We start from the raw sequence: 57,472 nt of genomic DNA on the forward strand, positions 1-57,472 counted from the left end.
ACGGTGTCGGCCGCCGCCGCGGTGGCGCTTTCGGCGGTTGAATTCGTTTCGGACATCAGCAGGCTTCCCGCTCACGGATGGACGGCCGCTGCGGCGGCCGTCGTGGACGTGCGGTGGCCATGACGGCCACCGCACGGTGCATCAACGGGCGCTGTCGACCACGGTGGCCGACACGGTCGGCACCGCGTCGGCGTCCTCGGCGATCTGCCGCGCTGCCGGTTCGGCCACGGCCACGCCCAGGTAGCGCTGCATCAGCTCCTGCACGATCGGGCTCTTGCCGGCAAAACCTTCGATCGACTTGCCGAGCGAAACGGCCTTGACCAGGTTTTCGAACATGCCGCCGTCGCCGCCAACCAGATCGATGTCGGCGTTGCGCAGGGCGCTGGCGATGACGTTGGCGTTCTCGCGCGAGACTTCCTTGCCTGCCTCGATCGACGCCAGTGCCTGCTTCAGGCTGTTGTCCAGCATCATGCGGAACTCTTCGTGGCCACGTGCCTGGTCGCTGAGCGAGGCGATGGCTTCGAACTTGCGCACCAGGCCTTCGGCCTCGGCCAGCAGCTTCTTCTGCACCACGCCGGCTTCGGCGTTGCCCAGCGATTCGGTGGCGGTGGCACGGGCCAGGCCCATCTTCTCTTCGCCCTGCGCCTGTGCCTGCAGCGTCTCGGCCAGCACGCGCGCCTCGTTGCTGCCCTGCTTCAGGGTGGCATCGGCCTTGGCTTCGATCACGCGGGCCTCGGCAATGCCGACCTTCTCGATGGCCAGCGCCGAGGCTTCACGTACCTGCGCTTCGGCCAGGCCCGGCGCGGCCTGTTCGGCGCGGAACGCATCGGCCAGCAGGCGCTTGGCTTCGGCCTGCTTGCCTGCCGCTTCGTGCTCGGCCTGGGCCAGGGTGGTCAGTTCCACCGCACGGTGCTTGGAGGCGGTTTCGCGCGCCTGCGCTTCCTTCACTTCGCGCACCAGCGCTTCCTGCGCCTTGGCTTCGGCTTCCAGGATCAGCACCTGCTTCTGGCGGTCGGCTTCGGAGACTTCGCGCACTTCCTTGATGCGTTCTTCTTCCTGGGCCACGGTCTTGTCGATGGAGATGCGTTCGCGGGTGATGTTGGCCACGTCCATCTTGCCCTGCTCGACCACCTTGTCACGCTCCACGCCCTGCAGCTGCACTTCGCGGTCGGTGGTGACCTGCTCCAGCTGGCGGGCGCGCTCCACGCGCTCGGCTTCGATGGCCACTGCGCGCTGGCGGTTCTGCTCGGCCACTTCCACTTCGCGCAGGCGGTTCTGGTCGCGGATCTCGATCAGCTGCTGTGCTTCGATACGCGCGTTCTCGGACAGCTGGCGCTGCTCTTCCTGCACCTTGGCCGTCTCGGCTTCCTCGCGGGCGCGGATGGTTTCGATCTCGCGCTTCTGCCGCGCCTCGGCCTCGGCCTGCTGGCGTTCCAGGGCCAGCAGTGCTTCGCGCGCTTCCACGTTCTTCTTGGTGATGGCCAGCTTCTCGTTCTGCTCCAGCTCGTTGGTCACCACGTTCTGCGCGGCAGTCAGCTCGGTGATCTTGCGGATGCCCTGCGCGTCGAGGATGTTGAACTGGTCCAGCAGCGCCTTCGGAGTCTGCTCCAGGTAGTCGATGGCCACGTCTTCCAGCACATAGCCGTTCAGATCGTTGCCGATCACCGCGATGATCTCGTCGCGGAATTCCTGGCGCTTTTCGAACAGTTCGGTGAAGTCGAACTTCTTGCCGACCGTCTTCAGCGCTTCGGAGAACTTGGCGTTGAACAGTTCGTCCACCGCGTGCTTGTCCGAGGCACGGTCGGCGCCGATGGCCTTGGCCACCCGCAGCACGTCAGCCTGGGTCTCGTTTACCCGCAGGTAGAAGGCCACGGCGATATCGGCGCGCATGTTGTCGCGGCAGATCAGGCCTTCCTTGCCCCGGCGGTCGATCTGCAGGGTGATCAGGCTGATGCGCATCAGCTCGGCGCGGTACAGCACTGGAATGATGAGCGCGCCGGTGAAGTGCACCTTGGGCGTGGAGCTCATGTCGTTGACGATCAGGGCCACGCCCTGGTCAACCTTGCGGTAGAACGCCTTGAACAGACCCGCCAGGCCAAGCAGGCCCACCACGACGGTGATCAGGATGATCAGGAACGGGGCCGCGCCACTGAAACTCATGGGTGATTCTCCTTGTTGCCCGGAAGCAGGTTGTCCTGGAAATCGAGGGCGACCGCATCGGCGCGGACCACCCGGTAGTAATGCTGTTCGGCCACGTGCTCGACCAGCACGATGCGCTCGCCACGCTGCAGTTCGATGTCGCTGCGCACCTGCAGGATCAGCCCGGCACCGCCGTCATCGACGGTGGCGTGGCCGTTGCGTGCGTCCACCTTGGGCGAGGCGACCACGCCGATGCGGCCCAGCAGCGAGGCCTGCGGCACCGGGCGCAGGCGCAGCAGGAAGCGGCGGATCGGGCGCAGCAGCAGGGCGGTGAGTGGCACCGCCGGCAGCGGTGCCAGCAGGGCGACGCCGGTGCCGATGGACCAGCGCAGCAGGTCCGGCAGCGGCAGCAGCAGATAGAGATGGAAGAAATAAGTCAGCACCCAGCCGAACAGGGCAAGCATAGTGACCACCACCATGACCGGTACCCCGCCCAGGCCGAAGCGCTGCAGCAGGGCCGACAGGCCGTGCAGATCGGTGCCACCGTCGAGCGCGCCATCGGCGCCGAGATCGCCAAATCCGTCATCGACCAGGCCAAAGGCGGCAAGGCCCCAATACACCAGCGCCACCGACAGCACCACGCTGTACGGCAGGGTCGGGTAACCGAACACTACGGTCAGGAACTCCTGCATCGTTTGCCTTCCAGGGCTGTGGGCGCAATACGCCCGTTCGGACACCGCCGGTGGCGGCCCCGTCGATCCCCGCCGCGGCCCTCATGGCCGCAGCGTTCCCTTTTATCCTATGTGAAGAGGACGTGCAGGGACAAATGTGAAGACGCGGGGCAGCGGCCGTTGCGGCCGCCCCCGCCCCGTGGCGGTCAATCCAGCACGGTGCAGTCGGCGCTGCGGACTTCTTCCACGAAGGTACGCATCTTGTAGCCGTCCTTGATGCCCGGCTCGACTTCGATGCCGCTGGATACGTCCACCCCCCACGGCAGGGTGGCCAGCACGGCTTCCTTCACGTTGTCCGGGGTCAGGCCGCCGGCCAGCAGGAACGGACGGTGCAGGCCGGTGGGGATGCGCGCCCAGTCGAAGGCCACGCCGGTGCCGCCGCCGCCACCGGGCGCATGGCTGTCGAACAGGAAGCCGGCCGCACTGGGGTAACGCAGTTGCAGTGTGCGAGCGTTGACCTCCTCACGACCGCCCATGGCAATGGCCTTCAGATAGGGCATGTTGAAGCTGCGGCAGAAGCTTTCGTCTTCCTCGCCGTGGAACTGCAGCAGGGTCGGTCGCACGGTGCGCAGCACCTCGCGCACCTCTTCCTTGCTGTTGTTGCGGAACAGGGCCACCACATCGACCATCGGTGCGATCGCCTGGCGCATCGCCCGGGCTTCGGCCGGGGCCACGCGGCGGCTGCTTTCACGGGCGAAGATGAACCCCACCGCATCGACGCCCAGTTCACCGGCCAGGCGCACGTCGCCGGCGCGGGTCATGCCACAGAACTTGATGCGGGTGCGGTAGTACGAGCGGCTCATAGAGTGACCTCGGCGGGCAGGTGCCAGTTGTCGGGGTACAGTGGCCCCAGGAACACCAGTCCCTGCGGGGGAGCGGTGGGCCCGGCCACGGTGCGGTCGCGTCCAGCCAGCAGTTCGGCGATCCATTCCACTGGTTTTTCGCCGCTGCCGACCAGGATCAGCGAACCGACGATATTGCGAACCATGTGATGAAGGAATGCATTGCCCTGTACCGCTACCTCGATCACCTCGCCGTGGCGGCTGACCTGCAGCGACTGCAGCTCGCGCCGCGCATGCAGGGCCTGGCACTGCACCGAACGGAAGGCGCTGAAGTCGTTCTCGCCCAGCAGGGCCTGGCCGGCCTGGTGCATCAGGCCGGCATCCAGCGCGCGCCGCTCCCAGCTCAGGGTCTGCCGGTCCAGCGCGGGGCGCACCTCGCGGTTCAGCAGGCGGTAGCGGTAACGCCGTGCCCGCGCTGAAAAGCGGGCGTGGAAATCGTCGGCCACCGGTACGCACCAGCGCACCGCGATGGACCGCGGCAGACGGGTGGTGGTGCCCAGCATCCACGCGCGCGGGTCGCGCACGACATCGGTATCGAAATGGACGACCTGGCACTGGCCGTGTACGCCGGCGTCGGTACGCCCGGCACAGACCACCTGCAGCGGCGCATCGGCAACCGATGACAGGGCCTGTTCCAGGCTGGCCTGCACGCTGGGACCGCCTTCGCCCAGGTTCTGCCAGCCCCTGAAATCGCTGCCGTCATATTCGACGCCAAGCGCGTAACGCATGTGCTACCTCGATCTTGCCTTGGGGGGTGCGGTCAGGCCGGATCGCGTTCGGACCAGACCGCCAGTTCGTTGCCACCCGGTTCGATGAACTGGAAGCGGCTGCCACCCGGGAACGAGAACACCTCGCGCACGATGCGGCCACCGGCCTGCTGGACCGCGCTCTGCACCGGCAGCAACTGGTCGGCGTAGAGCACCAGCAGCGGCGCGCCGGTGCTGGCCTGCTGCGGCGTTGCGCGGAAGAAGCCGCCCTGCAGGCGGCCATCATCGAACGCGGTGTAATCACTGCCGTAATCGACGAACGACCAGCCGAATACCGCTTCGAAGAACGCACGGCTGGCGGCGGGATCGCTGGAGGCGAATTCAACGTAGTCGATGCGGCGTTCGCGGGTCATGGCACTGTCCGTCATGGGGAATCAATCCAAGCGTGCCAGCAGTTCGCGTGCCTGCGCCTGGCAGTGCACATCGCCCTGCTCGGCCACTTCCTGCAACAGGGTGCGCGCGGTCTGCGCGTCGCCCAGGTCAAGATAGGCGATGGCCAGTTCCAGCCGCTCCTGGCCGGGGCGCGGTGCCCAGTCGTGTGCATCGGGCTGTGCGGCAACCGGCACTTCCTCGGCGGCGTCAGCGGCATCGGCCCCTGCGACGGCAGGGTCTTCGTGCGGCTCGGCCGGCAGGTCGAACACGCCGCGGAACTGCGGCTGCTGTTCGGCGTGCAGGGCGTAGTCGGGTACGTCCACGGCTGCGGTCTCCGCCGGGGCCGCATCGAGCCGCGCGGCCTCGGCTTGTGCTTCCGGTTCCGGTTCCAGCGCATCCCATTGCGGCGGCGTGGCCACGGCGGCCGGCAGTTCGCTTTCGGTGTCCTCAAGCGTGGCGGTCGCGTCGGACTGCTCGGAGGCGGTGTCCTCCGCGTCCTGGTGGGTGTCGGCCGCGATCGCCCATTCCGGCATCGCCGGCTCCTGGCGGGCATCGCCAGACGCCGGCGACGCCCACGCCGACTGTTCGGCCAGGGTGTCCAGCGCCGCACCGGCCGGTACCGCTGCGGCCAGGGCGGCCGCATCGCTCTCATCGCGCAGCGGCGGCAGGGGCGAAGGCTTGCGCCGGCGCATCAGCCAGGCCGCACCTGCAATGAGCAGCAGCAACGGCAGCCCCAGCCAGTACCACGGGGTGCCTGCACTGGTTGCGCCCGCCGGCTGTTCCAGGCGTTGCTGCGCAGCGGCCAGGTCGTTGTCCTTCAGGGCGATCAGCGATTGCTGCTGGTCCTTCAGCTTTTCCAGTTCGGCCACGCGCTGCTTCAGCTCGCCGATCTCGGCATCGCGGGTGGCGATGTCTTCCTTGGCCTGTCGCAGTTGTTCATTGCCCAGCATGTCACCCTCGCTGCCGGCAGCGGTGCCGGTGGTTGTGCCCGCGTGGGCGGCGTCGGCCGCCAGCGCTGGAGCAATCTCAAGACGCGCCCCGGTGGCGGGCGCCGGTGCAGCCGATGCGGTAGTGGCGACCGCCGCCGGCGCGCCGGCCGGCTGCGGCACGGTGCGTGCCTGCCGCCACTGTGCCGCGTGTTCGCGCAGCATGGCCGCCGCTTCGGCCGCATCGACGGCTGCCAGCGCGGCCTGGTCCGGCACCCGCAGCACCGCGCCCTGCTTGAGCAGGTTGGCGTTGCCGCGGATGAAGGCTTCGGGGTTGGCGCGCAGCAGGGCGATCATCGCCCGGTCACGGCTGACCTGGTTGCCACGCGCGACCGCGTCGGCAATCTGCGAAAGGGTCTGGCCGTGCTGCACGGTCACACTGCCATTGGCGGCCGGCGCCGCGGCGCGCGGTGCCGCCGCGGCCGTTGCACGGGTGGGTGCCTTGGCGGGCGTCGACGGCGCAGACGGTGCAGCGGCAGGCGGTGTGGGTGCCGGGGCGTCGCGGACGATGGTGTCCGGCAACATGCCGGCCGGCGCCACGATTTCCGGTTCGGCCACGGCCAGGGCACTGGCCGGCGCATCCACCAGGGCCGAGTATTCGCGCACCAGGCGCCCTTGGCCCCAGTCGGCTTCGATCAGGAAACTCAGCGATGGGGTCTCGACCGGGGTCTGCGAGGTCACCCGCACCACTGCCCTGCCCTGCGCATTGGTGGTCAGTTCGAACTGCAGTTCACTGACCAACCCGGTCGGCCGTTGCAGGCCCACGCGTTCGAAGGTGACCGGCGAGGCCAGCGCCACCCGCAGGTTTTCCAGTTCGGAGGGATCGGCCGATACGACGGGGATCTCGGCCAGCAAGGGCTGGCCGGGGCGCGACAGCACGCGGATGTCGCCCAGTCCCAGGGCCATGGCCGAACTGCTGGCCAGGGCCAGCAGCGCTGCGGAAAGATAGGTGAGCGGGCGGCGCGCGCCCTTGGCCCGTGTGTTCATGGGCGACACTATAAAACGTGCGGACCAAGGTCCGCACCCACCGATTTGTGCGGACCGCACCCACCGGTTGGGGCGGACCGCACCGACCGTGTGGGGCGGACCGCACCGACCGTGTGGGGCGACACCCGCTCATCGGGTGGCGGCGATGCCCCGTAGAGTCGAGCTTGCTCGACTGCCTTCGAAGCAGTCGAGCAAGCTCGACTCTACGAACGGCAGAAGCAGTCGAGCAAGCTCGACTCTACGAAGGGCAGAAGCAGCCGGGCGTGGCCCGGCTCTACAGGACAGCGGGTATCAGCGCTGTTCGGCGGCGACCAGCTCGGCCAGCTGCACGGCGTTCAGGGCGGCGCCCTTGCGCACGTTGTCCGATACGATCCACAGGTTCAGGCCGCGCGGGTGCGACAGGTCTTCGCGGATGCGGCCGACGTACACCGCGTCGGTGCCCGAGGCATGGGTGACCGGGGTCGGGTAGCCGCCGGCTTCATGGCGGTCGACCACTTCCACGCCCGGCGACTGTTCCAGCAGCGCGCGCGCTTCGGCCACGGTCACCTTGTCGCGGGTTTCGATCGCCACCGATTCGGAGTGGCCGTAGAACACCGGCACGCGCACGGCGGTCGGGTTCACCAGGATGCTCTCGTCGCCGAGGATCTTGCGGGTTTCCCAGACCAGCTTCATCTCTTCCTTGGTGAAGCCATTGTCCTGGAAGTCGTCGATGTGCGGGATCAGGTTGAAGGCGATCTGCACCGGGAAGCGCTGCGGATCGATCTCCTGGAAGCTCAGCAGCTGCCCGGTCTGCTTGCCCAGCTCTTCCATCGCCGAACGGCCGCCGCCGGACACCGACTGGTAGGTGGACACGTTGATGCGCTCGATGCCGTACTTGCGGTGCAGCGGCGCCAGTGCCACCAGCATCTGCATGGTCGAGCAGTTCGGGTTGGCGATGATGCCGCGCGGACGGTTGCCGACCTGGTCGGGGTTGACCTCGGACACCACCAGCGGCACGTCATCGTCGTAACGGAAGGCCGAGGAGTTGTCGATCACCACCGCACCGGCCGCGGCGAACTTCGGCGCGTATTCCTTGGACACGCTGCCACCGGCCGAGAACAGGGCGATTTCCACGCCGCTGGGATCGAAGGCCGCCAGGTCCTGGATCTTCACCTTCTGGCCTTCGAACTCGACTTCGCCGCCGGCCGAGCGCTCGGAGGCGAGCAGGCTCAGGGTACCGACCGGGAAGTTGCGCTCGGCCAGGATGGCCAGCATGGTTTCGCCGACGGCGCCGGTGGCACCGACGATGGCGACGTGGAAGCTGCGTTGTGCATTGCTCATGGGGGAACTCTCACGAAAACGGGAAGGGGGAAAACTCACGCACGACAGCTGGGTTCGGGGAACCTCCTCAGGCGGGGCGCGCAGAGGTTCCCTATCGTTTCCCGGTTTTTTTGCCCAGCGCGGCACGCGCGGCGAGGGCCGCGTCGGCATTGATCGCGCTCGGCATGCGCGCCGCTTCGCCGGCCAGGCCGAGGCCGGCCAGCAGGTTGTCCACGGCCAGCTGCACCATGGCCGTACGCGTGCCCAGCGAGGCGCTGCCGATATGCGGGGTCAGCACCACGTTGCGCAGCGCCAGCAGTTCCGGGCGCACCTTCGGTTCGCCTTCGTAGACATCCAGGCCGGCGGCGGCCAGGCGGCCGTTGGCCAGGGCATCGACCAGGGCCAGTTCATCAACGATGCCGCCGCGGGCGATGTTCACCAGCGTGGCCGAGGGCTTCATCTTCGCCAGCGCCGCCGCATCGATGATGTGGTGCGAAGCCGGGGTGTAGGGCAGCACGGTGACCAGGTGATCGGACTGCGCCAGCAGCGTGTCCAGGTCGACATAGGTCGCGCCGAGCGCGGCTTCGGTCTCGGCCGGCAGGCGCGAACGGTTGTGGTACAGCACCTTCATGCCGAACCCGAGCGCGCCGCGGCGGGCCACGCCCTGGCCGATGCGGCCCATGCCGAGGATGCCCAGCGTGCTGCCATGGATGTCGGCGCCGAGCATGGTCTGGAACGACCACTGCCCCCACTGCCCTTCGCGCAGCCAGCGTTCGGATTCGGTGATGCGGCGCGCGGTGGCCATCAGCAGGGCGAAACCGAGGTCGGCCGTGGTCTCGGTGAGCACGTCCGGGGTGTTGCTGGCGAGGATGCCGGCCGCGCTCAGCGCGTCGACATCCAGATTGTTGTAGCCCACGCCGACGTTGGCGATCACCTGCAGCTGCGCGGCATCGGCCACCTGGGCCGCGCCGATGCGCTCGTTGAGGGTGATGATGGCGCCGTCGACCGAGGCCAGTCGTTCGGTGATCTGCTGCGGCGACCAGGCGGTGACGGTTTCGGTGGCGAGCAGCCGCACGCGATCGCGCAGCGGCGCGATGGCCGCGTCGATCAGCGGCTGGCTCACCCATACCGTCGGCCGCGTATCAGCCATCGATCTGCCCGGGAATGCGCGGGGTGATGGTACCGACGTCGCCACACTGGGCACGGTGGCGCAGTGCCTGGTCCATCAGCACCAGGGCCATCATGGCCTCGGCGATGGGGGTGGCGCGGATGCCGACGCAGGGGTCGTGACGGCCGGTGGTGACCACTTCCACCACATTGCCTTCGGTATCCAGCGACGGACCCGGCAGGCGCAGGCTGGAGGTGGGCTTCAGCACGATGGAGGCGACCACCGGCTGGCCGGTGGAAATGCCGCCGAGGATGCCGCCGGCATGGTTGCTGGCAAAGCCCTGCGGGGTCAGCAGATCACGGTGTTCGGTGCCCTTCTGCGCGGCGCTGGCGAAACCGTCGCCGATTTCCACGCCCTTGACCGCGTTGATGCTCATCAGCGCGGCGGCCAGGTCGCCATCGAGCTTGCCGTAGATGGGTTCACCCCAGCCCGGCGGCACGTTGTCGGCCACTACGTCCACGCGCGCACCGACCGAATCACCGGACTTGCGCAGCGCATCCATGTACGCCTCCAGCTGCGGCACCTGTTCGGCGTGCGGCCAGAAGAACGGGTTGTCTTCAACCGCCGACCAGTCGAAACCGGCCGGACGGATCTCGCCCAGCTGCGACAGGTAGCCACGCACGGTCACCCCGAAGCGCTCGGCCAGCCACTTCTTGGCGACCACGCCGGCGGCCACGCGCATGGTGGTTTCGCGCGCGGAGGAGCGGCCACCACCGCGCGGATCGCGGATACCGTACTTGTGCCAGTAGCTGTAATCGGCATGGCCCGGCCGGAACTGCTGGCCGATGTTGGCGTAATCCTTGCTGCGCTGGTCGGTGTTGCGGATCAGCAGCGCAATGGGGGTACCGGTGGTCAGGCCCTGGTACACGCCGGACAGGATCTCGACCTCGTCGGCCTCGCGCCGCGCCGAGGTGTGCCGGCTCTTGCCGGTGGCACGGCGCTGCAGGTCGTGGGCGAATTCGGCCGCATCCAGCGCCAGCCCCGGCGGACAGCCATCGATCACGCAGCCGATGGCCGGCCCGTGCGATTCGCCGAACGTGGTGACGGTGAACAGCTTGCCGAACGAATTGGAGCTCACGGGCGCTGCGCCGCCAGTTCGGTGATGCGGGCGCTGTGGGCGATCAGCTCGCGGCATTCGACCGCGAAGATGCCCATCTGGCCGACCTTGAATTCGATCCAGGCGAAATCGACTTCCGGCAGCAGCTTGATCAGGTGCTGTTCGGATTCGCCCACTTCGCAGATCAGCAGGCCGTCTTCGCTCAGGTGCAGCGGGGCGTCGCGCAGGATCTTCAGCACCAGGTCCAGGCCATCGTCGCCGGCACGCAGGCCCATTTCCGGCTCGTAGGAGTATTCCTGCGGCAGGGCATCGGTCTCGTCGTTGGTGACGTACGGCGGGTTGGTGACGATCAGGTCGTAGTGACGGCCGGTCAGGCCGTTGAACAGGTCCGACTTCAGCAGGGTGACGTTGTGCGCCTGCAGGCGTTCCTTGTTCTCTTCGGCCAGCGACAGCGCGTCATCGCTCAGGTCGACGCCGTCCACTTCCCAGTTCGGGTAGTAGTGGCCCATGGCGATGGCGATGCAGCCCGAACCGGTGCACAGGTCCAGCGCGCGGCTGACATCGCGGCCGGCCAGCCACGGTTCGAAGCCGCACTCGATCAGCTCGGCGATGGGCGAGCGCGGCACCAGCGCGCGCTTGTCGCTCTTGAAGCTGAGCCCGGCAAACCAGGCCTCGCCAGTCAGGTAGGCGGCGGGGATGCGTTCGTCGATGCGGCGCTGGAACAGCTCCAGCACGCGCAGCTTTTCTTCCTGCAGCAGGCGCGCCTGGCCGTAGGCCGGGCCGAGATCGTGCGGCAGGTGCAGGCTGTGCAGCACCAGCTGGGTGGCCTCGTCCAGGGCGTTGTCGTAGCTGTGCCCGAAGGTCAGGCCCGCGGCGTTGAAACGGCTGGTGCCGTAGCGGATCAGGTCGATGATCGTGTGGAGTTCGGCGGCCGTTTCAGCGGTCATGGCGGTACTGCGGGCAAAGTGGCCCACGATTATAGGGCTTGCGGCCTGCGCCGGCATCCGTTGCGACGGAAACGATCCGGCCACAGCCGGTATGATGGGGCCCACTTCGCGCGGGAGCCCCCATGTTCAATCGCAACGTCGGCATCATCCTGCTGATCGCCCTGGCCGCGGGCCTGGGCCTGCTGGCCGCGCAGCAGGTGTTCGCGCCGAAGCCGGCGGCCAACCAGCCGGCCACCGAGGCGATCACCCTGTACCCGCAGGCCCGCCCCCTGCCCGACTTCAACCTGGCCCAGTCCGATGGCACCCGCCTGATTCCGGGCGAGTTGAAGGGCCACTGGACGCTGGTGTTCCTGGGCTTCACGTTCTGCCCGGACGTGTGCCCGACCACCCTGGCCGAGCTGGCCGGCGCGCAGAACCAGTGGGAGAACCTGCCGGACACGCTGCGCCCGCGCGTGCTGTTCGTCTCGGTCGACCCGGACCGCGACAACGCCACCCGCCTGGGTGAGTACGTGCACGGGTTCCACAAGGACACCCTGGCCGCCAGCGCCGACATTCCCTCGCTGGAGCGCTTTGCCACCTCGCTGGGCTTCGTGTTCCAGAAGGTGCCGGGCAAGCATTTCGACGAAAACCCCGAGGATTACACCGTCGAGCATTCGGCCAGCCTGGCCGTGCTTGACCCGCAGGGCCGCCTTGCCGGCCTGGTGCGCCCCCCGTTCAACGCGCCGGCCATTGCCCGCGACCTGCAGAAGCTGACCGAGAAATCCGCCCCATGAGCCTGACCACCGCCCTGACGTATGCCCTGCCCCACCGCCTGCTGTCTTCGATGGCACGCTCGCTGGCGTACTCGGACGATCCGCGCGTGTCGCGCTGGTTGATCGACACGGTCACCCGCAAGTTCGACGTCAACCTGGACGAAGCGGCCAACCCCGACCCGCGCAGCTACGCCACGTTCAACCAGTTCTTCACCCGTGCGCTGAAGCCGGGCGCGCGCGTGGCCGATGCCGATCCGCGCCGCCTGGTGATGCCCGCCGACGGCCGCATCAGCCAGCTGGGGAAGATCGAGGCCGGCCGCATTTTCCAGGCCAAGGGCCAGTCGTTCACTGCCGCCGAACTGCTGGGCAGCACGGAAGATGCCAAGCCGTACAACGACGGCTTGTTCGCCACGGTGTACCTGTCGCCGCGCGATTACCACCGCGTGCACATGCCCTGGACCGGCACCCTGCGCGAAACCGTGCACGTGCCGGGCCGACTGTTCAGCGTGGGCCCGGCGGCGGTGAACGGCGTGCCGCGCCTGTTTGCCCGCAACGAACGCCTGGTCTGCCATTTCGACACCAGCTTCGGCCCGATGGTGAGCGTGATGGTCGGCGCGCTGCTGGTGTCGGGCGTGGAAACGGTCTGGAGTGGTGAAGAGATTCCCGCCTACGGCGATCGCATCACCCGCAAGGATTACCGCGGCCAGGGCATCGTGCTGGAGCGCTTCGCCGAGATGGCGCGCTTCAACTACGGCTCGACGGTGATCGTGCTGCTGCCGCCGGGCGTGGCCGAGTTCGCCCCGCAGCTGGGCGCGGAAAGCCCGGTGCAGCTGGGACAGGCGCTGGCGACGCTGCGCTGAGGGTGGTGGGCGTCTGGGATTCCCGGCATGCCGGGAATGCCGTCGTAGAGTCGAGCTTGCTCGACTGGCGCCATGCCAAGGCAGTCGAGCAAGCTCGACTCTACAAAACCCGAGGCAAGGCAGTCGAGCTTGCTCGACGCTACTGGAGGGTCGGGGCCGGGCCGACGTCCACGCCGTCGTAGTCTTCAACGCCCAGCTGGCTGGCCAGTGCGGCCAGCTCCTGGTTGCGCAGGTCCAGCGAGGCTTCGTCGTGCACCTCGACGCGCTCGACGTGCAGCACGTGGAAGGGCGCATCGCCCTCTTCCGGCTCCTGCTCGAACTGGTCCACCACCGTATAGCCCTGCTCCTGCAGGCTGGCTGCCAGCGCCTGCAGGCGCTCGGGGGTGGAATGCACGAAGTAGTAGCCCCACAGCAGGGGCACGCTGAGATCCCAGTCGGTGTTCTCGCGCAGGTTCTCGAACAGGTCGCGGGTGGCTTGCAGGTCCATGCGGTGGGGTCTCCGGGCAGTTACTTGTCGCAGCCCTGCAGCTTCAGGGTCTGGCCCTGGCGCAGGCTGTAGGAAGGGGCTTTCAGGCCATTGGCGCGCGCCAGCACCGGCACGTCGCACTGGAACTTGGCTGCAATGCGACCCAGGGTCTCGCCCTTGCCGACCTTGTAGCTGCGTGCCGGCTTGGCGCGCGGCGCGGTGGCCGGACGCGGTGCGGCCACCGGCGCGCTCGGGGTCGTGGCCACCGGGCTGGCCGCGTTCGGATCGGCCACCGGCACGAGCCCACCCACCGCGACGCTGCCGGTGTAGGTGGTCGCGCTGGGGCGCACGATGGCCGCGTTCAGATCGGCAGTGATGAGCGTACGCGCCAGGTCCGCGCGCGGGCCGCTGACGCAGTTGCGCTGGTACAGGCTGGCGATGCGCGTGGTGGCATTGATGAGGGTGCCGGCCGGAATCCAGCCGTCGGCCTCGTAGCGCGGGTTGAGGTTGCGCAGCGCGCGCATGTAGCCATCGCGGGTGCCGTGGCTGCCCAGGCAGATGGTCAGTTCATAGATGGTGGTCGAACGGGCCAGCCGCACCGTGGCCGGCTGCGCGTTGATCTTCGGGAATTCCACGCCGTACTGCTGCGGGTGCAGGTAGATCCACGCCGCGGCGATCACCATCGGCACGTAGTCCTTGGTTTCCCCCGGGAACTGGTTGTAGACGCGGTCCACCCAGAAGCTCTGCCCCGGGTTTTCGCGGGCCACGCGTGCGGCGCGGCCTTCACCGCCGTTGTAACCGGCCAGCGACAGCTCAACGCTGTTGTTCAGTTCACGCATGCGCTCGTTGATGTAGGTGGCGCTGGCTTCGGCCGCGCTGCGTGCGTCGAAGCGGGTGTCGAAGCCGGTGCCATCCGGGCCCAGGCCGAAGCGGCGGCCGGTGGCCGGCATGAACTGCATCAGCCCGGCCGCACCGGCACGCGAAGAGGCGTGCACGCGGCCATTGGATTCCTTGGCCATGATGCCGAACAGCAGGGCCTCGGGCAGGCCACGCTTTTCCCATTCCGGCCACATCACCGCGCGCAGGTTCTGGTAGTTCTCGTAGGTGGTCATCAGCGCCGGCCGCATGTCGGTCAGCCAGCGGCGGATGCCGGCCTGCACGGCCGGGTTGTATTCGACCATGTTGTCGAAGGCATGGCGCTTGTCGTTCAGCAGGGCGGCCGCGCGCGCCGCCTCGGGCACATCGGCGGCCAGCGGGCCGACGTGGTCCGGGTCGGCCTCCAGGCGGTCGCCGGCATCGGCGGTGGCGTCTTCGTCGCTGGCGGCGTCGGCATCGCGCTTCAGCAGGCGCTTGTAGGTGGCCAGCATGCTGCCCATCTGGCAGCCCTTCTGCTTCACGCATTCGCTGATGACATCTTCCATGTCCTCCAGCGCGGCATCGGCCTCGTTGCTGCCCTTGGGATCGGCATTGGCCACCAGCAGCAGGGCGTCGCCATAGCGCTTCTCGGCCGCGGCCATGCGCTGCTGCAGCGCGTCCACTTTCACCTTGTCCCGCGCCGACACCCGCTGCGCATGGGCGTCGGGCGCCAGGGAAACCAGGCCAACCAGGGCCAGCAGCGGCCAGGTGCGGGAAATCAGGACAGGAACGGGCATTGGTGGCACTGTGTGCGAAACAGGCAGGCAGAGTAGCGGTGCCGCCAAGGTCCGGGCAACCCGGCCGGCGACCGGCTGCCGCCGCCGGTTAACATTGACCGCATTCACCACAAGGGCTGGACCATGGATCCGATTCTGCTCGGCAAAGGCATGACCGACGATGTGGCCGTTACCCTGCTGCCGAAACTGGGCAACCGCCACGGCCTGGTGGCCGGCGCCACCGGCACCGGCAAGACCGTGACCCTGATGACCCTGGCCGAGGGCTTCTCGCGGCGCGGGGTGCCGGTGTTCCTGGCCGATGTGAAGGGCGATGTCTCCGGCCTGGCGGTGCCCGGCACGGGCAGCGACAGCCTGCTGCAGCGCGCCGCGCAGATCGGCGTGGCCGACTACGCCCCGGAAGGCAGTCCCACCGTGTTCTGGGACCTGTACGGCAAGCTGGGACACCCGGTACGCACCACCGTCAGCGAAATGGGCCCGACCCTGCTGGCGCGCATCCTGGAATTGAACGACACCCAGTCCGGCGTGCTGGACATCGTGTTCAAGCTGGCCGACGACCGCGGCCTGCTGCTGCTGGACATGGACGACCTGCGCGCCCTGCTGGCCCTGGTGGCCGAGGAGCGCAAGGACATTTCCACCGAGTACGGCCTGGTCAGCGCGCAATCGATCGCGGCCATCCAGCGCGCGCTGCTGCGCCTGGCGCAGGACGGCGGCGAAGGCTTCTTCGGTGAGCCGGCGCTGGAGCTGGCTGACATCATGCGGGTCAATCACGACGGGCGCGGGGTGATCGGCATCCTCGCCGCCGACCAGCTGGTGCTCAAGCCCAAGCTGTATTCCACCTTCCTGCTGTGGCTGCTGTCCGAGCTGTTCGAACAGCTGCCCGAAGTGGGCGACCTGGAAAAGCCCAAGCTGGTCTTCATCTTCGACGAGGCGCACCTGCTGTTCGACGACGCGCCGGCCTCGCTGGTGCAGCGCATCGAACAGGTGGTGCGGCTGATCCGCTCCAAGGGCGTGGGCGTGTACTTCTGCTCGCAGTTCCCCGACGACGTGCCGGCCAACATCCTGGGCCAGCTGGGCAACCGCGTGCAGCACGCGCTGCGCGCGTTCACCCCGCGCGACCAGAAGGCGGTGAAGACCGCCGCCGAAACCTTCGTGCCGAACCCGAAGCTGGACGTGGCCAAGGCGCTGGGCCAGCTCGGCACCGGCGAGGCGCTGGTGTCCACGCTGCAGGACAAGGGCGTACCGATGCCGGTGCAGCAGACCATGATCGCCCCTCCGCGCTGCCGGATGGGGCCGGTAACCGAAGCCGAACGCGCGCAGGTGCGCGCCGGCAGCCCGGTGGGCACCCGCTACGACACGGCGATGAACCGCGAATCGGCCGCCGAACTGCTGGCCCAGCGCGCGCAGAAGGCGGTGGCGAAGGCCGAGGCCCCGGCCGCACGCAGCCGCGAACAGGACGAGGCGCAGGAAGGCGGCTTCGGCCAGGCGATCAAGGATGCGATCTTCGGCACCAAACGCCGCCAGGGCATGATTGAAACCATGGCCAAGCAGACCACCCGCACCGTGGGCACCAAGCTGGGCAACCAGATCGTGCGCGGGCTGCTGGGCGGCATCTTCGGCGGCAAGCGCTGAGCGTTCGCTGCCGGGGTCGGAGCCCTTTCCGTGGGAAAGGGATCTGACCCCGGGGTCGGATCCCTCCCGCCAGGGAGGGCTCCGACCCCATTCCTTACTCCTGACAAGAATCTGTATTGCATGTCCCGTTGGCGTCCCCCCGCAGAAAAAAGCACGGCCCTGATCACCGCCGCCGGCCATGCCCGGCTGAAAGCCGAACTGGATGAGCTGTGGCGCGTGCGCCGCCCCGAGGTGGTGAAGGCGCTGGCCGCCGCGGCCGCCGAGGGCGATCGTTCCGAGAACGCCGAATACACCTACCGCAAGAAGCAGCTGGGCGAGATCGACCGCCGGGTGCGCTACCTGACCAAGCGCCTGGACGCACTGCGCGTGGTGGACATCACCCCGACCGACCCGCAGGCGGTGTTCTTCGGCGCCTGGGTGGAGCTGGAGAACGTGGACAGCGGGCAGACCAGCCGCTATCGCATCGTCGGCCCGGACGAGACCGATGCCGGACTGGGCTGGATCAGCATTGATTCGCCGCTGGCGCGGGCGTTGCTGAAGAAGCGCATCGACGATGAGTTTTCGGTGGAGCTGCCCGGCGGGCAGTTCACGTTCGCGGTGATCGGGGTTGAATACCCGGCCCGGTAGAGTCGACTGTCAGTCGACTACCGCGCGCAGCGCGGGGCTTTCGCAGATTGCAGGAAGAGCAGTCGACTGACAGTCGACTCTACCCGGCGATGTGCAGCGGCGGCGGGTACTGGCGACCTTCGCGCAACGGGCGGAAGTAGTCGGCATCGGCGTAGAAGGCGGCGTCCTGCACGCCGTGCCAGCCGGGAATTCCGGCCAGCGGCAGCGGCCGCAGCTGCAATGGATCTGTCAGCGCCTGGCCCTGTTCGACGGCCTGCACCACCGCTTCGATGCAGGCGGTGTCTTCATCGCCGCGCACCACCAGACACTTGCCCACCAGTCGCCGCCCGGGCAGCAGCGCCTGCTCCATCAGCGCATGGCCAAACACGGTCGCCACCGCGATAGCGCCCTCTTTCCAGGGTGCGGGCGCGAACAGTGCCGACCAGTCATGCGCGTCCCACGCAGCAAGCAGCTCTGGGTCGCGCACCCGCACCACCACGCCGGTTTCATCGAACTGGGTCAGCGCGGCCTGCGCGCGGTTGCGCTGGCCGGGTGCCATCGCGGCGATGTGCCGGCACTGCTGGCGATTAAGTACACGCTTCAACGGCCGCTGGCTGGCCCAGACCAGGGCGTTGAACAGGTCATGCCAGTTCTCCGCACGCGTGGCGAGGCGGCCCTGGGCAATGCGGGTCTCATAGTGCAGGCCATCGGCCAGCAGCGCGGCGTCCTGTTCCACCAGCCGCAGGCCCGGCACTGCCAGGCGCGCATCCAGCGCAGGCACGCTGGACCAACCAGATGCGGCCAGCAGATCAGCGAAAGCTGCCAGGCCGGCATACAGCGGGTGCTGGAAGACCACTGCCGCCACCGCCGCACGCGGCGGCGGCACGAAGCGTCGATGGCCGGCGTCGGCCATCGCTGTTGTCACAGAACCTTGAGGTCGAACGCCGGGCGCGTGCTCGGCGGCAGCGCGTCGCCGTACAGATCGTGGTCGTCGCTTTCGGTGATCTCCACGTCGACGAACTCGCCCACGCGCAGCGCCACCTGGTCGGCGTTCTGGATATGCACCAGGCCGTCAATTTCCGGCGCATCGGCGCGGGAACGGGCCACGGCGATATCGCCTTCGATGGCATCGACCAGGCACTGCTGCACGGTGCCGATCTTGGCTTCCAGGCGCGAAGCGGAAATCTGCGCCTGCTTTTCCATGAAGCGCGCCAGGCGCTCCTGCTTCACTTCTTCCGGCACCGGGTCCGGCAGAGCGTTGGCCGTGGCACCTTCCACCGGCGAATAGGCGAAGGCACCCACGCGGTCCAGCTGCGCCTCGTCCAGGAACGAGAGCAGCTCTTCGAACTCGGCCTCGGTCTCGCCGGGGAAGCCGACGATGAAGGTCGAACGCACGGTGATGTCCGGGGCGATGCGGCGCCAGTTCTGCACGCGCTCCAGGGTCTTTTCGACCGCACCGGGGCGCTTCATCAGGCGCAGGATGCGCGGGCTGGCGTGCTGGAACGGGATGTCCAGGTACGGCAGGATGCGGTTCTCGGCCATCAGCGGCACCACCTCGTCCACGTGCGGGTACGGGTAGACGTAGTGCATGCGCACCCACGCATCCAGCTCGGACAGGCCTTCGCACAGCGCCTTCAGGCGGGTCTGGTAGGCCTTGTTGCGCCACATTTTTTCGGCGTACTTCACGTCCACGCCGTAGGCCGAGGTGTCCTGCGAAACCACCAGCAGTTCCTTCACCCCGCCGCGCACCAGCCGCTCGGCTTCGCGCAGCACGTCATCGACCGGGCGCGAGACCAGCTTGCCGCGCATCGAGGGGATAATGCAGAAGCTGCAGTGGTGGTTGCAGCCTTCGGAAATCTTCAGGTAGGCGTAGTGGCGCGGGGTCAGCTTGATGCCGTAGTCGGGCACCAGGTCCACGAACGGGTCGTGCTTGGGCGGCAGCGCTTCATGCACCGCTTCCATCACGCTCTGGTAGTCCTGCGGGCCAGAGACCGCCAGGACGTTCGGGTAGGCCTCGCGGATCTGCTCCGGGCGCTTGCCCAAGCAGCCGGTGACGATCACCTTGCCGTTCTGGTTCATGGCCTCGCCGATCGCATCCAGCGATTCGGTCACCGCCGAATCGATGAAGCCGCAGGTGTTGACCACCACCACGTCGGCCGAATCGTAGGACGGAACAATGTCGTAGCCTTCCGAGCGGAGCTGGGTGAGGATGCGCTCGGAATCGACAAGGGCCTTCGGGCAGCCAAGGCTGACGAAGCCGACTTTGGGGTTCAGCTGGGACATGGAAATCGCGGGACTCTGGGGGCCTGGGCCCCTGCCGGCATGGCAGGGGGACCTGGGGGCCGGGGCCTGAAAGGGCGCCAGTATACCGGGGTTGGCGCCTGCGCCTGAACGGCCAGCCGCCTGATCGGGCACAGCCGCTGACGCGCCGCTAACCCGGCCAGCACCGACAATGCAGGCCTGTCCCCTGCAACGAGGTTCCCGACGATGTCCGAATGGATCACTCTGGATACGCACCACGGCCCGGTTCGCGCCTGGCAGGCACTGCCCGAGGGCAAGCCCCGCGCCGGCCTGGTGATGGTGCAGGAGATCTTCGGCGCCAACCCGCATATTCGCAGCGTGGCCGAACGCTTCGCCGCTGAGGGCTATGCAGTGCTGGCGCCGTCGTTCTTCGATCTGGTCGATGGCGCCGAGGCCGACACCGATGCCCTGCCCTACACCGCCGAAGGCGTGAAGGACGGGCTGGAACGGGTGAATACGCTGGGCATGGAAAAGGCCCTGGAAGTGGTACGCGCCGCCGCCACCCGGCTGGCCCCGTACGGCAAGGTCGGCACGGTCGGCTACTGCTGGGGCGGCAGCGTGGCCCTGCTGGCGGCCATGCGCCTGGGCCTGCCCTCGGTGAGCTACTACGGCGGCCGCAACGTGAACTACCTGGACGAAACACCCAAGGCCCCGGTGATCTTCCACTTCGGCGCGCAGGACAAGAGCATTCCGCCGGAGGCGGTGCAGGCCCACCGCGAAAAACTGCCGCAGATGCCCACTTACGTCTATCCGGCCGACCACGCCTTCAACCGCGACGTCGGACATGCGTATGATCCAGACAGCGCCGCCCTGGCGCTGCAACGCACCCTGGACTTCTTCACGGAGCATCTTGGATGAGCGAGTTCGAACTGGATACACGCCTGGCCACCGACAGCGTGCTGGTCGCCGAAGGCCCGTTGTCGCAAGTGCGGTTGATGAACGATGAGCGCTTCCCCTGGCTGGTGCTGGTACCGCGCCTGGCCGGGGTGACCGAGTGGATCGAGCTGGACGGCGAGCAGCAGGACAAGCTGCGCACCGAACTCAACCGCGCCTGCAAGGCCCTGAAGGGCTCGGACGGGGTGGAGAAGATCAACATCGGCGCGCTGGGCAACATCGTGCGCCAGCTGCATTTCCATGTGATCGGCCGCCACGACGGTGATCCGGCCTGGCCCGGCCCGGTCTGGGGCAGCGGCCCGGCCCACCGCTATGACCCGGCGGCACTGGACCAGCATGTCGCCTACTGGAAGGAACGGCTAGGATATCCGGCCCACTCCTGAGACAGTGCCGACCCGATGCGATTCAACCTCGTCGCCGCCATCCTGCTGATCCTGATCGGCCTGTTCATGCTTGCCAGCAACCTGGGCTGGACGCATCTGAACCTGTCCAAGCTGCTGCTGACCTGGTGGCCGGTGGCGCTGGTGGGCGTGGGCATCGCCATGCTGTTCGGGCGCGGCAAATAAGAAGGGCGGCGCAAGCGCCGCCCTTGCCCGTGTAGAGCCGAGCCATGCTCGGCTCCATGACGGCTCAGGTACGCGGCAGGGTCACGCCGGTCTGGCCCTGGTACTTGCCACCACGGTCCTTGTAGGATGTCTCGCAGACGTCATCGGCAGCGGCCTGGAAGAACAGCATCTGCGCCACGCCTTCATTGGCATAGATGCGCGCCGGCAACGGCGTGGTGTTGCTGAATTCAAGGGTCACGTGCCCTTCCCATTCCGGCTCCAGCGGGGTCACGTTGACGATGATGCCGCAGCGCGCGTAGGTGCTCTTGCCCAGGCACACCACCAGGGTGTCGCGCGGAATGCGGAAGTATTCGACGGTGCGCGCCAGCGCGAAGCTGTTGGGCGGAATGATGCACTCATCGCCGACGATGTCCACGAAGCTGCCCGGGTCGAAGTGCTTGGGATCGACGATGGTGGAGTTGATGTTGGTGAACACTTTGAACTCGCGCGAGCAGCGCACGTCGTAGCCGTAGCTGGACGTACCGTAGCTGACGATGCGCTCGCCGTTGGCCTGCTTCACCTGCCCGGCCTCGAAGGGCTCGATCATGCCGTGCTGCTCGGACATGCGGCGGATCCAACGGTCACTCTTGATGCTCATGCTTTGTCCTGGGTGCGAGGGGCGCGGGGATTCTAGCAGGGGGCCGGGCGCGCCCGGTGGGGCGCTGCCGCGGCGGTCACAGCAGCGAAGACAGGATCGGAATGGCACCGCGCGGACGCTTGCCCACTTCCTCGATCAGCCGCTGCGCGGCCTGGCGGTAGGCCTGGGCGGTGGCCGAATCGGGCTGTGCGGCGGTGATCGGCGTACCGGCATCGCCCTGTTCGCGGATATCGATCTGCAACGGCAGCGAGCCGAGCAGCGGCACGCCGTACTGCGCGGCCATGCGCTCGCCGCCGCCTTCACCGAACAGGTGCTCCACATGCCCGCAGTTGCTGCAGGTGTGCACGGCCATGTTCTCGACCACGCCCAGCACCGGCACCTCGACCTTCTCGAACATCTTCAGTGCCTTCTTCGCATCCAGCGTGGCGATGTCCTGGGGGGTGGTGACGATCACCGCACCGGCCAGCGGAATCTTCTGCACCAGGGTCAGCTGGATGTCGCCGGTGCCCGGCGGCAGGTCGATCAACAGGTAATCCAGGTCATCCCACAGCGTGTCCTCGAACAGCTGGGTGAGCGCTGCAGTGGCACGCGGCGCGCGCATGATCAGCGGCGTCTCGTCTTCCACCAGGTAGCCGATCGACATGGTGTCCACGCCGAACGCGCGCATCGGTTCGATGCTCTTGTTGTCCGGGCTTTCCGGGCGACCGGACAGGCCGAGCATGGCCGGCACGCTGGGGCCATAGATATCGGCATCGAGCACACCTACCCGCGCGCCCAGCTGCTGCAGGGCCACCGCCAGGTTCACCGAGGTCGTGGACTTGCCCACCCCGCCCTTGCCCGAGCCCACCGCGATCACGTTGCGCACGCGCGCATGCGGGGTCAGGCCCTTCTGGACCTGGCTGGCGTGGGGACGGCGGGTCGAACTGTTCACTGCGGGCTCCGAAGAGATCTGATTCAAGAGCCCGCCATCATACAAGCTGGGCGAAAACCGGCCGGACGTCGGCATCTGCCGGTGGGCGCGCGCTTGTGCCACAGACCGGCGCAGACACTCAAGTCTTGACGGCATCGCGCCGCGCGCGAGCGGTAGCGCTCGCCTTCCAGCGCCAGATGTCCCATTCGGCCACCCGAGGTTCGCCACAGCGATCGATTCCGCCCCATGACTGAGATACAGGCCGCGATCAAATCCCAGTTGTAAACGGCAATGGCGCACCGCAGCAATTTCGTTTCAAGTTGTTGAAATTACTAATTTATATCGACATTGAAACAGGCGTTTTCGCAGCGCAACAAACTGACACATTTCAAAACAATCCGGTTAGCCATTGATTAATAAACCGTTTTCAGCCCACCTGCTCTCCACGGTCGTGACAACGATGTGTTGATCACGTTAAAGCCGTGTTACGGTCGAAATGAATGGAAAGCAACTGAACGCAACATAAAGCCGTCACGGATGACACCGCCTTGATCTGTTTCGATGGGGATCCTTCATGCACAGCCACCGCAATGCGTTTTCGCGTCACCCACTGACTCTCGCCCTGATCGGCACCCTGCTGGCCAGCGGCGCCGCCGCGGCGCAGGACGGCGCCACCACCCAGCTGGACCGCGTGACGGTTACCGGCTCGCTGATTCCGCAGACCGAGATCGAGAACCACACCCCGGTCCTGACGGTCACTGCCGAAGACATCCAGACCCGCGGCTTCACCAGCGTGGCCGATGTGCTGCAGCAGTCCTCGCTGTCCACCGGCGGCCTGCAGGGCGGCCAGACCTCGGCCTCGTTCACCCAGGGTGCTGAAGCGGCTGGCATGTTCGGCCTCAGCCCGGGCTACACCAAGTACCTGATCAACGGCCGCCCGATGCTTTCGTATCCGGCGCTGTACAACGGCAGCGATACGTTCAACAACATCAGCGGCATCCCGATCGACATCGTCGAGCGCATCGAGATCCTGCCCGGCGGCCAGTCCTCGCTGTACGGTTCGGACGCCATTGCCGGTGTGGTCAACATCATCCTGAAGGAACGCATGGACGGCGGCACGGTGAGCGTGCGCGGTGGTGCCTACAGCGAAGGCGGCGGCAACAGCTTCCGCTTCAGCGCGGCGCGCGGCTTCAATTCCAAGGATGACCGCTTCAACGCGCTGGTGAACGTGCAGTACGAAAAGACCAGCCCGATCTGGGGTTACCAGCGTGACCTGACCAAGGTCAACAACCCCGATGGTTACAGCCCGCAGTACGTGTCCAACGATTTCCTGGTGCTGCTGCCGGCCAACGGCAACCGCTACGCGATGATGGACCCGGACCTGTGCGCCGACGTGGCGGGCCAGTTCGGTGGCACCACCGTGCTGGGCACCCGCCCCACCGGCCAGGCCTGCGGCTCGGTCTACGGCACCGGCTACAAGACCATCAAGAACGGCAAGGAAAGCGGGCAGATCTACAGCTCGGCCACCTTCGATGTGACTGACAACTTCCAGCTGTTCGGCGATGCGCTGTACAGCCTGGAAGAAGTGAAGTACGCCACCGGTTCCAGCTACACCTGGTGGGGCACGTCCTCCGGCTGGGGTCGCTTCTACGACCAGGACAGCGGCCAGTACATGAACCTGCAGCGCGTGTTCGCGCCGGAGGACATCGGCGGCGCCGGCTACCGCGACATCATGAACACCGACCGCAACAAGGCCTACCAGGTCACCCTGGGCGGTCGTGGTACGGCGGGCAACTGGGATTACAGCGCCAGCTTCACCCGTGGCGAGTACAAGCTGACCGAGCGCAACTTCGTACGCTGGGCCGACCCGATCAACGACTACTTCGAAAACCGTGTGCTGGGTCCGGTGCTGGGCACCACCAGCACGGGCTACAACATCTACAGCCCGGACTGGGATGCGTTCTACTCGCCGCTGCCGTCGGGTGATTTCCAGAGCTTCACCGGCTACACCTACAGCCAGAGCCGCACCTGGCAGAACCTGCTGCGCGCACAGGTCACCAACGGCTCGCTGTTCAGCCTGCCCGGCGGTGATGCCGGCTTCGCGGTGGTGGTGGAAGGCGGCAGCGAAGGTTGGGATTACACCCCCGATGCCCGCCTGGTCGATGGCAGCGTGTGGGGCACCACGGCGGTGTCCGGCGCCGGCCACCGCAGCAGCTACGCGGTGACCAGCGAACTGCGCCTGCCGCTGCTCGACTCGCTCACCGTGACCGGCTCGGGCCGCTATGACGCCTTCAAGATCGGTGGCAACACCATCGACAAGGCCACCTACAGCGTGGGCCTTGAGTTCCGTCCGATCGAGAGCCTGCTGTTCCGCGGCAAGTACGGCACCGCCTTCCGCGCGCCGACCCTGTCCGACGCCTTCCAGGGCGTGAGCGGCTACTACGCCAACGGTTCGACCGACTACTACCGCTGCGGTCAGCTGGGCTTCAACCCGGTCGACACCACCGGCTGCCCGTACGACAGCGTGTCGGTGTTCGGCACCCAGTCCGGCAACCCGGACCTGGAACCGATCACCGCCGACGTCTGGAACGCGGGCGTGGTCTGGGCACCGATCAACAACCTGTCGGTGTCGCTGGACTACTACAACTGGAAGATCGAGAACGAGGTCAACACCCTCAGCTCCGACCAGTTGCTGCTGGCGGAGTACTACTGCCGCAACGGCCAGACCAACAACACCTCGGCCAGCTGCCAGAACGTGAGCGACTGGATCACCCGCGATGCCTCGGGCGTGCTGGATGAGATCTACACGCCGAAGATGAACGTCGCCCGGCAGAACCTGCAGGCGCTGACGGCCAGCTTCAAGTACGTGCAGGACGTGGGTCGCTTCGGCTCGCTGCAGTTCTCGGGCAACTACACCAACATGCTCAAGCGCGAACTGCAGCCGCAGCCGGGCGACGAGTACCTGGACCTGCTGCGCGACCCGTACGCGATGTGGGTCTACGATTCCTACGCCAAGGTGCGCGCCGATGGCTCGATCGCCTGGGCCAAGGACAAGTGGACCACCACCCTGTATGCCAACTACATCGGCAAGACGCCGAACTACATGGCCTACGCGGGCAACGGCTACGACTACGTGCACAGCTCGGGCTACAAGGCTGGCAAGTGGGGTTCCTACACCACCTACAACCTGAGCGTGAACTACCGCGCGATGGACAACCTGACCCTGTCGCTGATGGTCAACAACGTGTTCAACAAGCTGCCTGACAACCAGCGTTACAGCTACGCCGGCACCAGCGGCCAGCCGTACAACAACTACCTGTACAGCGCCTACGGGCGTGCGATCTACGTGCAGGCCAAGTACGACTTCGGCGCGAAGTAAGCCACACCCACAACGCGTTGACTGGAGACCCCGCTTCGGCGGGGTCTTTTTTTTGCCTGGCGGTCATGCCACCGCGGGCCAGCACCCGGCCGGCTGCGCATTGTTAAGCCGAAAGCCCCATTCATCATCCACTCAGGCCGCCAGAAGTTGCAAAGGAAACTGAGACTAAGGCGCTGTATTTGTTGCAGTTTTGTGTGTCGAACTGACTGATTTAGCAAACTCTTGTGACACAACCGTACATTTCTCGTTAAGACCGTGTTAGGTTCCGGTGACGTCAGGATGACGCATGAACATTTGCAGAACGTCGGCAGGGAAGTCCGGCGTTTCACACTTCTTAGGGGGATTCACTTGATGACGCACCATCGCTTGCCCGGTCGCCACCCGCTGACCAATGCACTGCTGGCCGGCCTGATGTTCGCCGCCGCCGCACCCGTCCTGGCACAGGAAGCCACCCCGGGTTCCAACCCGGTCGATCTGGATCGCATCAGCGTGACCGGCTCGCGTATTGCGCGCACCGGCTTCGTCACCCCGTCACCGGTGACGGCCATCACTGCCGAAGAAATCCGCGCCACCGGCGCGAACAACATCGGCGACCTGATGACCCGCATGCCGGCGCTGACCCCGAGCTACACGCTGGGCAACTCCACCCGCTTCATCGGTACCGCTGGCGTGGGCCTGCTGGACCTGCGCGGCATGGGCACCTCGCGCACGCTGGTGCTGGTGAACGGCCGCCGCCACGTGGGTGCGACCTCCGGTTCGACCTCGGTGGACGTGAACACCATTCCGGTGGAATGGATCGAGCGCGTGGAAGTCATCACCGGTGGCGCCTCGGCCGTGTACGGCGCCGACGCCGTGGCCGGCGTGGTCAACTTCATCATGAAGAAGTCCTTCGACGGCGCGGAAATCCGTGGCCAGACCGGCATGGCCGATGAAGGCGGCTTCAACCGCTCGTTCGTCAGCGTGTCGGCCGGCACCGATTTCGCCGGTGGCCGCGGCAACGCTGCCATCGCGCTGGAATACAGCAAGCAGGACCGCTTCGTGCGCACCGACCGTGCCATCGGCCGCGAGTACCTGGTCTCGGTTCCGAACCCGAACTACGACTCGTCCAAGCCGCCGAGCGAAAGCAACCCGCAGACCGTGCTGAGCGGCCCGGGCGGCAACCACTCGATCTCCTACGGCGGTACGTTCACCCTGGGCACCTTCAGTGCCACCAATCCGGCCACCTGGGGCAACCGCTACCAGTTCAACCCGGATGGCACGTTCCGCAAGCAGCGCTACGACGGCATCGTCGTCAGCAACAGCAGCTGCACCAACTGCGACTTCGCCGACCTGAACGCCGTGGCTGACCTGCAGCCGGAGTTCGATCGCAAGAGCGTGAACACGATCGTCAACTTCGATCTGACCGACAACCACCGCCTGTACTTCGAAGGCAAGTACACCGAGACCGAGTCGGACTTCCTGGCCCAGCCGTCGTTCGACACCAACATCCGCATCCAGCGCGACAACGCCTACGTGTCGCCGGAACTGCGTGCGCTGATGCTGGCCAACGGTGCCTCCTCGATCGTGCTGAACCGCTTCAACGTCGACGCCGGCCAGCGCGGCGAGCACGTGGAGCGCAACACCCAGCGCTTCGTGTTCGGCATGGAAGGCAACCTGAGCGAAAACTGGACCTACGATGTGTACGGCAACTGGGGCCAGAGCGAGGTCAAGCGCTGGAACCTGAACAACCGCATCAACGAGCGTTGGCAGGCGGGTCTGGACGCGGTGATCGACCCGGCCACCGGCCAGGTCACCTGCCGCACCACCCTGAACCCGAACGCCATCAATCCGCACACCGGCCGCGTCTACTCCGCGTTCGGCCGTGACGGATGCGTTCCGTTCAGCGTGCTGGGCAATGGCCAGGTCACCCAGGCCGCACGCGACTGGATGAACGTCAATTCGTACAACTTCTCGCGCATCCAGCAGAGCGTGTTCAGCGCATCGGTTGCCAACGGCTCGCTGTTCAGCCTGCCGGCCGGTGATGTGGGCGTGGCCGGTGGCGTGGAATACCGCCGCGAGAAGAGCCGCGAAATCACCGATCCGCTGGCCGCACAGGGCCTGACCTTCCTCAACGCCATTCCCAACCGCGCCGGCAAGTACGACGTGCGTGAAGCGTTCGTGGAAACCACCGTGCCGCTGCTGGCCGACATCCCGGGTATCTACAACCTGACCATGGATGCCGCCGGTCGCTGGTCCGACTACAGCAGCATCGGCAAGACCACCACCTGGAAGGTCGGCCTGGACTGGACCATCATCCCGTCGCTGCGTGCCCGCGGCACCCTGTCGCAGGCCGTGCGCGCACCGAGCATCGGTGAGCTGTACAACCCGCAGAGCGAGAACTTCGCCAGCGTCGCCGATCCCTGCAACTACCTGGTGACCAACACCAACCGTCCGTCCACCGCCAAGGACCCGGTGCTGCGCCAGGCCAACTGCTCGGCGCTGGGCATTCCGGTGGGTTGGGTCGACACCTACACCGCCACCCGCCCCGGCGTGAGCGGCGGCAACCCGAACCTGAAGCCCGAGCGCGCTCGCAGCTTCACCTACGGCCTGGTGTGGCAGCCGGAGTTCCTGGAAGGGTTCGGCATGTCGATCGACTACTGGAACATCAACCTGAAGGACGCCATCGGTGCGGTCACCGCACAGACCAACGCGACCCGCTGCGTCGATTCGCCGGGGGGCGTGGGCAACGCGTTCTGTGACCAGATCGTGCGTGCGCCGGCCGGTGGCTTCACCGACGCCCAGGGCCGTGTGTTCCCGGAATACTCGATCACCCGCTGGACCGCGCTGAACGAGAACCTGGCCCGCTCGCGCCGCATCGGTGTCGACCTGGAAATGGACTACCGCTTCAAGCTGGCCGGCGGCGATACCGTGGTGCGCTTCGTTGGTACCCGTCTGCTGCAGTCCCGCGAATGGGCCTTCCAGGACTTCCCGGATGAATACACCGAGTACGTCACCTACGTGACCGATCCGCGCTGGCGCGCCCAGTTGCAGACCAAGTACTCGCTGGGCCAGTGGCGTGCGTCGTGGGACATGACCTACGTGGACGGCAACCTGCGCGTGACCCCGGACAGCTATAACAGCAACCCCGGTTCGCAGAGCCCGATCCGCAACGGTTCCTACGTGTACAACAACTTCCAGTTCGGCTATCGCTTCCCGGGCGACAAGATCGACGTGTACCTGGGCATCGACAACGCCTTCGACAAGGATCCGCCGGTGAACTACTTCGGTTCGGACGTGGGTTCGGCGCTGTATGACAACGTGGGCCGCTACTTCTACATGGGCGCCTCGTACAAGTTCTGATAGCGCTTCAAGGCAGTACCCGGAAAGGGCGGCGCAAGCCGCCCTTTCCTTTTCCGTATCTGGCGGTCCGGCCAACGGCTGGGGGGTTTGCAATCGGCCATGACCTTCGACACCCTTGCAGGCAGGGCCGCAGGCGTATTGTTCGGCCCACGGTCGTCCATGCGGCCTTTCCCTGACTCACTCGGCCTGGAGGCCATTCAAGTGACCCGTACTCCCAAGATCGTGCTGCTGACCCTGGCCGTTTCGGCCGCGCTGGTCGGCTGCGGCAAGACTGATACCCCGGCAAAGGACGCCACCGCCTCCACGCCGGCTGCCACCGAAGCCGCCACTGCCTACAAGCTGGACGAGAGCAAGCTGCCGGCCTACAACGCCTTCCAGCCCGGTGACCTGGACGCCAGCAAGGACGCCTGCACCGCCTTCGGCGACTACGTGAACAGCAAGTGGCTGGCCGCCAACGAAATTCCGGGCGACCGCACCAGCTGGGGCGCCTTCACCATCCTGGACGAGCGTTCGGTGGCCGTGCAGCACCAGCTGGTCGAGCAGGTGGCGCAGGTGAAGAACCCGGACCACATTGAAAAGGTGGTCGGTGACCTGTGGGCCACCGGCATGGACGAGGCCAAGATCAACGCCCAGGGCATCGAGCCGCTGAAGGCCGACCTGGCCGCCATCGATGGCCTGCAGGACAAGGCCGCCATCGCCGATTACCTGCGCAGCAGCGCGGCCAAGGGCGAGAACGTGCTGTTCGGCTTCGGCGCCGAAGCCGACTTCAAGAACTCGGCCATGAACATGGCCTACGCCAGCCAGGGCGGCCTGGGCCTGCCCGATACCACCTACTACACCGACGCCAAGAACGCCGACAAGCTGAAGGCCTACCAGGCCCACGTGGCCAAGGTGCTGGAACTGTCCGGCGTGGCTGCGGCTGATGCCGCCAAGCAGGCCGAGGACGTGGTCAAGTTCGAAACCCGCCTGGCCAAGGCCTCCAAGTCGAGCGAAGAACTGTCGCGCGACGTGTCCCTGTTCTACCACCCGGTCACCCTGGCCGAGGCCGACGCGCTGACCCCGAACTTCAGCTGGACCGAGTTCTTCAAGTCGCAGAACGTCGCCGCGCCAGAGAAGTTCTCGCTGGCCATCCCGACCTTCCACCAGGAAGTGAGCAAGGCCCTGGCCGATACCGATCCGTCGATCTGGCGCGCCTACCTGCGCTTCCACACCGTTGATGGCGCCTCGCCGTACCTGTCCGAAGCCTTCGTGCAGGAAAGCTACAACTTCTACGGCAAGACCCTGAACGGCCAGAAGGAACAGAAGCCGCGCTGGAAGCGCGTGCTGGGCACCATTGAAAGCGACGCCGGCGAAGCCTTCGGCCAGCTGTACGTGAAGGTGGCCTTCTCGCCGGAAGCCAAGGCGAAGATGGAAGACCTGGTGAAGAACCTGGCCGCCTCGCTGAAGGACCGCATCCAGGGCCTGTCCTGGATGAGCGATGAAACCAAGGCCAAGGCCATCGCCAAGTGGGAAACCTTCACCCCGAAGATCGGCTACCCGGACAAGTGGCGCGACTGGTCGGGCCTGCAGACCAACCGTGACAGCTACCTGGGCAACGTGCGCGCGGCCACCGCGTTCAACTACCAGTACAACCTGTCCAAGATCGGCAAGCCGGTGGACAAGACCGAGTGGGGCATGACCCCGCAGACCGTCAACGCCTACTACAACCCGCTGCAGAACGAGATCGTGTTCCCGGCCGCCATCCTGCAGCCGCCGTTCTTCGACCCGAAGGCCGACGACGCCCTGAACTACGGCGGCATCGGCGCGGTCATCGGCCACGAAATGACCCACGGTTACGACGACCAGGGCAGCCGCTTCGGGCCGACCGGCAACTTCGAGAACTGGTGGACCGAAGGCGATTCGAAGAACTTCGCGGGCCTGACCGGCAAGCTGGTCAAGCAGTTCGACCAGTACAAGGTGGACGGCCAGGCGGTGAACGGCAAGCTGACCCTGGGCGAGAACATCGCCGACCTGGGCGGCCTGGCCACGGCCTACGACGCCCTGCAGAAGGCCAGCGCCGGCAAGGAAGACCCGAAGGTCGATGGCTTCAGCCGCGACCAGCGCTTCTTCTTCAACTGGGCCACCGTGTGGCGCACCAAGTACACCCCGGAAAACGCCAAGGTCCGCCTGGCCACCGACCCGCACGCCCCGGCGCAGTTCCGCGCCATGGGTGCGCCGTCGAACCTGCCGACCTTCGCTGCGGCGTTCCAGTGCAAGGCCGGTTCGCCGATGGCCCGCACCGGCGACCAGCAGGTGGTGATCTGGTAAGCCACGGCTGAGGCTGCGGTAGACCTGCAAAGGCCCGGGACGTCCCGGGCCTTTGTTTTTCCGGGGTCGGATCCCATGCAGGCAACGCCATCCACGCATGGCGTGGATCTACTGCCGCGGGCAAACGCAGCACCGCGTGACGCGTGCATGCCGCGCCCATGCACGGCTTGCTATAGTTCGCCCGCCCTCAATCCATCACGGATTCGTTCTACATGCCCAACTTCCGTCCGCTTGCCGTCGCCCTGGGCATCAGCCTGGCGACCCTGGTCCCGACCCACGATGCATTCGCCGCCAAGAAGAAGGCCGCGCGCGCGCCTGCCGTGAGCGCCCAGTGCAGCGATTTCTACGACGCCACCAACGCCGGCTGGCTGAAGGCCAACCCGGCCCCGCAGACCGGTGCTGCGACCGCGCTGGGCCAGCTGGTCGACCGCAGCCGCCAGCAGCAGCGTGAACTGCTGGACGCCTCGATGAAGGCGCCGCAGGGCAACGTGCAGAAGCTGCTGGGCGACTTCTGGGCCAGCGGCCTGGACGAAGCCGCCGTGGAAGCGGACGGTTCGAACCCGATCGCCCCGCTGCTGACCCGCATCAATGCCATCAAGAAGGCCAAGGATGTACCGGCCTCGATCGCCGCGCTGCACCAGGTCGGTATTCCGGTGGCCTTCAACTTCGGCCCGGACGTGGACCTGAAGGCGCTGGACCGCCACATCGGCTACTTCATGCAGGGCGGCATGGGCCTGCCCGATCCGGCGTTCTACACCCGCACCGACGCGGACACGGTCGCCCTGATGGGCCGCTACCGCAACTACGTGAAGCAGATCCTGGCCCTGACCGGCACCCCGGCCGCCAAGCTGGATGCCGAAGCGCAGTCGGTCATCGCGCTGGAATCCGAACTGGCGCGCAATGCGCAGTCGCTGGCCGGCATCAACAACCCGTTCAACAACTACGCGCCGATCTCCACCAAGGATCTGAACAGCCGCTACCGCAACCTGCAGCTGGATGCCTTCCTGAAGGCGCAGGGCGTGAACGACGACCTGGTCTCGCTGGCCGACCCGCAGCTGTTCAAGCAGCTCGACGGCATGGTCACCAAGCTCAAGCCGGACCAGTGGAAGGCGTACCTGCGCTGGCGCGTGGGTGATTCGATGGCGCCGTACCTGTCCAAGGCCTACCGCGATGCGGAATTCGAATTCCGCGGCCGCGTGCTGCGCGGTGAAACCCTGCCGCCGCAGCGCTGGGAAAGCGTGCTGGACGCCATCAACGTGGCCGCCGGCCCGATGGTCGGCCGCGAATATGCCGCGCGTTACCTGTCGGCCGAAGACCGCCGCCAGGCGGCGTGGATCGTCGACAAGGTGCGTGAAGTGCAGATCGACGCGGTGAAGAACAGCACCTGGATGAGCGCCGAGGCCAAGACCGAAGCGCAGGCCAAGCTGGCCGCGCTGAAGATCGAGATCGGCACCCCGCTGCGCGACCTGGACTACAGCGTGCAGCCGATGGGCCGTGGTTCGTTCGGCGGCAACATGCTGATCGCCTCCACCTGGCGCCACCGCGAAGAGATGAAGCGCATCGGCAAGGGCAACGCCGACCGCCGCTGGGACGTGCTGCCGCAGCAACCGTCGCTGGCCTACGATCTGGCCCAGAACCGCCTGATCGTCACCGCCGCCATCCTGCAGGGCCCGGTGTTCAACGCCAAGGCCGACGCCGCCGACAAGTTCGGCAGCTTCGGCGGCCTGGTCGGCCACGAACTGAACCGCGCCATCGATGCCAAGGGCGCCCTGGTGGATGCCAAGGGCGAGCTGCGCAGCTGGTGGACGCCCGCTGACAAGACCGCCTGGACCCTGCTGGGCAACCGCGTGGCCGCGCAGTACGGCGCCTACGAATTCCCCGGTGTGAAGGGTGCCAAGGTGAACGGCACGCTGACCCAGGAAGAGAACCTGGCCGACATCGCTGGCCTGGAACTGGCCTGGGCCGCCTACACGGCACAGGAACCCAAGGCAAAGCCGGCCCAGCAGCAGGGCTTCTTCCGCGCCTGGGCCGCACTGTGGCCGCAGCAGCTGTCGCCGAACGAAGCCGCGCGCCGCCTGACCGCCGACATCCGTGCACCGGGCCGCTGGCGCACCAACGGGCCGCTGTCGAACCTGCCGGCCTTCGGCGCGACCTTCAGCTGCAAGGCCGGCCAGCCGATGCAGCGCACCGACGCCGAGCAGATCAAGGTCTGGCGTTGAATGCAGCGGTGATGCAGTAACGGAAAAGGCGCCTTCCGGCGCCTTTTCCGCATGTACCTGGGTCGATCCACGCCACGCGTGGATACCCGTCAACCCGGCTGCAACGTGCCGCGGTAGTGCACGATGCGCCCCACCCCCGGCGCGCCAATCTCCACGTCGAACACGAAACGTCCATCCGCCTCGTACTCGAAGCTCTGGTCACCAGGCAGCAGTGCGCGCGGCAGCGGGATGCCCAGCACCGACCAGCTGCGCGGCACCAGTTGCAGCCGCCCGCCGTCCACCACCAGCGCCAAGGCGACCGCCACGGCACCGAAGCGCTCGACCAGCAGCGCCTCGTCACGCCCCTTGCCTTCGGTCTGCAGCGAAGAGAAGCGCTGCCCGTTGAAGGTGCGCGTCCAGCGCTCGCCGCCCGCTTCGGGGCTGAACTGCACTGTCACCGGCACGTTGGCAGCGGCGGCGGGGAAACCGAAGATCCTGCCCAGCACGCGCGACAACACGCCGCGCCCGCGCTCCACCTGCGCCTGCCCCACCCAGCGCTGCGCCGCACCCGGTGCATGCAGCGCCTGCACGGTGGCCGGCAATCGCGCATACGCATCGCCCAGCACGCGCTGGTACAGGCTGGCACCGGGCATGTCGCGGCGGAAACCGGTGTGGATGGTGCGGCCGACAAACAGCTGTTCGTAGTCGGACAGTTCCAACGCATGGGTGGCCGCGCGCGCGCCCGGTGCGGGCCGCTCACCGGCCAGTTGCTTGCGGATCACCGCTTCGATCGCCATTGACGGAATGTAGGGACCATCATCGGCTTCGGCCAGCAGGTGCCAGCTCTGTTCCATCGGCGCGCCGTTGCTTGTGCCCTGCGCACGCACGATCATGCCGCCGCGGTGTTCGCCGAACTTCATCAGGTTCAGCACGGTGTAGAACAGGCGCGAACACGGCTCCAGCGACGGCAGCTTGAAGCGCCAGCGCGCCTTGGCCAGCAGGTTCAATACCCGATGCAGCACTTCCGGCACCGGGCCGGCGCCCATCCAGATATCGGTCATGGTCGGGTGTTCGGGCGGCAGCACCTGCAGGTCCGGCACATCCACCAGCGAAAAATGCAGGTTGCGCAGCGGCAGGCGCCCCGGCACCGCGACGGTGAAACGGCGGCTCTCGGCCAGACCAACGCCGTGGCCATCGCGGCCGTGCCGGCGCAGTTTCACCGGCGAACCGGCATAGCCCACCACCGCGCGCATCACGTTCAGGCCGATGCCTGCGAACGGCGACGGCGCGATACCGCCTTCCACCCGCACAATGTCCATGCGCGTGGCCATCTGCCGCAGCACCGCAGCGGTCAGCACCGGGAAACTGCTGACCCCGGAAAGCACGTACACGCCAGCCGCGCGGGCCTGTGCATCGTAGGCGGACACGCCGAACACGAAGTCGGCGGCATCGGCGAAATCCAGGTAATCGATGCCGGCGGCGATGCACGCTTCCACCGCGCTGTAGCGGTGCTCGCCGTAATCCTGGAAGGGGCCGGAGGCATCGACCACCAGGTCGGGGCGCTCGGCCTGCAGTACCGGAGCCAGTTGCCGCCGGTCCACCTGCAGCGGGCGTACCCGCGGCTGGCCCTGATGGGTCGCGCAGAACGCCTGCGCCGCTGCCAGCGTGCGGCCGGCGATCAACAGCTCCAACTGCGCAAGATCGGCCAGCAACCGCACCAAGCGCCCACCGAACACACCGTACCCACCCAGAACCAGGATCTTCACGCGCCTTCCCTGTCGTGTCGTTGCGCCATGGTAGCGCGCCGCCTGGCGCTCCTGCAGCGCAGCACGATCCGGTGTTAACGGGTGCCGTGCTATCGCTGCGCCATCGACCGTTCCGGAGCCCGGCCATGGCCCACAAGAACACCATCTGCGTGTGGTACGACAAGGACGCCCTGGCGGCGGCCACCTTCTATGCCCAGACCTTTGCCGACAGTGCGGTGACCGCCGTGCATGCCGCGCCCAGTGACTACCCCGACGGCCGCGAGGGCGATGTGCTGATGGTGGAATTCACCGTGTACGGCATTCCCTGCGTGGGCCTCAATGGTGGCCCGGCGTTCAAGCACAGCGAAGCGTTCTCGTTCCAGATCCAGACCGAGGACCAGGCCGAAACCGACCGGCTGTGGGACGCCATCGTCGGCAACGGCGGCCAGGAAAGCGAATGTGGCTGGTGCAAGGACCGCTGGGGCGTGTCCTGGCAGATCAGCCCGCGCGTATTGATGGACGCGGTGACCAGCAGCGACAAGGCACTGGCGCGACGCGCGTTCAACGCCATGATGCCGATGAAGAAGATCGACATCGCCACCATCGAAGCCGCCATCGCGCAGGCATGAACCACTGGGACGCGATCATCGTCGGTGGCGGCCACAACGGTCTGGTGTGCGCGGCCTATCTGGCCCGCGCCGGGCACAAGGTGCTGGTGCTGGAACGACGCGCGGTGCTGGGCGGGGCCGCCGTCACCGAAGAATTCCACCCGGGCTTCCGTAACTCGGTGGCCTCGTACACGGTATCGCTGCTGCAGCCGAAGGTGATCGACGACCTGCAGCTGCACCAGCACGGGCTGCGCATCGTTGCGCGGCCGGTGAACAACTTCCTGCCGCTGGCCGATGGCCGCTACCTGCTGGCAGCACCGGGCCGCACCCAGGCCGAGGTGGCGAAGTTTTCCGCGCGCGATGCACAGGCCCTGCCCGCCTATGAAGCCCGCCTGGAAATCTTCGCCGACGTGCTGCGCGCCTGGGCACTGCGCGCGCCGCCCGACCTGGGCGTGGACGCCGGCTGGCGTGCGCTTCCGGCGCTGTGGCAGATGGGCCGGCTCGGCCGCGAGCTGGCGGCGCTGGACCCGGCGCTGCGGCAGGAACTGCTGGACCTGTTCACGCTGTCGGCCGCCGAGTATCTGGACCGCTGGTTCGAGAGCGAACCGATCAAGGCGCTGTTCGGGTTCGACGGCATCGTCGGCAATTACGCCAGCCCGTATACGCCGGGTAGCGCCTACGTGCTGCTGCACCACGTGTTCGGCCAGTGCAACGGGGTGAAGGGCGCCTGGGGCCACGCGATCGGTGGCATGGGCGCGATCAGCCAGGCCATTGCCGCGGCCGCACGCGAGGCCGGCGCCGAACTGCGGGTCGATGCCGCCGTGCGCCACCTGCAGGTCGAACACGGGCGCGTGGTCGGCGTGGTGCTGGCCGACGGCAGCAGCGAGCGCGCCCACGCGGTGGTGGCCAACGTCAATCCGAAACTGCTGTACGAACAGTTGCTGGAACCGCAGCAGGTACCGGCCCCCACCCGCGAGCGCATGGCGCAGTGGCGCTGTGGTTCGGGCACCTTCCGCATGAACGTGGCGCTGTCTGCCCTGCCCGACTTCCGTGCCCTGCCCGGCCCCGGCCCACACCTGAGCGCGGGCATCATCCTGGCCCCCAGCCTGGACTATATGGATCGCGCGTGGCTGGATGCACGCCGCGACGGCTGGTCGCGCGAACCGATCGTGGAGATGCTGATTCCCAGCACCCTGGATGATTCGCTGGCGCCGCCGGGGCAGCACGTGGCCAGCCTGTTCTGCCAGCACGTGGCGCCGGTGCTGCCAGGCGGCATGCACTGGGATGATCACCGTGACACCGTGGCCGATCTGATGATCGCCACCGTTGATCGCCATGCACCCGGGTTCGCGGCCAGCGTGCTGGGCCGGCAGGTGCTGTCGCCGCTGGATCTGGAGCGCACCTTCGGGCTGATCGGCGGCGACATCTTCCATGGCGCGCTCAGCGCCAACCAGCTGTTCTCAGCGCGGCCGATGGTGGGCCAGGCCGGGTATCGCGGCGCCCTGCCCGGTCTGTATCTGTGTGGGTCGGGCACCCATCCCGGTGGCGGCGTGACCGGGGCACCGGGGCACAATGCCGCCCAGGTGGTGCTGCAGGATCTGTGAGGTGGCCCGCATGGGTAGGTGCCAACCTTGGTTGGCACGCCTTTGCGTGTGCCAACCAAGGTTGGCACCTACCGGACGTTTCGTGCCGACCAACGGTCGGCACCTACCCGCGTGAAGCAAGGCGCGGCGCGCCTTACTTCACGCTGCGCAGGTGGTTCGGGCGCTTTGGCGGGCCGGGTGGGCGGCGCTTGTTGAACGGTGGTTGGCCGCGCCAGTAGCGGATCAGCAGCCAGCCGAACAGCATGCCGCCCAAGTGCGCGAAGTGGGCAACGCCCGGCTGCCAGCCGGTCATGCCCAGCACCAGTTCGCCCACGCCGAACAGGATCACGAAGGTGCGTGCCTTCATCGGAATGGGCGGGAACAGCAGCATCACCCGCTGGTTCGGGAACAGCATGCCGTAGGCCAGCAGCAGGCCGAACACACCGCCGGACGCGCCCAGCACTGGTGCCGGGTTCTCCAGCAGCGAGCCGACCAGCAACTGGCACAGGCCGGCGCCCACCACGCACACCAGGTAATAGATCAGGAACCGCTTCTCGCCCCAGGTCTGTTCCAGCGGCGCGCCGAACATGAAGACGGCCAGCATGTTGAAGAACAGGTGGCCGAAGCTGCCGTGCAGGAAACCATAGGTCAGCAGCTGCCAGGGCTGGAAGTTGCCGCCCGGCGAAAAGGCGTCGAAGCCCTGCTGCAGCGGCTGCAGCATGAACGGGGCAAAGGTCTGCATGCCGAGCAGGAACGGCTGCTGCAGCAGGAACAGGATCGCGTTGGCGATCAGCAGGGCCTTGGTAACGGTGGGCAGTCGCGGGAACATGTGATGACCGGCATGGAACGAACACCATCATAGCCGGTGCAGGGTGTGGGTTTGGCGACGGCGCTGGCGTGCCGGTTCAGCCGGCGGCGATGCTCAGGCCGGGCCCCACAGCGCCGCGTCCAGGGCGGCGGCCGGGTCGATCGCCGGCATGCGCACGCGGCCATTGGTGACCACCACGCCTTCGGCACGCAGCCGCTGCGCCTGCTCGCGCCAGCCCGCCGATCCTTCGGCCATGGCGATACGGCCGTCCGAACGCAGCACCCGGTGCCAGGGCAGGCTGGGATCGTCGTTCTGCCCCAGCACGCGGGCGGTCAGGCGGGCGCGACCGGGCAGACCGGCACGCATGGCGACCTGGCCGTAGCCCATCACCTGGCCCGGCGGAATGGCATGGATCACCTGCAGGATGCGCGCGCGCGCCTGTTCCGGGGTCAGCGCCGCAGGCGCGTCACCAGCAGCACGCCCAGCAGGACCAGCACGGTGCCGGCGATCTGCGCCGGCCCCATCGGTTCGTCGAGCAACCATAGGCTCATCACGATGGTGGAAACAGGGCCCAGCATACCCACCTGCGCGGCCAGCGACGAACCCACGCGCTGCACCGCCAGCATGATCGCCAGCACCGGCAGCACCGTGCACACCGTGGCATTGACCAGCGACAACCACTGCACCGGCGCCGGTGCCTGCCACAGCAGCGGCAGCGGGTGGGTCACCGCAAAGTGCAGCAGCACCAGCACGCTGGCCACGCAGCTGGCATAGGCGGTCAGCCGCACCGCGCCCACGCGCGCCACCACCTGCCCGCTGCCGAACAGGTACAGCGCATAGCTGAGCGCACTGCCCAGCACCAGCAGGCTGCCGATGATGATCTGCCCGCCCTCGCGCTGCAGGTCATGGCCAAAGGCCAGCAACACGCCCAGGTAGCTGAGCACCAGCGCGGCGATCTGCCAGCGCCCCGGCCGCTGCCGTGCCAGCAGCACGTTGATCAGCAGCACCAGGGTCGGGTTCAAGTACAGGATCAGCCGTTCCAGGGTCACGCTGATGTACTGCAGCCCCTGGAAATCGAGCAGGCTGGACAGGTAGTAGCCGGTGAAGCCGAGCCACAGCACGCGCGCACGGTCCGCCCAGGACAGCGGTTCGGCGCGGCGTGCGCTCCACAGCGCCATCAGCACGAACAGCGGCAGCGCCATCAGCATGCGCAGGGCCAGCAGCGTGGTCGCATCCACGCCATGGCGCAGGCCCAGCTTGACGATGATCGCCTTGCCGGAGGCCGCAACGGCGCCGATCGCGGCCAGCCCGATGCCGCCCAGCGCGATGCGGGGCGAGGCGGTGGCGATGCGCGAAGACGGGCTGGACATGGGAACGACAACAGGCCGCGCGGGGCGGCCAGGGGCAATCGTGGGGCGCCCATTGTCGCATGGGGCGGCGCAGGCCGTAGCGTCGAGCTTGCTCGACTGCGCGCGGTCCTTCAGTCGAGCAAGGTTGATCAGTCGAGCAAGCTCGACTCTACCCAGCCGGGTTACCGCATCAACACCACTTCTTCCGACGAGGTGGGATGGATCGCCACGGTGGCGTCGAACTGCGCCTTGGTCGCCCCCATCTTCACCGCCACCGCAAAGCCCTGCAGGATCTCATCGGCGGCCTCACCCAGCAGATGGATGCCGACCACGCGTTCTTCCGGGCCCGCACACACCATCTTGAACAGGCTGCGCTGGGTGCCGTTGGCCAGCGCCTGCAGCATCGGCCGGAACCGGCTGTGGTAGACCGTTACCTGATCGAAGCATTCGCGCGCCTGCTGTTCGCTCAGGCCAACCGCGCCCAGCGGCGGGTGCGAGAACACCACGCTGGGGACGGTCTCATAATCCATCTTCGATTCCGGCTTGCCGCCGAACAGGCGGTCCATCAGGCGCCGCGATGCGGCCACCGCCACCGGGGTCAGCCCGACCTTGCCGGCAATATCGCCCACCGCGTGCACGCTCGGCACCGCCGTGGTCTGCCATTCATCGACCTTCACCTGGCGGTGCTCACCGATGCCGATGCCCAGCGCTTCCAGGCCCAGATCCGCACTGTTGCCGCGGCGGCCGGTAGCGAAGAACACCGCATCGAACGCGCAGTCCAGCGCCCCCTGCGCGCCCACCACGCGCACCAGCTGGCCCTCGCGCTGCAGTGCCTTCAGGTCGAATTCGAAGCAGATGCGCACGCCCTGCTGGCGCAGGTTCTCGGCCAGCTGCTCGGTCAGCTCGTGGTCGAAACGGTCCAGCAGGCGCTGCCCGCGCACCAGCAGGCTGACCCGGCTGCCCAGCGCCTGCAGCAGGCCGGCCAGTTCCACGGCGATGTAGCCACCACCGACGATCGCCACCTCGGCCGGCGCCGCGCGCAGATCGAAGAAATCATCCGATACCAGGCCCAGCTCGGCGCCGGGCACGTCGGGCCGCTGCGGGTGCGCGCCGGTGGCGATCAGGATGTGCTGGGCGCTGTAGCGCACGCCATCGGCGCAGGCCACGGTGTGCGCATCCAGCAGGTGGCCGCGCGCGGGAATGCGCACTACGCCAGTCTCGTCCAGGCGCGCGTGGTAGCTCTTGTGGATGTTGGTGATGTAGGCCTGGCGGTGGATCACCAGCTCCTTCCAGGACAGCGCAGGACGCGCCGGCACATCGAAACCCATTGCATGGGCCAGGCCGATACGCTCGGCCAGATCGGCCGCCAGCCACATCGCTTTCTTCGGCACGCAGCCGATGTTCACGCAGGTGCCGCCCAGCTCGCCCGGTTCCAGCAGTGCCACCCGCTTGCCGTACTGCGCGGCGCGGATCGCGCCGGCCAGGCCGGCAGAACCGCCGCCCAGCACGATCAGGTCATAGTCGAAGGGCGCAGTACTCATCGCAATCGCTCGCAGTCAGGGGAAACAACAACATCGTCGGGGTACGCCACGCGCACGCGGCCAGCATGCCACGGCAGGCTGGCAGCCCCGCGTGAGTGATACGGCACGTCAGTCGGCCGCGCGGGTAACGCGCATGGCCGGCCACTGCCGGTAGGTCATCGCCCGCCACAGCCATTCCACCGGCCCGAAGCGGAAACGACGCAGCCACACGTGGCTGATCGCCACCTGCGCCGCGAACAGCGCCAGCGCCAGCAGCAGCTGCCAGGCGCGCGGCACCTGCTCGAACGCCCCCAGCCCATAGTGGTAGAACAACAGCGTGCACAACAGCGACTGCAGCAGGTAATGGGTCAGCGCCGTGCGCCCCACCGCGGCCAGGCCGCGCAGGGCCACGCGCCAGCGCACGATCCACGCCAGGTAGCCCAGGCACATGGGCACTGCACCGATCGCCACCAGGGCCATGGCGGCGGTGGTGGGCAGATCGTAGGCGCCGGGCTGCAGATAAGGCTTCCAGTACGTGCCGGCCAGCGTCAGCAGCAGGCCCAGCGGCAGTGCGACCCAGCGCAGCAGCGCGTACAGGCGCGGGAAACGTTCCGGCGCGGACAATGCACCGCTGCTGGCGAACCAGCTGCCAAGCAGGAACATGCCCAGTACCTGCGGCCCGGAAATGATCATGCCGCCCAGCGCCACGCCGAACTCGTGCAGGCGCTGGCCATTGGCCTGCAGCCAGCTGCCCTGCCCATACACCAGGCGCTGCTGGTCGATGCTCTGCTGGGCGTCGGCCAGCATCCGCTGCAGATCTTCCGGAGTGGCCATCGACACCATGGCACCGACCAGCAGCATCAGCAGCACGCCGCCCAGATAGACCGTGGCCCCCATCCAGGGCAGCCAGCTGCGCGGCGCTTCACGGCAGGCCAGCAGCGGCAGCGACGCCAGCGCATACAGCACCAGGATGTCGCCGGACCAGACCAGCAGCGCATGGCACAGCCCGATCAGCAGCAGGCCCGCGCTGCGGCGCAGGTAGAACGGGGCGAAATCACGGCCGGCCGTTTCGGCGCGCTGGGCCATGACCGCGAAGCCGGCACCGAACAGCAGCGAGAACAGGGTGAAGAATTTGCCCTGCACGAACACGTAGACGAAGGCATCGGCCCAGTAGTCGATGCCCTGCCAGTGCGTGTCGATGCCGGTGAAGGCCAGCTCCAGCGGGCCGGCGAAGGCCTCGATGTTCATCAGCAGGATGCCCAGCAGGGCCACCCCGCGCAGCACATCCAGCACGGCGATGCGTTCGCCGGAGGTGACCGGCTGCAGGGAAGGAAGTGCGGCGTTCACGGAACATCCGGTGGGCAGGTCCGTCATTATGCCGCTGCCGGGCGCACTGCGGGCCTGCCCGCGGCCCGGCCCGGAAACGCAACGGCCCGCCGAAGCGGGCCGTTGCGGGCATCACGATCGCGCAGCGATCAGTGCTGGTGACCGCCGTCGCCGTGCACGTGGCCGTGTTCGATCTCTTCCTTGCCGGCTTCGCGCACTTCAACGATTTCCACGTCGAAGTGCAGGTCCTTGCCGGCCATCGGGTGGTTCAGGTCAACGTCGACCACGCTCATGCCGACCTTCTGCACGGTGACCGCGCGCGGGCCGAAGTTGGTCTGCAGCACCACCTGCTGGCCCGGGGCCAGCTTGGCGTTGCCGAAGTGCTTCTTCGGCACGCGCTGGGACAGGCCTTCGCGGCGTTCGCCGTAGGCATCTGCAGCGGTCACGTCGACGCTGAAGGTCGCACCGGCTTCCTGGTCCATCATGGCGTTTTCCAGGCCCGGGATGATGTTGCCGTGGCCGATAAGGATCGCCAGCGGCTCGCCGCGGTCCTTGGACGACTCGATCGGCGCCTGGCCGACTTCGGAAACGGTGTAGTGGAAGCGGACAACGCGGTCTTTTTCGATCTTCATGCGCAACTCTGTCTGGATCTGCCGAAGGCAGGCGGGTTGGGGCGGGTTGTCGCCCGGCGGGGACGCCGCCATCATGACGGCCAATCCAAGGTGGCGCATTATCCGGAGATCATGCACATCACGCCAGTTTCGTCCGGCCCGCGCCGGCTCTTCGCGCCCGCTCTGCTGCTGGCCCTGCCCCTGTTGCTTTCCGCCTGCGGCGGCGGCAAGGCCACCCGCCCCGCCCCGCCGCCGCCCTCGGCGCACTGGCCGGCGACCACGCCGGACAACCCCGAGGCCGCCAATTCGGTGCTGATGCGCGCGATCAGCCTGGTCGGCACGCCCTACCGCTATGGCGGCAACACCCCCGATTCGGGCTTCGACTGCAGCGGCCTGGTCACCTACGTGTACCGGGAAATGGTCGACCTGAAGCTGCCGCGCACCTCGCGCGACCTGGCCGCGGTGCAGGGCCCGAGGATCGATCCGCAGCGCCTGGCCACCGGCGATCTGGTGTTCTTCGGCAGTCGCGGCAACGTGACCCACGTGGGCATCTACGTGGGCGAAGGCCGCTTCGTGCACGCGCCCAGCACCGGCGGCACGGTGCGCCTGGATTCGCTCAGTGGTCCCTACTGGAAAGACCACTACACAGGAGCGAAACGCGTCCTTCGCTAAACTGAACAGGCGATATGTTCAAAACTGTGACGCAGATCACGCTGTAAATAACGATTTTATAACGGAATTTTTAACTTATCGCGGCTTTTACAGGGCATGATGCCCCATCGTTTTTTTCCTGTGACCGACGCGTGACGACTGACGACCTGCAAGGCCAAGGCCAGACCGCCGTTCCTTCACATCGTGTCCGCCCGCTGCTGCTGGGCCTGGCACTCTGCCTCTCCAGCCTTCCGGCCTGGGCGCAGACCGCTCCGAACCGTTCCGACGCACCGGCACCGGCTTCCGTGGAAGCCACCGCCAAGCCGGCCGCCAAGGCCGAACCGGCCGCCCAGCGCAGCCGCGCCGATGCCGCCGCCAGCGCCACCCTGGCCGCCCTGCTGCCGCACCTGGCCGCCAACGACACCATTCCGCTGATGGACCGCTCGGCCATGGTGGCCGGTGACCTCAGCCGCCTGCTTGCCAACTACGACACCAGCAGCGCCGCCAACGGCAGCGTCGTGGTCGGCAGTGAAGCCGACAACGGCAAGGTGCAGTCGCTGCTGCGCCGCGCGATGACCCTGCTGGGCACCCCGTACCGCTGGGGCGGCAGCAACCCGGACAGCGGCTTCGACTGCAGCGGTCTGGTGGGCTACGTATTCCGTTCGGCACTGGGCATCGAACTGCCGCGCGTCTCGCGCGAAATGGCCCACGACAACAACGCCCAGCTGATCAATGACCGCGCCTCGCTGGCCGCCGGCGATCTGGTGTTCTTCGGCCGCAAGGGCCGGGTCGACCATGTCGGCATCTACGTGGGCGAAGGTCGCTTCCTGCACGCCCCGAGCACCGGCAAGGACGTGCGCGTGGACACCCTGCTCAGCGGCTACTGGGGCAACAAGTTCATGCAGGCGCGCCGGGTCGATCTCTGACCGCCGCCCGCCTCGTCACCGTCTGAACGACCAAGCCGCTGCCCTGCAGCGGCTTTTTCGTTGTTGCGCCGCTGGCCGCTGGCCGCCGCCCCGTGCGTTGGTGCTTGATGTCACGGTCCGTTGGGCCGCGGCCGGCCGCCAGCCCGCGGCCTGCGTAACCCGGCGTGGGGCGGCATGCCGGGATACCCAGCCATACCCCGCCCGCGCTGTCTGCGTGCCGGGGGGAAAGGAATGGCAGCAAGCCTGGAAGTTCCATCACGTTGCGTGATCTGGTTCGGACAGCCGCAGGCATCCGAGCGTGGCGCGCTGGCCGCCGCCGGCTGGCAGCTGCGCTGCGTGGCGCCCGGGCCGGCGATGGCGGTCGGCCTGCGCGGTCGCGACCATCTGGTGGCGGTGATCGACCTGCGCCACCTCGATCTGGACGCGCTGCAGGCACTGCTGCCCTGGGTGCAGCAGCACCAGCACCTGCCCTGGCTGGCGGTGCTGCCGGCGGACGTGCACAGCCCTCCCCCTGCCTGGACCGACGTCCTGCTGGCCTGCCAGAACCAGTTCACCCTGCCGCTGGAACTGGGCGCGCTGGTGTCCACCATGCAGCGCCAGGCCGACGCTGACACCAGCGACCCGGCGCGCGCCTGCGATGGCGGTGGCCTGCCGGCCCTGATCGGTGACAGCCCGCGCGTGCTGGCCGTGCGCGCGGCCCTGCACAAATTCGCGCCGGTGGATCTGCCGGTGCTGGTCACCGGCGAAACCGGCACCGGCAAGGAACTGGCCGCGCAGGCCCTGCATGCGCTGTCTGGCCGGGCCGGCAAGCCCTTCCTGGCGGTGAACTGCGGCGCCATTCCCGCCAACCTGGTGCAGTCGGAGCTGTTCGGCCATGAGCGCGGCGCGTTCACCGGCGCCGCCCAGCGCCGCATCGGCCTGTTCGAATCGGCCCATGGCGGCACCGTGTTCCTGGACGAGGTGGGCGACCTGCCCGGCGATGCGCAGACCAGCCTGCTGCGCGTGCTGCAGGAAGGCACGCTCGAACGCGTGGGCAGCAACCAGCCGCTGCGGGTGGATGTGCGGGTGCTGGCCGCCACCCATGTCGAACTGGAACAGGCGGTGGCCCAGGGCCGCTTCCGGCGCGATCTGTATTACCGCCTGAACGTGCTGCGCCTGCCGATGCCCCCGCTGCGCGAGCGTGGCAGCGACGTGCTGCTGCTGGCCGATCATTTCCTGCGCGGCTTCCGCCAGCGCCATCCCGGCCGCGCGCGGGGTTTCGACACCGGTGCCCGACAAGCGATGCGTGGTTTCGGCTGGCCCGGCAATGTGCGCGAGCTGCTGAACCGCGTGCAGCGTGCGGCGATTGTGGCCGAGGGCGAACTGATCACCGCCGCCGACCTCGAACTTGCCGACGACGCACTGCCCGAACCCCGCGCACTGCTGCAGGATGCCCGTGGCCAGGTGGAACGCGATCTGCTGCTGCAGGCATTGCGCCAGCACGGCTACAACGTATCCGCCTGCGCCCGGCACATGCAGGTATCGCGCGTGACCGTCTACCGGCTGTGCCGCAAGCACCGCCTGGAACTGCCCCCGGAGCGCTGATGCCCGGCCGCCGTTGAAGTTGCCGTTGAAGTTGCCGTTGAAGTTGCCGTTGACGTTGCCGTTGCCGTTGACGTTGCCGTTGACGTTGATTTGGATCCGCCTTGAAGCGAGCCGAGCACCGCAGGTCCGGCGAGGGCGAAGAGGCGCCGGTGTCTGAGCGCAGCGAGTTCGGCGCCGTCCCTCGACGGGCCGAGGAGCGCAGGGTACCGGCGCGCAGCGCCGGCTCGCCGACTGCGGTGTGTTTCTTTGGTTACTTTCTTTGCACAAGCAAAGAAAGTGACACCCCGCCGCGGTCGCGGAAACGAAACGCCGGGCATGGCCCGGCGCTACCGAGATGCCCGGCTGCCGTTGACGTTGCCGTTGCCGTTGACGTTGATTTGGATCCGCCTTGAAGCGAGCCGAGCACCGCAGGTCCGGCGAGGGCGAAGAGGCGCCGGTGTCTGAGCGCAGCGAGTTCGGCGCCGTCCCTCGACGGGCCGAGGAGCGCAGGGTACCGGCGCGCAGCGCCGGCTCGCCGACGGCGGTGTGTTTCTTTGGTTACTTTCTTGATGGCGCACATCCATGTGCGCCACCCTACGGGCCGGCTGCGCCGTTCCGCGCTGCTCCTGCAGCACGGTGCACAAGCAAAGAAAGTGACACCCCTCCGCTGCCGCGGAAAACAGCAGCCGGGCGTGGCCCGGCTCTACCATGCGTGAGCGCCACCACAACAAGAAACGCCGGGCATGGCCCGGCGCTACCGATGCATGGCGTCAGCCCTTCGCTACAGCATGTACGGCACCTTGAACGCCAGGGTGAAGTCCGGCGCGTCCGGGGTCAGGCCGATGCCCAGCAGGGTGACCAGCGTGGTGTTCTGGTTCAGCGCATAGGTCACGCCCAGGTTCAGCGAGGCGGCATTGGCATCACTGCCGATCACCTTCACCCATTGCCCGCCCTTGAACCGCGTCGAGGCACGAGCGGTGATCTTGTCGCTGAAGGAGATGCTCAGGCTGGTGCGTTCGTTGAAGGCAAACGCCACGCCTGCGCCGAAGTACACCGATCCGCCCAGCTTCACATCCCCCGGGTTGGTGGTGTCCGGGTTGCTGTCGATATCGCTGAAACCCCGCGGGAACGAATGGATGTAACCGGCGTTGGCGAACAGGATCGCCGGGTCGGCGGTCTTGACCATCGACACACCCAGGTTGGCCTGCCACACGCCATTGCCGGTAGGCTGTTCGCGCGGAACCGCGAAACGGATGTAGTCGTCGTCATCACGCTCGATCACCTTCCAGTCCAGCCCGTAGGGGGCACGCCCGGTCGGTGCGGTCACTCCGCCGGTCAGCACGGTTTCCGGCCGCCAGCCACGTTCGCCGAACAGCCGGTAGTTCGCGCTGACGCTCACATCGCCCAGGCCATTGCCATTGGTTTCTTCCTGCGCGATCGCAGCCGCCGCACCACCGGCACCCCCCTTCTGATAGACCGTGCGCCGTGCCAGGTAGGGCACGTCGGCGTTCAGGGTCAGGTTCGGGCTCACGCCCCAGCGCGCGGCCAGGTTGTAGGTGAGCGAATCGGATTCGACGTTCTCGATGGCGATGTTGCCCAGGAAGATCGCATCCAGCGCCAGGAAGCCATTGAGGGTCAACTGCTTCCTGTCGTAGCGGGCATAGGTCAGGCTGTTTTCCAGGGTGAACCTGCGTGAGAACAGCGCAGCCTGCTGCTGCTTCACGTCGTCCACGCTGCGCCGCGCTTCCTGCTTGGCCTGCTGTGCTTCGGCAGCGGTGCTGGCGTAGCCCTCGCTGCTGGGCGGTACTGCGGCCGCGGCCGCCGGGGCCAATGGCGCCGCCGGTGTGGATGCCGCGCCGGCACGACCGTTCAGGCGGGCCTGCATGGCCTGCACCTGCATGTCCAGTTCGCGCAGGCGCCGTACCTCCTGGGCGTAGTTGGCTTTCAGTTGTTCCAGTTGGCCGATCAGTGCCTGCACGTCGGCCGTATCGTTGGCCGCCGGCTGCTGGGCGAAGGCGTTGGCCGCCAGCGCCGCCAGCGCCAGCGGGGTAAGCCGCAAATAGGTATGCATGTCAGTGACCTGCGTTGAACGTTCGTCCCCCTTGACCGGACCGGTTTACTGGCCCGGGCCCATGCCGCGGTTCAGCGCGATTGCCTGGGCCACGTTCTGGCTCAACGGCAGGTTGCCGGCCACGGAATTGCGTACCAGCTCCAGCTGCAGCCGGTTGCTGGCGTTCTGGCCGTCGCCGCTCAGGGCAATGCCCTGGCCGACGCTGCCATTGCGGATCCACTGCTGCACCATGCCCTGGCCATCGACCTGCAACAGCAGGCGCGCCTGGTTGCCGTCCAGCACCGCGCTGGCGCTGGCGCCACCCTGCTGCACCTGGGCAATGCGCGTTCCGTCGTCACTGCCGGCCACGGGCACGGCGCCATCACGGATGGTGAGCGAGGTGACGTTGCGCGCGGTGTTGCCATCGCCCGCCACCTGCACGCTCTGCACCAGACCACTGGCATTGGCCAGGCCGGTGCTGTCGATGCTGCGGCCACTGGTATCGGGTAGCGGTGCATCGGCGGCGGTGACCTGCACGCTGGGCTGGAAGGTCAGCTTGGGCGTACTGCCCTGGCGGAAATCCATGCCCAGGGTGAGCGCACCCTGCACCGCGCCGCCGTCATTGCCCTTCCACTGCGAAATCATGGTGACGCCGAACCAGGCCACGTTGTTGCCGCCCACGGTGTAGCGGCCACGCATCAGATTCAGCTCCGGATCGGGGATTTCCTTCAGGCCGCGCCCCGGCGCACCATCTGCGGCCCACGCGGGCAACGCAGGAAGTACCAGCAGCGCAGCAATCAGTACACGTTGGCAAAACATGATCGTGCCTCCTTCAGAACAGGTCGGCATGGCTGAAGCCGAAGTCGACCAGCTCGGCATCGGTGATCGGTCCCTGCCGCGCATACAGCGCGCGTGCACTGGGCCGTTCGCTCGGTTGCAGCAGGACCGTATTGCGATCGAAGTCGCTGCCGATGACGACGAAAACGGCGCGCGACGGCCATGCTTCCAGGAACTCCGGTAGCGGCAGCGCACGGTTGCCCAGGATCGGGTCGGCCACTTCCACCACGCCGCCCCGCACCTGCTTGAGCACCACGAAATGGCGGAAGCCGCGCACATCCATCAGCACCAGCCCCGGCACCCGCAGGGTGCGCAGGCGCGTTTCATCAATGCGGTAGCCTCGGCCGCGCATGCCCAGCGATTCGACATAGCGCTTGATGTCCAGCAGCGAGAAACCGCGCTCCTTGACCAGTTGTGGATCGGAAACCCCCATCATTCCCTCGATCACCGTGGCTTCGGTGGTGTCCAGGTGGTAGGCGTAGCGCAGGATCGTGGCCAGCGCGGCGGCCCCACAGCTGTAGTCGGTGTGTTGCCGCACCAGGTTGCGGTAGCGCCGCTCCTGCATGCTTTCTACCTTCTGCTGCATCAGCGCACCGTTGGGCAGCACGCCGCTGAAGGCGACGTCCCCGGCCCAGGCACCGGCGCTGCCCAGCAACAGCAGGCAGGTCAGAACACGCAACCACCAACGGGAACCGGCCATGGTGCTCTCCACGGAAAGGAAGGAGCCCCTGCCCCAAGGGGGAGGAGGGACAGGGGCTCCCGGGGAACCCGGCCATTGGCGGACGGCCGGGCTTGTTGCGCTCAACGCAGGTCAGCTGCGAAAGCGGTCACGCGCGGTGTTACTCGCCGCCACCGGTGCCGCCGCCACCGCCGGTGCTGGGCTGGGCCACGGCCAGGGCCAAGCTGTTGGCCTGCAGGTTGCCGGTGCCAGACGCCACGTTCACGCCGATGTTGCCCGACGCCCCGGAGAAGGCACTGCCGGACAGCGCCGAGGTGTTGGTGGCGTTGACGTTCACCCAACGGGTGGTGGTGACGGTGCCGCTCAGGCTGGCGTACAGGTCGGCAATGCCCAGTTCGACGAACTGGCTGGTGCCGCTTTCACGCGTGTCGAAGCCCAGGCCACCCACGCCCTGACGGTACGGGTTCATCGTTGCGTTCTGGATCTCGTTGTCCAGATCGATGTGCCCGGTACTGTTGCCGTCCGGATGCGGCAGGTCGCCGTCCCAGGTGTCGAGGTAGTAGTTCGCCATCTGGTAAGCGTTGCCACGGCCGCTGTAGGTGCCGGCGCCGTAGGCCAGGGTCAGGCCGCCCACGCCACCGCTCATGCCCACTTCCACGGTGTCGGTGTAGGACTGCACATAGCCGGCATTGGACACCGCATTGCCGCTGGAGATCTGGTTGGAGCTGATGCTGGACTGGGCCATGGCACTGGTGGCCACCGAAGCAGCGAGCGCGTTCTTCTGCTCGTTGTTGTTGCCCGAGGCGATGTTCACGCCGATGTTGCCCGACGCGCCACCGAAGGCATTGCCACCGAGGCTGGCGGCGTTGGTGACGCCGGAGTTCATGGTGACGTTGCCCATACCTGCCTGGTTGACGAACACTTCGGCGTCGGCCATGCCGAAGCTGAAGGACGCGTCAGCGGCGGACAGCGAAGCGGCGTTGTCCTGCGCATTGTTGTCACCGGCTACCACGTTGAAGCCGAGGTTGCCCGACGCACCGGCGCCGACATCGTCGGCAATGGAGGCGCTGTTGGTCACCAGGCTGTTGGAGCCTACGTTGTTGCTGATCGACTGGCGGTTGTCGATGACCGCGATGGCGGCCGAATCCAGATCGATCGAGCCGGTCACTTCCGGGTCACCCGAGAAGCTGATGTCCGAGCTCAGGCGCAGGTCCTTTTCCAGGTTCACGTCGACGCCGTGGTTGTTCTTTTCCTTGCGCTCGTCGGCCTGGATGTTGCTGTTCTTCTGTACCTGCTCGTTCACCGTGCGGTTGCGGGTGATGTTGGAGCTGTCGGTGTTGCTGCGTACCGTGGTGTTGGTACGGGTCCAGTTGCGGACCTCGTTGTCGGTGTGGTTGTGGGTGTCGTTGCGGGTTTCGGTCACGACATGGTTGTGGTTGATGTTGGCGTTGGCGTTCTGGTTGTCCCAGCCGTTGGCCGCAGCCGCAGTGGAGGCCGTGGCAATCGCCATCGCAAGCACGGTCCTTTTCAGGTTCGCGTTCATGGTGCCCTCTCTCTCATCAGGTGATACATCGGGTGGTTGTTGCTCACGGGTTGCCCTGCACGGCCATGGTCAGCACGTTGGCCGTGTCATTGCGCGCTCCCGCGATCTGATTGAGTTGCAGGACACCGTCGAAGCCCCGCAGTGCCGTCGAAGCGACGCCGACACTGCGGATACCCGCCGCAACACCGTCACCGGTGTCGCCCTGCCCCCCTGCTGACGCGATATCCGCTGCGGCCAATGCCGCGTCATCGGATTCGCGTATCCCTTGCCGGGCCAGCGTCGCGCTGACGACGTTGAGCGTCGTGTTGGCGATGCCGCTGGCCTGGTTGATCGATGCGATGCCACTGGCGCCGGCCAATGCTTCTCCGGCGATATGTGCGCTGGCCTGCAGCGGTGCCGACAGCACCACGTTGCCGCCGCGCTGCTGGCGTGCGGCCACGGCCACGTTGGCCTGGTCGCCGCTGGCCATGCCCTGCAGATTGGCCTGGATGTTGAGATCGCCCGCGGCCTGGTTCACCGCGATGGCGCCGCTGGCCCCAGCCAGCGCGCGGCCGTCGATGCGGGCGATATCCAGGTAGGCCAGCATGCCGCTGTAGTCGTCGGCCAGCGCCGTGGCCGGCAGCAGCACCACCACCAGCAGCAGGCCCCGCGTGCGCCGCATCATTTGCCACCGCCCGGCGCCGGTGCGCCCAGCGGGAACTGCGACAGCGCACCGCGCACCGTATCGCCGATGCCGCGGGTGGTGTTGCCCACCGCACCCAGCGGGCCGCTCATCGCCCCGCTCAGGTTGCTGCCGCTCATCATGCTGTCACCGGAACGGCCGAGCGTGCCCCCCAGCGCCTGGTGGGTCACCTGCTCCACCGTGGTGCCACCGGGCGCGGCCAACTGCTGGGTCTGCCCAGCGCCCAGCCCGGCGTAGTCATCGTCGCTGAGTTCGTCCATGCCACCGTGCGCGCCGCTGCTGCCGAGTGCACCGGCGATCTCGCGCTGTGGCTTGGGGTCGGCGATCAACGCCACGCCGGGCGGGGCCATGCGGTAGGCCGGGCGCGTGGACACATCGCGCAGCAGCACGATTTCGCCAGGCTGCGCCTTGACGCCCTGGCGCGCACCGGATGCGGCGGCGGCCAGCGGGCAGGCCAGGGCCAGCAGCAGTGCCATCTGCCGAACCGGGCTACCAATGAGGATGCTGCTGCCGTCCATGCCGCTCTCCCGTTGCGTATGCGCAGGGAGGGAGCAGTTTCCGTGCCAACTTCCGCAGGCCTGTTGCACAAGGCCTGCGCGTGCGCTCACGCGCGCCGGTTGATGCCGCGGTGTTACAGCCGCGTTGGGATTTCGTTGGGCTTAACGCGCGCGAAACGCAGGATTCACGGGCTGCGCGGGGGATGTATCAGTCCTGTTACAGGGGCTGATACAACCCGTTGCAGCCCCGCTTCAGCTGCGCGGCGGGGTCGGGTCGGGATCGTCGATACCGACATTGGTGCTGGGGTTGTCGTACACGCTCTGGTCCAGCAGCCCGGTTTCCTTGGCCACCAGCACCGGCACCAGCATCTGCCCCGTCACATTCGTCATCGTGCGCATCATGTCCAGGATGCGATCGATGGCATACAGGTAGCCGATGGTTTCCAGCGGCAGGTTGGCCGCGCTCAGCACCACGGTGGCCATGATCACCGCGGTACCCGGAACGCCGGCGGTACCGAAGCTGCCCAGCACCGAAGCGATCAGCACCACCACGTACTGTTCCGGGGTGAGCGGCACGCCGCTGTACTGGGCAATGAACACCGCGCACAGCGCCGGGTAGATCGCACCGCAGCCATCCATCTTGATGCTGGCGCCCAGCGGCACGGCGAACGAACCGTAGTCCTTGTTCACCCCCAGGTTGTGGGTGATCGAGCGCAGCGCCACCGGCATCGCCGCGAAGCTGGACGAACTGACGAAGGCCACTTGCATGCCCGGTGCCGCGCCGCGGAAGAACTTCAGCGGGTTCAAGCCGTGCGACAGCAGCAGCGCGCTGTACACCACCACGATGTGCAGCGCGCAGGCCACGTACAGGGCCAGCACGAAATGGCCCAGCGGCAGCAGCTTCTCGAAGCCGTAGCTGCCGACCAGGCCGGCGATCAGGCCGAACGTACCGATCGGGGTGACTTCCAGCACGAAGCGGGTCACCTGGATCATGATGTCGCTCATCTGCCCGACCAGCTTGCGCGCCTCGGTCACCTTCTCGCCCAGCTTGACGATGGCAAAGCCCACCAGGCCGGCGAAGAAGATGACCGGCAGGATCGAACCGCGACCGGCCGCCAGCACGGTCTCGCCGGCCGCGTTGACCTTGGTGCCGATGCCCGACAGCGCGTAGAACACATTGGCCGGCACCACGTCCAGCAGCACCTGCACCACGCTGGGCACTTCGCGCGGCACGTAGTTGCTGGCCATCGACAGTTGCAGGCCACCGGCACCAGGCTGCAGCACCGAGCCCACGCCCAGGCCCACGCAGACGGCCAGCGCCGCGGTGATCACGAACCACAGGAAGGTGCGGCCACTGAGCGCGGCGACCGATTTCTGGCCATGCAGCGACGAGATCGCGTTGATGACCGCGAAGAACACCAGCGGCACCGCGATCATCTTGATCAGGGTGACATACAGTTCGCCGAGCGGGCCGAACCACGTTTCCGCGGCCGGGCCCAGCGCCCAGCCGGCCAGCGCGCCGAGCACGAAGCCACCGACCACGCGCTGCCAGAATGGAATCCGCAGCCAGGCAGAGACCAGCTTCATAGGCAATCCAGAGGGGAAGGAAGGGATGGTTCCACGATAGCCCAAGCCTGCCGCGGGAACGACCGCCGCACCGGCAAATCAGTGTGTCATCGGCGTGCCTTGCTGGGCCGGGCATAATGAACGTCCCGTTACAGTTTGTGAGATCCCAGCGTCCATGCGTCGTTCCGTCTCTCTGTTGGCCGCCTGCGCCACCACCCTGCTGCTGGGCGCCTGCGCCAGCACCGCCCCCGCCACTGCCCCGGCCGGCCTGAAGGTCGCCGTCGATCCGGTCGCCCATCCGGCCGGCGAAACCCCGCAGTGGTGGTACCGCAGTGGCGCCGCACAGGCCGCAGCCAACGGCGCGATGGCCGGCAAGGCCAAGAACGTCATCCTGTTCCTGGGCGATGGCATGAGCCTGACCACCGTGGCCGCCGCGCGCATCTATGAAGGCCAGCGCAAGGGCAGCGCCGGCGAAGAGAACCTGCTGTCGTGGGAGCGCTTCCCGGCCACCGCGTTCAGCAAGACCTACAACACCGATTCGCAGACGCCGGATTCGGCCGGCACCATGACCGCCATCACCACCGGCGTGAAGACCCACATGGGCGCCATCGGCGTCAGCGCCGGCAGCCGCACCGACTGCGCCGACAGCCTGTCCAAGGGCCTGCTGACCTGGCTGCAGCTGGCCGACAGCGCCGGCCTGGCCACCGGCATCGTCTCCACCGCGCGCCTGACCCACGCCACCCCGGCCGCCACCTACGCCCATTCGCCCGAGCGCAACTGGGAAAACGACACCGACCTGACCGAGGAAGCCAAGGCCGCCGGCTGCCAGGACATCGCCCAGCAGTTGCTGTCCACCTCGCGCTATGGACGTGGCCCGCTGGTCGCCCTGGGCGGCGGTCGTGGTGAGTTCACCACCGTGGAAGAGCGCGACCCCGAATATGACGACAAGGTCGGCCAGCGCCTGGACGGCCGCAGCCTGGTGCAGGAATGGCAGCAGGCGCATCCGCAGGGTGCGTACGTATGGAACAGCAAGCAGCTGGCCGCCGCCGCCAACGCCCCGGCCCTGCTCGGCCTGTTCGAGCCGGACCACATGCGTTACGAATACGAGCGCCCGCAGGATCCGTCCGGCGAGCCGAGCCTGGCCGAACTGACCGCCGCGGCGATCAAGAACCTGGCCCAGCACAAGGAAGGCTACGTGCTGATGATCGAAGGCGCACGCATCGACCATGCCAACCACAGTGGCAACGCCTACCGCGCGCTGACCGAAACCGTTGCCCTGTCCGATGCAGTGCGCGTGGCCAACGAACTGACCTCGGCCGATGACACCCTGATCATCGTCACCGCCGACCACTCACACACCCTCAACTTCGTCGGCTACCCGGCGCGTGGCAACCCGATCCTGGGCAAGGTGAAGGACAAGGGGGGCGAAGACGGTGCCGGCAAGCTGGACAACGCCCTGGACGGCAACGGCCAGCCCTACACCACGCTGAGCTACGCCAACGGCCCCGGCCACACCGGCGCCACCAACCAGCAGCCGGCCGGACCGAAGCGCTACCCGCACAACCCCAGCACGTTCGAGCAGGCCAAGGGACGCCCCGACCTGCACGCGGTGGACACCGAGCACCCCGATTACATGCAGGAAGCGCTGGTGCCGATGAAGTCCGAATCGCACGGCGGCGAAGACGTGGGCATCTGGGCCCGTGGCCCGGGCAGCCAGGCGATCCGCGGCACGCTGGAACAGAATGCGATCTACCACATGATCGTGCAGGCGGCCCCGGCCCTGCGCGCACGCCTGTGCCAGGCCGGCACCTGCGATGCGCAGGGCGTGCCGGTGCAGCTGCCGGCGCCGAACGCCTTCGAGCGCAAGGCCGAGGCCAAGTGAGGCCGCAGCCAGCCCCTGCCGTTTGGGCCGGTCGCCGCGTTGCGCGGTGGCTGGCCCTGCTGGGCGTGCTGGCCAGTGCCGGTGCACAGGCACAAGCGCCTGCGTGCCAGCTGCTGACTGAAAGCGAAGGGCTGGTGGCGTTGCCGGGCTGCACCGTGGCCGAAGGTCAGCCGCGGCTGGACGCCACGGCGCTGGCCGCCCTGCCCTACGACGCGCAGGGGCTGGCGGTGGTTCATGCCGGCGGCAGTTTCCATTACGTGGACCGCACTGGCCGCAGCCTGGCGGTCATCACCTGGGACAACGGCCCGGACACGCTGCAGGAAGGTCTGCTGCGTGGCCGCGTGGGCGAGCGCATCGGTTACTTCGACGTGGCGTTGCGGCAAGTGATCGAACCGACCTTCGATTTCGCCTGGCCGTTCCACGACGGTGTGGCCGAAGTGTGCAACGGCTGCCGGCGCGGCACGCCCGATGCAGACGGGCACACCCCGATGGAAGGCGGCGACTGGTTCCGCATCGACCGCAGCGGCCGTCGGCTGAAGTAGGGTTTTCGGCAGGGCTGCGCCCTGCACCCCTGTAGAGTCGAGCCATGCTCGACTGAAGCAACGGCAACGGCAACGGCAAAAGCGGGCATTGCGTGGGATGGCGGGACGGTGTCGGATTGCGGGGACGCCGCAAGTACGTCCGTGTAGGCTTGGCAGCCGCATCCATGCGGCTGACACCCCGCAATCCGACACCGCCCCACCTCTGACAGATTCCCGCGATCGGCGGGGGGATCCACGCCATGCGTGGATGGATCTCTGTGGGAATCGAAAATTTCGAATTGAATTCGGAACGGATCCACGCATGGCGTGGATCTACTGGCCATCGCGACATGCCCGGCTGTTGGTAGGTGTCGACCTTGGTCGACACATCTGTCAGGTATCGAATGAATTCATTCGTGTCGACCAAGGTCGACACCCACCAGAGAAGAACGCCGTTCCGGCAGATCGCATGGCATGGGGTCAGATCCCGTTGCTGCGCAAGGGGCTCTGACCCCAAATTCTTCGATATCTGACAATTTCATCCACGCATGGCGTGGATCTACTGTGTCGACCCAGGTCGACACCCACCAGAGCAGAACGCGGTTCCGACAGATCGCGGGAAACTGTCGAAGGCGGGATGGGTCCGGTTGCGGGGGTGTCCGCGGCATGGATGCCGCGGCCAAGCCTCCACGGACGGATTCACGGCGTCCCTCGCAACCGGACCCACCCCGCCA

The 57,472-nt window shown here is 67.2% G+C and carries 49 protein-coding genes (1 of these 49 only partly in view); 18 read left to right on the top strand and 31 right to left on the bottom strand.

Going from position 1 to position 57,472, the window contains the following annotated elements; all coding sequences use genetic code 11:
- The 11 genes from C1933_RS13745 to prmB form a co-directional block, all read right to left on the bottom strand.
- Positions 1–56, bottom strand: partial view of a DNA repair ATPase gene (locus C1933_RS13745; RefSeq protein WP_108753706.1) — the 5' portion only. The gene continues 5,317 nt to the left of window position 1, outside the view; 56 of the gene's 5,373 nt are visible here — the first part of the coding sequence; the start codon lies at positions 54–56; the stop codon falls past the left edge of the window.
- Between the two features lie 85 nt (positions 57–141).
- On the bottom strand, positions 142–2,160 hold the full coding sequence (locus tag C1933_RS13750; RefSeq protein ID WP_108753707.1) for a hypothetical protein: 2,019 nt from the start codon (positions 2,158–2,160) through the stop codon (positions 142–144).
- The gene (locus C1933_RS13755; protein ID WP_108753708.1) at positions 2,157–2,831 is read right to left on the bottom strand and encodes an OB-fold-containig protein; all 675 of its coding nucleotides are present in this window, start codon (positions 2,829–2,831) and stop codon (positions 2,157–2,159) included. The genes C1933_RS13750 and C1933_RS13755 overlap by 4 nt, the downstream gene beginning before the upstream one ends.
- Before the next feature lie 185 nt (positions 2,832–3,016).
- Entirely contained in the window at positions 3,017–3,673 is a 657-nt protein-coding gene (locus C1933_RS13760) for a phosphoribosylanthranilate isomerase (protein ID WP_108750241.1), read from the bottom strand.
- Positions 3,670–4,440: a tRNA pseudouridine(38-40) synthase TruA gene (truA, locus tag C1933_RS13765; protein ID WP_108753709.1), complete on the bottom strand. Its 771-nt coding sequence runs from the start codon at positions 4,438–4,440 to the stop codon at positions 3,670–3,672. Before truA ends, C1933_RS13760 begins: the two co-directional genes overlap by 4 nt.
- Before the next feature lie 32 nt (positions 4,441–4,472).
- The gene (locus C1933_RS13770) at positions 4,473–4,832 is read right to left on the bottom strand and encodes a VOC family protein (RefSeq protein ID WP_108754846.1); all 360 of its coding nucleotides are present in this window, start codon (positions 4,830–4,832) and stop codon (positions 4,473–4,475) included.
- Between the two features lie 21 nt (positions 4,833–4,853).
- Positions 4,854–6,824, bottom strand: a complete 1,971-nt coding sequence (locus C1933_RS13775) for a FimV/HubP family polar landmark protein (RefSeq protein ID WP_108753710.1) — start codon at positions 6,822–6,824, stop codon at positions 4,854–4,856.
- A gap of 291 nt (positions 6,825–7,115) precedes the next feature.
- On the bottom strand, positions 7,116–8,144 hold the full coding sequence (locus C1933_RS13780; protein ID WP_108753711.1) for an aspartate-semialdehyde dehydrogenase: 1,029 nt from the start codon (positions 8,142–8,144) through the stop codon (positions 7,116–7,118).
- Between the two features lie 91 nt (positions 8,145–8,235).
- Positions 8,236–9,273, bottom strand: coding sequence for a D-glycerate dehydrogenase (locus C1933_RS13785; RefSeq protein WP_108753712.1), 1,038 nt, complete (start codon positions 9,271–9,273; stop codon positions 8,236–8,238).
- Positions 9,266–10,369, bottom strand: coding sequence for a chorismate synthase (gene aroC, locus C1933_RS13790; protein WP_108753713.1), 1,104 nt, complete (start codon positions 10,367–10,369; stop codon positions 9,266–9,268). The genes C1933_RS13785 and aroC overlap by 8 nt, the downstream gene beginning before the upstream one ends.
- Positions 10,366–11,295, bottom strand: a complete 930-nt coding sequence (prmB, locus tag C1933_RS13795) for a 50S ribosomal protein L3 N(5)-glutamine methyltransferase (protein WP_108754847.1) — start codon at positions 11,293–11,295, stop codon at positions 10,366–10,368. Before prmB ends, aroC begins: the two co-directional genes overlap by 4 nt.
- A 122-nt stretch (positions 11,296–11,417) precedes the next feature.
- Here prmB and C1933_RS13800 point away from each other — a divergent pair, with 122 nt between their 5' ends.
- Both C1933_RS13800 and asd read left to right on the top strand, forming a co-directional pair.
- Positions 11,418–12,068, top strand: a complete 651-nt coding sequence (locus tag C1933_RS13800) for an SCO family protein (RefSeq protein ID WP_108750247.1) — start codon at positions 11,418–11,420, stop codon at positions 12,066–12,068.
- Entirely contained in the window at positions 12,065–12,907 is an 843-nt protein-coding gene (asd, locus tag C1933_RS13805; RefSeq protein ID WP_108753714.1) for an archaetidylserine decarboxylase, read from the top strand. Before C1933_RS13800 ends, asd begins: the two co-directional genes overlap by 4 nt.
- A 139-nt stretch (positions 12,908–13,046) precedes the next feature.
- Here the strand turns inward: asd and C1933_RS13810 are convergent, their stop codons facing one another.
- The gene (locus tag C1933_RS13810; RefSeq protein ID WP_108753715.1) at positions 13,047–13,394 is read right to left on the bottom strand and encodes a ribonuclease E inhibitor RraB; all 348 of its coding nucleotides are present in this window, start codon (positions 13,392–13,394) and stop codon (positions 13,047–13,049) included.
- A gap of 20 nt (positions 13,395–13,414) precedes the next feature.
- Positions 13,415–15,025 (bottom strand): transglycosylase SLT domain-containing protein, encoded by a 1,611-nt coding sequence (locus C1933_RS13815; RefSeq protein ID WP_108753716.1) that lies wholly within the window; start codon positions 15,023–15,025, stop codon positions 13,415–13,417.
- A gap of 123 nt (positions 15,026–15,148) precedes the next feature.
- Here C1933_RS13815 and C1933_RS13820 point away from each other — a divergent pair, with 123 nt between their 5' ends.
- The gene (locus C1933_RS13820; protein ID WP_108753717.1) at positions 15,149–16,654 is read left to right on the top strand and encodes a helicase HerA-like domain-containing protein; all 1,506 of its coding nucleotides are present in this window, start codon (positions 15,149–15,151) and stop codon (positions 16,652–16,654) included.
- Between the two features lie 120 nt (positions 16,655–16,774).
- The gene (gene greB / locus C1933_RS13825; protein WP_108753718.1) at positions 16,775–17,281 is read left to right on the top strand and encodes a transcription elongation factor GreB; all 507 of its coding nucleotides are present in this window, start codon (positions 16,775–16,777) and stop codon (positions 17,279–17,281) included.
- Between the two features lie 79 nt (positions 17,282–17,360).
- Here the strand turns inward: greB and C1933_RS13830 are convergent, their stop codons facing one another.
- Together C1933_RS13830 and rimO are read right to left on the bottom strand one after the other, a co-directional pair.
- Positions 17,361–18,173 carry a DUF3025 domain-containing protein gene (locus tag C1933_RS13830; RefSeq protein ID WP_108753719.1) on the bottom strand — a complete coding sequence of 271 codons (813 nt, stop codon included), beginning with the start codon at positions 18,171–18,173 and terminating at the stop codon, positions 17,361–17,363.
- An 8-nt stretch (positions 18,174–18,181) separates the two neighbouring features.
- Entirely contained in the window at positions 18,182–19,543 is a 1,362-nt protein-coding gene (rimO, locus tag C1933_RS13835) for a 30S ribosomal protein S12 methylthiotransferase RimO (protein ID WP_108753720.1), read from the bottom strand.
- 204 nt (positions 19,544–19,747) lie between these two features.
- On the opposite strand from rimO, the gene C1933_RS13840 reads away from it, so the two are divergent.
- Genes C1933_RS13840 through C1933_RS20265 form a run of 3 tightly spaced genes read left to right on the top strand, consistent with a single transcriptional unit; the run spans position 19,748 to position 21,021 of the window.
- On the top strand, positions 19,748–20,419 hold the full coding sequence (locus C1933_RS13840) for a dienelactone hydrolase family protein (protein WP_108753721.1): 672 nt from the start codon (positions 19,748–19,750) through the stop codon (positions 20,417–20,419).
- The gene (locus C1933_RS13845; protein WP_108750256.1) at positions 20,416–20,838 is read left to right on the top strand and encodes an HIT family protein; all 423 of its coding nucleotides are present in this window, start codon (positions 20,416–20,418) and stop codon (positions 20,836–20,838) included. Before C1933_RS13840 ends, C1933_RS13845 begins: the two co-directional genes overlap by 4 nt.
- A gap of 15 nt (positions 20,839–20,853) precedes the next feature.
- Positions 20,854–21,021, top strand: a complete 168-nt coding sequence (locus C1933_RS20265; protein WP_005410498.1) for a DUF5668 domain-containing protein — start codon at positions 20,854–20,856, stop codon at positions 21,019–21,021.
- A 64-nt stretch (positions 21,022–21,085) separates the two neighbouring features.
- Here C1933_RS20265 and dcd read toward each other — a convergent pair whose 3' ends face one another.
- Entirely contained in the window at positions 21,086–21,658 is a 573-nt protein-coding gene (gene dcd, locus C1933_RS13850; RefSeq protein ID WP_108750257.1) for a dCTP deaminase, read from the bottom strand.
- A gap of 76 nt (positions 21,659–21,734) precedes the next feature.
- Positions 21,735–22,589, bottom strand: coding sequence for an iron-sulfur cluster carrier protein ApbC (apbC, locus tag C1933_RS13855; protein WP_108753722.1), 855 nt, complete (start codon positions 22,587–22,589; stop codon positions 21,735–21,737).
- 553 nt (positions 22,590–23,142) lie between these two features.
- On the opposite strand from apbC, the gene C1933_RS13860 reads away from it, so the two are divergent.
- The 4 genes from C1933_RS13860 to C1933_RS13875 all read left to right on the top strand — a co-directional run bounded on the left by C1933_RS13860 (position 23,143) and on the right by C1933_RS13875 (position 33,812).
- Positions 23,143–25,947, top strand: coding sequence for a TonB-dependent receptor (locus tag C1933_RS13860; RefSeq protein ID WP_108753723.1), 2,805 nt, complete (start codon positions 23,143–23,145; stop codon positions 25,945–25,947).
- Between the two features lie 411 nt (positions 25,948–26,358).
- The gene (locus C1933_RS13865; RefSeq protein WP_234414733.1) at positions 26,359–29,286 is read left to right on the top strand and encodes a TonB-dependent receptor; all 2,928 of its coding nucleotides are present in this window, start codon (positions 26,359–26,361) and stop codon (positions 29,284–29,286) included.
- A 159-nt stretch (positions 29,287–29,445) separates the two neighbouring features.
- Positions 29,446–31,593, top strand: a complete 2,148-nt coding sequence (locus C1933_RS13870) for a M13-type metalloendopeptidase (protein ID WP_108753725.1) — start codon at positions 29,446–29,448, stop codon at positions 31,591–31,593.
- A 212-nt stretch (positions 31,594–31,805) separates the two neighbouring features.
- Positions 31,806–33,812, top strand: a complete 2,007-nt coding sequence (locus C1933_RS13875; RefSeq protein WP_108753726.1) for a M13 family metallopeptidase — start codon at positions 31,806–31,808, stop codon at positions 33,810–33,812.
- A gap of 89 nt (positions 33,813–33,901) precedes the next feature.
- On the opposite strand, the gene C1933_RS13880 is transcribed toward C1933_RS13875, so the two are convergent.
- A complete protein-coding gene (locus C1933_RS13880) occupies positions 33,902–35,557 on the bottom strand; it encodes an SDR family oxidoreductase (protein ID WP_108753727.1) in 1,656 nt (551 codons plus the stop codon).
- Between the two features lie 125 nt (positions 35,558–35,682).
- Between C1933_RS13880 and C1933_RS13885 the strand changes: the two genes are divergently transcribed.
- Both C1933_RS13885 and C1933_RS13890 read left to right on the top strand, forming a co-directional pair.
- Positions 35,683–36,165, top strand: a complete 483-nt coding sequence (locus C1933_RS13885) for a VOC family protein (RefSeq protein ID WP_108753728.1) — start codon at positions 35,683–35,685, stop codon at positions 36,163–36,165.
- Positions 36,162–37,748, top strand: a complete 1,587-nt coding sequence (locus C1933_RS13890) for an NAD(P)/FAD-dependent oxidoreductase (RefSeq protein ID WP_108753729.1) — start codon at positions 36,162–36,164, stop codon at positions 37,746–37,748. The genes C1933_RS13885 and C1933_RS13890 overlap by 4 nt, the downstream gene beginning before the upstream one ends.
- A 133-nt stretch (positions 37,749–37,881) precedes the next feature.
- On the opposite strand, the gene C1933_RS13895 is transcribed toward C1933_RS13890, so the two are convergent.
- The 6 genes from C1933_RS13895 to C1933_RS13920 all read right to left on the bottom strand — a co-directional run bounded on the left by C1933_RS13895 (position 37,882) and on the right by C1933_RS13920 (position 43,362).
- On the bottom strand, positions 37,882–38,556 hold the full coding sequence (locus C1933_RS13895; RefSeq protein WP_108750266.1) for a rhomboid family intramembrane serine protease: 675 nt from the start codon (positions 38,554–38,556) through the stop codon (positions 37,882–37,884).
- Positions 38,557–38,649: 93 nt separating this feature from the next.
- Positions 38,650–39,078: an MGMT family protein gene (locus C1933_RS13900; protein ID WP_234414529.1), complete on the bottom strand. Its 429-nt coding sequence runs from the start codon at positions 39,076–39,078 to the stop codon at positions 38,650–38,652.
- A complete protein-coding gene (locus C1933_RS13905; RefSeq protein WP_108753730.1) occupies positions 38,985–39,905 on the bottom strand; it encodes a DMT family transporter in 921 nt (306 codons plus the stop codon). Before C1933_RS13905 ends, C1933_RS13900 begins: the two co-directional genes overlap by 94 nt.
- 161 nt (positions 39,906–40,066) lie before the next feature.
- Positions 40,067–41,425 (bottom strand): glutathione-disulfide reductase, encoded by a 1,359-nt coding sequence (gorA, locus tag C1933_RS13910; RefSeq protein WP_108753731.1) that lies wholly within the window; start codon positions 41,423–41,425, stop codon positions 40,067–40,069.
- 108 nt (positions 41,426–41,533) lie between these two features.
- Positions 41,534–42,778 carry a DUF418 domain-containing protein gene (locus tag C1933_RS13915; protein WP_108753732.1) on the bottom strand — a complete coding sequence of 415 codons (1,245 nt, stop codon included), beginning with the start codon at positions 42,776–42,778 and terminating at the stop codon, positions 41,534–41,536.
- Positions 42,779–42,879: 101 nt separating this feature from the next.
- Positions 42,880–43,362 (bottom strand): peptidylprolyl isomerase, encoded by a 483-nt coding sequence (locus C1933_RS13920; RefSeq protein ID WP_108753733.1) that lies wholly within the window; start codon positions 43,360–43,362, stop codon positions 42,880–42,882.
- 111 nt (positions 43,363–43,473) lie between these two features.
- Here C1933_RS13920 and C1933_RS13925 point away from each other — a divergent pair, with 111 nt between their 5' ends.
- The 3 genes from C1933_RS13925 (at position 43,474) to C1933_RS13935 (ending at position 46,502) form a co-directional block, all read left to right on the top strand.
- Complete coding sequence (locus tag C1933_RS13925; RefSeq protein WP_108754849.1) at positions 43,474–44,013, top strand: C40 family peptidase; 540 nt, start codon at positions 43,474–43,476, stop codon at positions 44,011–44,013.
- Positions 44,014–44,213: 200 nt separating this feature from the next.
- Positions 44,214–44,918 carry a C40 family peptidase gene (locus tag C1933_RS13930; RefSeq protein ID WP_233614814.1) on the top strand — a complete coding sequence of 235 codons (705 nt, stop codon included), beginning with the start codon at positions 44,214–44,216 and terminating at the stop codon, positions 44,916–44,918.
- A 231-nt stretch (positions 44,919–45,149) separates the two neighbouring features.
- The gene (locus C1933_RS13935) at positions 45,150–46,502 is read left to right on the top strand and encodes a sigma-54 dependent transcriptional regulator (RefSeq protein ID WP_108753734.1); all 1,353 of its coding nucleotides are present in this window, start codon (positions 45,150–45,152) and stop codon (positions 46,500–46,502) included.
- A gap of 760 nt (positions 46,503–47,262) precedes the next feature.
- Here C1933_RS13935 and C1933_RS13940 read toward each other — a convergent pair.
- The 7 genes from C1933_RS13940 to C1933_RS13970 all read right to left on the bottom strand — a co-directional run bounded on the left by C1933_RS13940 (position 47,263) and on the right by C1933_RS13970 (position 54,356).
- Positions 47,263–48,552, bottom strand: a complete 1,290-nt coding sequence (locus C1933_RS13940) for a transporter (RefSeq protein WP_108750273.1) — start codon at positions 48,550–48,552, stop codon at positions 47,263–47,265.
- Between the two features lie 45 nt (positions 48,553–48,597).
- Positions 48,598–49,350: a hypothetical protein gene (locus C1933_RS13945; protein ID WP_108750274.1), complete on the bottom strand. Its 753-nt coding sequence runs from the start codon at positions 49,348–49,350 to the stop codon at positions 48,598–48,600.
- A gap of 13 nt (positions 49,351–49,363) precedes the next feature.
- Positions 49,364–50,068 carry a C39 family peptidase gene (locus C1933_RS13950; RefSeq protein ID WP_108750275.1) on the bottom strand — a complete coding sequence of 235 codons (705 nt, stop codon included), beginning with the start codon at positions 50,066–50,068 and terminating at the stop codon, positions 49,364–49,366.
- A gap of 139 nt (positions 50,069–50,207) precedes the next feature.
- Positions 50,208–51,590, bottom strand: coding sequence for an adhesin (locus C1933_RS13955; protein WP_108753735.1), 1,383 nt, complete (start codon positions 51,588–51,590; stop codon positions 50,208–50,210).
- A gap of 43 nt (positions 51,591–51,633) precedes the next feature.
- Entirely contained in the window at positions 51,634–52,251 is a 618-nt protein-coding gene (locus C1933_RS13960) for a hypothetical protein (RefSeq protein WP_108754850.1), read from the bottom strand.
- Positions 52,251–52,748: a hypothetical protein gene (locus tag C1933_RS13965; protein ID WP_325051512.1), complete on the bottom strand. Its 498-nt coding sequence runs from the start codon at positions 52,746–52,748 to the stop codon at positions 52,251–52,253. The genes C1933_RS13960 and C1933_RS13965 overlap by 1 nt, the downstream gene beginning before the upstream one ends.
- A gap of 273 nt (positions 52,749–53,021) precedes the next feature.
- Positions 53,022–54,356, bottom strand: coding sequence for a dicarboxylate/amino acid:cation symporter (locus tag C1933_RS13970; RefSeq protein ID WP_108753737.1), 1,335 nt, complete (start codon positions 54,354–54,356; stop codon positions 53,022–53,024).
- A gap of 154 nt (positions 54,357–54,510) precedes the next feature.
- Here C1933_RS13970 and C1933_RS13975 point away from each other — a divergent pair, with 154 nt between their 5' ends.
- A complete protein-coding gene (locus tag C1933_RS13975; RefSeq protein ID WP_108753738.1) occupies positions 54,511–56,217 on the top strand; it encodes an alkaline phosphatase in 1,707 nt (568 codons plus the stop codon).
- A complete protein-coding gene (locus C1933_RS13980) occupies positions 56,214–56,759 on the top strand; it encodes a WG repeat-containing protein (protein ID WP_108753739.1) in 546 nt (181 codons plus the stop codon). The genes C1933_RS13975 and C1933_RS13980 overlap by 4 nt, the downstream gene beginning before the upstream one ends.
- The last annotated feature ends 713 nt before the right edge of the window (positions 56,760–57,472 follow it).

The organism is Stenotrophomonas sp. ZAC14D2_NAIMI4_6 (assembly GCF_003086875.1).
Classification (GTDB): Bacteria; Pseudomonadota; Gammaproteobacteria; order Xanthomonadales; family Xanthomonadaceae; genus Stenotrophomonas.

What these genes read in the sequence shown, in the direction of transcription:
- C1933_RS13750 (WP_108753707.1), bottom strand. Translation starts at nt 2,160, where the DNA reads ATGAGTTTCAGTGGCGCGGCCCCGTTCCTGATCATCCTGATCACCGTC.
- C1933_RS13755 (WP_108753708.1), bottom strand. Translation starts at nt 2,831, where the DNA reads ATGCAGGAGTTCCTGACCGTAGTGTTCGGTTACCCGACCCTGCCGTAC.
- C1933_RS13760 (WP_108750241.1), bottom strand. Translation starts at nt 3,673, where the DNA reads ATGAGCCGCTCGTACTACCGCACCCGCATCAAGTTCTGTGGCATGACC.
- truA (WP_108753709.1), bottom strand. Translation starts at nt 4,440, where the DNA reads ATGCGTTACGCGCTTGGCGTCGAATATGACGGCAGCGATTTCAGGGGC.
- C1933_RS13770 (WP_108754846.1), bottom strand. Translation starts at nt 4,832, where the DNA reads ATGACCCGCGAACGCCGCATCGACTACGTTGAATTCGCCTCCAGCGAT.
- C1933_RS13775 (WP_108753710.1), bottom strand. Translation starts at nt 6,824, where the DNA reads ATGAACACACGGGCCAAGGGCGCGCGCCGCCCGCTCACCTATCTTTCC.
- C1933_RS13780 (WP_108753711.1), bottom strand. Translation starts at nt 8,144, where the DNA reads ATGAGCAATGCACAACGCAGCTTCCACGTCGCCATCGTCGGTGCCACC.
- C1933_RS13785 (WP_108753712.1), bottom strand. Translation starts at nt 9,273, where the DNA reads ATGGCTGATACGCGGCCGACGGTATGGGTGAGCCAGCCGCTGATCGAC.
- prmB (WP_108754847.1), bottom strand. Translation starts at nt 11,295, where the DNA reads ATGACCGCTGAAACGGCCGCCGAACTCCACACGATCATCGACCTGATC.
- C1933_RS13800 (WP_108750247.1), top strand. Translation starts at nt 11,418, where the DNA reads ATGTTCAATCGCAACGTCGGCATCATCCTGCTGATCGCCCTGGCCGCG.
- asd (WP_108753714.1), top strand. Translation starts at nt 12,065, where the DNA reads ATGAGCCTGACCACCGCCCTGACGTATGCCCTGCCCCACCGCCTGCTG.
- C1933_RS13810 (WP_108753715.1), bottom strand. Translation starts at nt 13,394, where the DNA reads ATGGACCTGCAAGCCACCCGCGACCTGTTCGAGAACCTGCGCGAGAAC.
- C1933_RS13815 (WP_108753716.1), bottom strand. Translation starts at nt 15,025, where the DNA reads ATGCCCGTTCCTGTCCTGATTTCCCGCACCTGGCCGCTGCTGGCCCTG.
- C1933_RS13820 (WP_108753717.1), top strand. Translation starts at nt 15,149, where the DNA reads ATGGATCCGATTCTGCTCGGCAAAGGCATGACCGACGATGTGGCCGTT.
- greB (WP_108753718.1), top strand. Translation starts at nt 16,775, where the DNA reads ATGTCCCGTTGGCGTCCCCCCGCAGAAAAAAGCACGGCCCTGATCACC.
- C1933_RS13830 (WP_108753719.1), bottom strand. Translation starts at nt 18,173, where the DNA reads ATGGCCGACGCCGGCCATCGACGCTTCGTGCCGCCGCCGCGTGCGGCG.
- rimO (WP_108753720.1), bottom strand. Translation starts at nt 19,543, where the DNA reads ATGTCCCAGCTGAACCCCAAAGTCGGCTTCGTCAGCCTTGGCTGCCCG.
- C1933_RS13840 (WP_108753721.1), top strand. Translation starts at nt 19,748, where the DNA reads ATGTCCGAATGGATCACTCTGGATACGCACCACGGCCCGGTTCGCGCC.
- C1933_RS13845 (WP_108750256.1), top strand. Translation starts at nt 20,416, where the DNA reads ATGAGCGAGTTCGAACTGGATACACGCCTGGCCACCGACAGCGTGCTG.
- C1933_RS20265 (WP_005410498.1), top strand. Translation starts at nt 20,854, where the DNA reads ATGCGATTCAACCTCGTCGCCGCCATCCTGCTGATCCTGATCGGCCTG.
- dcd (WP_108750257.1), bottom strand. Translation starts at nt 21,658, where the DNA reads ATGAGCATCAAGAGTGACCGTTGGATCCGCCGCATGTCCGAGCAGCAC.
- C1933_RS13860 (WP_108753723.1), top strand. Translation starts at nt 23,143, where the DNA reads ATGCACAGCCACCGCAATGCGTTTTCGCGTCACCCACTGACTCTCGCC.
- C1933_RS13865 (WP_234414733.1), top strand. Translation starts at nt 26,359, where the DNA reads ATGTTCGCCGCCGCCGCACCCGTCCTGGCACAGGAAGCCACCCCGGGT.
- C1933_RS13870 (WP_108753725.1), top strand. Translation starts at nt 29,446, where the DNA reads ATGCGGCCTTTCCCTGACTCACTCGGCCTGGAGGCCATTCAAGTGACC.
- C1933_RS13875 (WP_108753726.1), top strand. Translation starts at nt 31,806, where the DNA reads ATGCCCAACTTCCGTCCGCTTGCCGTCGCCCTGGGCATCAGCCTGGCG.
- C1933_RS13885 (WP_108753728.1), top strand. Translation starts at nt 35,683, where the DNA reads ATGGCCCACAAGAACACCATCTGCGTGTGGTACGACAAGGACGCCCTG.
- C1933_RS13890 (WP_108753729.1), top strand. Translation starts at nt 36,162, where the DNA reads ATGAACCACTGGGACGCGATCATCGTCGGTGGCGGCCACAACGGTCTG.
- C1933_RS13895 (WP_108750266.1), bottom strand. Translation starts at nt 38,556, where the DNA reads ATGTTCCCGCGACTGCCCACCGTTACCAAGGCCCTGCTGATCGCCAAC.
- C1933_RS13900 (WP_234414529.1), bottom strand. Translation starts at nt 39,078, where the DNA reads ATGGTTGCTCGACGAACCGATGGGGCCGGCGCAGATCGCCGGCACCGT.
- C1933_RS13905 (WP_108753730.1), bottom strand. Translation starts at nt 39,905, where the DNA reads ATGTCCAGCCCGTCTTCGCGCATCGCCACCGCCTCGCCCCGCATCGCG.
- gorA (WP_108753731.1), bottom strand. Translation starts at nt 41,425, where the DNA reads ATGAGTACTGCGCCCTTCGACTATGACCTGATCGTGCTGGGCGGCGGT.
- C1933_RS13915 (WP_108753732.1), bottom strand. Translation starts at nt 42,778, where the DNA reads ATGACGGACCTGCCCACCGGATGTTCCGTGAACGCCGCACTTCCTTCC.
- C1933_RS13920 (WP_108753733.1), bottom strand. Translation starts at nt 43,362, where the DNA reads ATGAAGATCGAAAAAGACCGCGTTGTCCGCTTCCACTACACCGTTTCC.
- C1933_RS13925 (WP_108754849.1), top strand. Translation starts at nt 43,474, where the DNA reads ATGCACATCACGCCAGTTTCGTCCGGCCCGCGCCGGCTCTTCGCGCCC.
- C1933_RS13935 (WP_108753734.1), top strand. Translation starts at nt 45,150, where the DNA reads ATGGCAGCAAGCCTGGAAGTTCCATCACGTTGCGTGATCTGGTTCGGA.
- C1933_RS13940 (WP_108750273.1), bottom strand. Translation starts at nt 48,552, where the DNA reads ATGCATACCTATTTGCGGCTTACCCCGCTGGCGCTGGCGGCGCTGGCG.
- C1933_RS13945 (WP_108750274.1), bottom strand. Translation starts at nt 49,350, where the DNA reads ATGTTTTGCCAACGTGTACTGATTGCTGCGCTGCTGGTACTTCCTGCG.
- C1933_RS13950 (WP_108750275.1), bottom strand. Translation starts at nt 50,068, where the DNA reads ATGGCCGGTTCCCGTTGGTGGTTGCGTGTTCTGACCTGCCTGCTGTTG.
- C1933_RS13955 (WP_108753735.1), bottom strand. Translation starts at nt 51,590, where the DNA reads ATGAACGCGAACCTGAAAAGGACCGTGCTTGCGATGGCGATTGCCACG.
- C1933_RS13960 (WP_108754850.1), bottom strand. Translation starts at nt 52,251, where the DNA reads ATGCGGCGCACGCGGGGCCTGCTGCTGGTGGTGGTGCTGCTGCCGGCC.
- C1933_RS13965 (WP_325051512.1), bottom strand. Translation starts at nt 52,748, where the DNA reads ATGGCACTGCTGCTGGCCCTGGCCTGCCCGCTGGCCGCCGCCGCATCC.
- C1933_RS13970 (WP_108753737.1), bottom strand. Translation starts at nt 54,356, where the DNA reads ATGAAGCTGGTCTCTGCCTGGCTGCGGATTCCATTCTGGCAGCGCGTG.
- C1933_RS13975 (WP_108753738.1), top strand. Translation starts at nt 54,511, where the DNA reads ATGCGTCGTTCCGTCTCTCTGTTGGCCGCCTGCGCCACCACCCTGCTG.